The organism is Bradyrhizobium sp. Kon56 (assembly GCF_055807635.1).
On record NZ_JBVVOU010000008.1, the window covers coordinates 1 to 56218 of the forward strand.

Here is a 56218-nt window from a genome sequence, read left to right on the forward strand (position 1 = left end):
ACCCAGACATCCGCCGAGGACCTAAATGCGGCGGTCATCTCATCTCTTACCGGCGAGCACGAATAGCAGACGATCTCGAACCTGGCGTGATCATGATGGCGCAGCACCGGCAACAGAGCGAACGCTGCCGAGTGGTTCCTGAATTCGGAAGCGACATATCCGATCAAAATCCGCTTGTCCGGATCAAGCGTGCGGGGCGCCAACGCCCTTTGCGCCAATTTGGCGCCGATCGCGTCCCACCATTGTTTTCGCGCAGCCTGCTGAACCGAAAAATCGGCCTCCGGGAGATAGTCCAGGAAGAATATCTTGCGCCCGATCAAGTCCGCATAATCAGGCGCCATTGCCAGCCCGGCGTCGAGATGTTCGAGCGCCGTCGCGATGTCTCTCTGGCTCGCATAGCAGGAAGCAAGGAGCGCAATTCCGATGTCGGACCGCGGATTTTCCTCCAGCAAGGTCTCGACGGCCGCAATCGCCTCGGCCGTGTTGCCCTTGACAAGGTTGACTTGCGCCTTTCCCTGCAAGGCCACTTCGAGCCTCGGCGAAAGCGCCAGCGCCGCATCAAAGTCCGCGAGCGCCTGCTCCAGCCGCAACAGATCGAGATTGAGCCGTCCGCGCTGCGCCAGAATCTTCGGCGAATCCGGCTTGATCGCGAGCCCTGCCGCGATCGCCGCGGCCGCCTCTTCGTAGTGCCGGAGCTCGATGCATACCATGCCCCTGCCTGCGATCGCTTCCGCGTGACGCGGTTGAAACGCGAGGGCGCGATCGAAACTCTCCTTGGCGCGCTGGGACTGGCCTTCGATCAGCTCCGCCATGCCCCGATTGCAAAATGCATCGGCATAGTCCGGCTTCAGCCTGATAGCGCGATCGTGCAGCTCGATAGCCTGCTCGGCGAGGCCCATGTGCAGCAGCGTATTGCCGAGATTGGTCAAGGCGATCGGAGAATTCGGCTTCAGCGCAACGGCCTTCTCCTGGCATGCGCGAGCCTCCTGAAACTTCTGGAGGGTGAAATACACCGCCCCGAGATTACCATGGGCATCGGGCGAACGCGGATCGAGCACGGTCGCGCGCTCGAGCAGTTGTTGCGCCTCATCGAGCCGCCCGCCATCATACGCGCGCAGACCGAGCAAGTGCGCGGCGTCGAAATGATCCGGAACCTCCGTCAAAATCCGGCGGCAGAGTGTCTCGACCTCCGCGTATCTGCCCTGGCCGAGTGCCTGAACCGCGGCGGACATGAGTGCGTCCGCCTGCTTCTTCAATTTCTTTTGCAATCGCGCGTTCTGGAATGCGCGCGCGCCGGCGCTGCTCTGCAAAGTCTCTCTCCGGAGGATGGCCCGAAAAGAGCTTGGCCGATTCGCATGGTGCCAAGCTGGCGGGCCGGTTAGACCCGCGACGCCACCGGATTGCAGGTGCTCAGCGCAGGATCTGGCTCAGGAACAGTTTTGTTCGGGCGTGCTGTGGGGCCGCGAAGAACTCGTTGGGCGTGTTGGCTTCGATGATCTGGCCCGCGTCCATGAACACCACGCGGTTGGCGACCTCGCGGGCAAAGCCCATCTCGTGGGTGACCACCAGCATGGTCATGCCCTCCTCGGCAAGGTCGACCATGGTGTCCAGCACCTCCTTGACCATTTCGGGGTCGAGCGCCGAGGTCGGCTCGTCGAACAGCATCACCTTCGGGTTCATCGTCAGCGCGCGGGCGATCGCGACGCGCTGCTGCTGACCGCCAGACATCTGTCCCGGAAACTTGTTGGCCTGGTGCGGGATCTTGACCCGCTCCAGAAACTTCATCGCCGCAGCCTCGGCGTCCTTCTTGGGGATGTTGCGCACCCAGATCGGCGCCAGCGTGCAATTGTCCAGCACGGACAGGTGCGGAAACAGGTTGAAGCTCTGGAACACCATGCCGACTTCGCGCCGCACCGCATCGACGTGCTTGAGGTTCGGCCCGAGCTCGATGCCGTCAACGACGATCTCGCCTTCCTGAAACTCCTCGAGCGCGTTGATACAGCGGATCAGCGTCGACTTGCCCGAGCCGGAGGGGCCGCAGATCACGATGCGCTCGCCCTTCTCGACCGTAAGGTCGATGTCGCGCAGCACGTGAAACTCGCCGTACCATTTGTTCAGGCCGGAAATCTTGACGATGGGGTCGGACATGGTGACCTCGATCAGTTGCGGCGGTGAGCGTTGAGGCGGTGCTCAACGAAGAGCGAGTAGCGTGACATTCCAAAGCAGAAGATGAAGTAGATGATCCCGGCGAAGGCGAACCCTGTGAAAGCGGTCGATGGCGACGACCATTTCGGATCCGAGAACGACGCCCGCAGCGAGCCGAGGAGATCGAACAGCGCCACGATCGAGACCAGCGAAGTGTCCTTGAACAGCGAGATGAAGCTGTTGACGAGGTTCGGAATGACGTGGCGTAGCGCCTGCGGCAGCACGATCAGCGAGGTCGTCTTCCACCAGGACAGCCCCAATGCCGCGGCCGCCTCGCCCTGCCCGCGCGGGATCGCAGCCAGCCCGCCGCGGACGTTCTCGGCCTGATAGGCGCCCGTGAACAGAGAGATTCCAATCAGCGCACGCACGAGACCATCGACCGTGAAGTTGCCCGGCAGAAACAGCGGCAGCATGTAGGTGGCAAAGAACAGCACGGTGATCAGCGGCACGCCGCGCCAGAACTCGATGAAGGCGATCGAGAAGATCCGGATCAACGGAATGGTCGAGCGGCGGCCAAGCGCCAGCGCAATGCCGATCGGCAGCGAGGTGACGATGCCGGTGACGGAGACCACCAGCGTCACCAGAAGTCCGCCCCACAGGTTCGTCTGCACGATCGGCAGTCCGCCGTGATCGAGCCCCATCAGCTTGATCACGATTGCGATGGCGGCGAAGGTGACGATGCTGGATGTGAGGGCCCGCCCCCCGGTGCGGAGGCCGCCGCCGAGAACGAAGGCGATCAGTGAGACGATCGCGGCAGTGATGGCGAAATCGGCCCAGACCGACTGGCCTGTCCCCTGCAACTGGTCACGCAGCCAGGTCAGCGGAAAGATCAGCCAGTAGATCGCGGTACCCACGAGCACGATGACATTGCCGACGACCCACAACAGCGGTGCGGCAGAGGAGGTCTTGCCGAGACCGAGCAGAGCCTGCCCAGCGCCGATGATGCTGTGGTCGAACAATTGCAGCAGGTCAGCGGTCCAGCTCAGGCCAAATCCCTTGATGCCGCCGCCATGCAGCAGAAAGAATGCGACCACCGGAAACGCAAGGAAGAACAGGCCAGCGTTCAATCCTTTCGACGGCAGTCGCGGAATGAGCAACGGCACCAACAGGACTACTGACAACACGAGCGTGAGGTTGACCCGCCAGCGTTCGGCTTCGGGGTAGAAGCCGTAGATCAGTTGCGGCAGCTTGGCCTGGATGTAGGGCCAGCAGGCGCCGACCGTAAAGCCGGCGTTCTCGGCGAGGCAGGCCGTGCGATCCTTGCCGGTCCAGACTGCATCGACCATCAGGAATTTGACGGAAGGAATGATGGTGAACCAGAGCAGCAAGGCGCCGACGATCGTGAGCAGGATGTTGGTCGGCGAGTTGAACAGGCGCGTCCGCACCAGGCCGACGAAGCCCGTGGTCTTCACCGGCGCGGGACGCTCATCCAGAAGATCCCGGCGAACGAAACTGGACGAGGTGATATCGCTCATGCGCCGAGACTCCGGCTGACGCGCCAACCGTAGACGCTCATGACGGCGCTGGTGATCAGCGAGATCAGGAGATACACGCCCATCGTCATGGCGATGATCTCGATGGCCTGCCCGGTCTGGCTCAGCGACGTGCCGGCGAACACGGAGACGAGGTCGGGATAGCCGATCGCGACGGCCAGCGACGAATTCTTGGTGAGATTGAGGTACTGGTTGGTCAGCGGCGGAACGATGACGCGCATCGCCTGCGGCACGACGATCAGGCGGAGCGTGGTGCCGCGGCTCAGGCCCAGCGACGATCCCGCCTCCATCTGTCCGCTGTGGACGGAGAGGATGCCCGCGCGCACGATCTCGGCAATGAAGGCGGCCGTATAGGTCGACAAGGCCAACGTGAGCGCCACGAACTCCGGGATGATCCGCGAGCCACCGGCGAAATTGAAACCTTTGAGCTGCGGCAGCTCGAAGCTGAAGGGCAGACCCGCTACCAGCATGGTGACGAGCGGCAGTCCGAACAGCAGGCCCAGCACATAGGGCCAGATCCGGATCACCTGACCCCGCTGGAACAGCGCCCGGCGCGCACGGATGCGCAACGCCACCGAAGCCACAATGCCGAGCGCCAGCACCACAAGAAAGGCCTCGAAGCCGCTCTCGCCGATCGGGCGGGGAATGACGAGACCGCGATTGCTGACGAAAGCTATGCCGAGCAGCGAAATGCTCTGTCGTGGATTGGGCAAGGCCGCGAGCACCGCCAGGTACCAGAACAGGATCTGGAATAGCAGCGGCAAGTTGCGGATGATCTCGACATAGATTTCGCCAATGCGCGCGAGCAGCCAGTTGGGCGACAGCCGGCACAGCGCGACGATGAAGCCGATCAAGGTGGCGAACACAACGCCCACCACCGAGACCACGAGCGTGTTGAGGAGCCCGACCAGGAATACGCGCAGGAACGTGTCCGAGCCGGTATACGAGATCAGCGTCTGATTGACGTCGAAACCGGCGTTGTTCGCGAGGAAGCCGAAGCCGGCGGCAATATGCTGGTTCTCGAGGTTGGCGCGGGCGTTGGAGACGATTTCATAGGCAATCCAGCCCAGGATCGCAGCGAAGGCAAACTGGACGGCGATGCCGTTCCAGCCTGTCTTGCCCCCCAGCACCCGCCTGATCTTCAGCGCGATCTGGGGCGGGGGTTTGCGAGCCTCGATGCTCATCGCCGCGAGCGCGGGTCAGGCCGGATCAGCGGATCGGCGGGGCGTATTGGAGACCGCCCTTGTTCCAGAGATTGTTGAGACCCCGATTGATACCGAGCGGCGAGCCTGCGCCGACATTGCGGTCGAACACTTCGCCGTAATTGCCGACGGCCTTCACGATGCGCACCACCCAATCCTTGCTTATGCCGAGCTGTTCACCGAAATTGCCATCGGTACCCAGAACGCGCTTCAGTTCAGGATTTTCCCCTTTCGCCTTTTCGTCGACGTTTTTCGCGGTCACGCCGAGCTCTTCGGCGGTGATCATGGCAAACAGCGTCCATTTCACGATGTCGAACCATTGGTCGTCGCCGTGGCGCACCATCGGACCGAGCGGCTCCTTCGAGATGATTTCCGGGAGCACCATGTGATCGCCGGGATTGGCAAGCTTCAGGCGGTTGGCGTACAGGCCCGACTGGTCGGTGGTGAAGACGTCGCAGCGCCCGGCCTCGTAGGCCTTGACCGTTTCGTCGTTGGTGCCGAACGCGATCACCTCGTACTTCATGTTGTTGGCCTTGAAGTAGTCGGCGAGATTCTGCTCGGTCGTGGTGCCGGTCTGGACGCAGACCGACGCGCTGTTGAGCTCGAGCGCCGAGTTCACCTTGAGCGACTTCTTCACCATGAAGCCCTGCCCGTCATAATAGGTCACGCCGGTGAAGTTGGCGCCGAGCGAGGTGTCGCGCGAGATGGTCCAGGTGGTGTTGCGCGACAGCACGTCGACTTCGCCGGATTGCAGCGCCGTGAAACGGTCCTTGGCGGAGAGCGGCACGTATTTGACCTTGGTCGGATCGTTGAAGATCGCCCCGGCGATCGCGCGGCAGACGTCGACATCAAGCCCGGTCCAGTTGCCCTTGTCGTCCGGCGAGGAGAAGCCGGGCAGGCCCTGGCTGACACCGCAGGACAGCATGCCGCGGTCCTTGACGGTCTTGAGCGTTTGCGCATCGGCGGCTTGGGCAGTCAGGCCGGCGGCGAGAGCGAGAGAGAGAGCCAGGGTTACGCGTTTCATGGGCTTTGGGCCTTTCAAAGTCGTCTCAAGGTCAGGAACGTTGTCTTTGCGATCGCCTCTGCCAGGGCTAGCCGTCTCAAGACCAGCCCTGCAAGAGTCATGCTGGAAATCCTTGCCGATCACCCGCCGATCCCGGGAGGCCCTGCCTTAATCCCCGCCGACAGGCGCCCGCCGTTACGGCTGTGGCGCTTGGTCCGGTCAGGCGATGGATCGAAGGTCGCGGCAGGCCCCTCAACATGCGGCGACTGAATAGCACCTGCGATAACAGAACGACTGGCCTGCCGGGTCAAGGGGTTGACGGGACTCTTCTGTGTTCTGTTATTAACGACAGCGGCCTTTCGGCCAGCCCGCGGGCGCAGCGTGCCTGGTGGAAACGCGCTTTTGAAAGCAGACGCATGGATTCCTCACCCCCCTCCGAACAGCACGCCGAGACCCGGCTGGTCACCTCCGGCCGCGACACCAAGGCGCAGAAGGGGTTTGTCAATCCTCCGGTGTTCCACGGCTCGACCGTGCTCTATCCGACCGCCGAGGACCTGCACGCCCATCGCGGCGAGTTCACCTATGGCCGCCATGGTTCCCCCACCACCAAGGCGTTCCAGGAGACGCTGATGACGCTAGAGGGGCCGCAATGCGCCGGCGTCGGCATCGTGCCGTCGGGTTTGTCGGCGATCTCGACCACCCTGCTCTCGGTGCTGAAGGCCGGCGACCACATCCTGGTCTGCGATAACGTCTATCGGCCCTCGCGCAATTTCTGCAACGGCATGCTCACCCGCTACGGCGTCGAGACCACCTATTTCGATCCGATGATCGGCGCCGGCATCGACAAGCTGTTCAGGCCCAACACAAGCGCTGTGCTGGTCGAGGCGCCAGGCTCGCAGTCGTTCGAGATGGCAGACATCCGCGCCATCGCCGAGGTCGCGCATGCCCGCGGCGCGATCGTCATCGACGACAACACCTGGGCGACGCCGCTCTATCACCGCTCGCTCGAACAGGGCGTCGACATCAGCATGCAGGCCGCCACCAAATATATCGGCGGTCATTCCGACATCATGTTCGGCACCATCTCGGCCAATGCCAGGGCATGGCCGCAGATCGCCGAAGGCATCCGCCTGCTCGGCGTCTGTGCCGGTCCCGATGACGTCTTCCTGGCACTGCGCGGCCTGCGTACGCTGTCGGTGCGGCTGGCGCAGCATCATCGCTCCGGGCTCGACATGGCGCGCTGGCTTGCGAGCCGTCCCGAGGTCGCGCGCGTGCTGCATCCGGGGCTCGAGACCGATCCGGGTCATGCGATCTGGAAGCGCGACTTCACCGGCGCTTCGGGCCTGTTCAGCATCGTCTTGAAGCCGGCGCCGCAGAAGGCGGTCGACACCATGCTCGATACGCTCAAACTGTTCGGCATGGGCTTTTCCTGGGGCGGCTTCGAGAGCTTGGCGATTCCCTTCGATTGCGACGCCTATCGCACCGCCACGACATGGTCGCCGGGCGGCCCGACGCTGCGTCTGCATATCGGGCTCGAAAGCGTCGACGACCTCAAGGCCGACCTCGATCGCGGCTTCGCTGCCCTCAAGGCAGCAATGTGAGCCTGCTCACAAGGCATCACGCCGTGGGAACGTGCAGAAGCCGCAAACGTTAACGCCGACGCGCCAACAAATGGTTTGAACCTCAAGCATTTGGCGCTAGCCTCACCAATCGACTCCAATCCGGACACGGAGCATGGGAACGTTGGTACTGCTCGATCTGATGGGCGGCGTGGCGCTGTTGCTGTGGGGCCTGCACATGGTCCACAGCGGGATTCTGCGCGCCTTTGGCCCGGACTTGCGACGGCTCCTCGGCAAGGCGCTTGGTAACCGCTTCAACGCGTTCGCCGCCGGTCTCGGCCTTACTGCCCTGCTCCAGAGCAGCACCGCGACCGCGCTGCTCACGAGTTCGTTCGCAGCCGAGGGCTTGCTCAGCCTGGTCACCGCGCTCGCCATCATGCTCGGCGCCAATGTCGGCACGACGTTGATCGTGCAGGTGCTGTCGTTCAACATCGCCGCCGTCGCGCCGGTCCTGTTCGTGCTCGGACTGGTCGCCTTCCGCGTGGGTCCACGCTCACGGATCAAGGACGTTGGCCGTGTCTTGATCGGCCTCGGGCTGATGCTGCTGTCGCTGCACATCCTGCTCGACACGCTGGCGCCGGCCGAGAACGCGCCGGGCGTCCGCATCGTGATGTCCTCCATCACGGGCGATCCCGTTCTGTGCATCGTGATCGCGGCGCTCGTCACCTGGGCGGTGCATTCGAGCGTCGCCAGCGTGCTGCTGATCATGTCGCTCGCCTATTCGCAGTTCATCTCGCCTTACGCGGCGCTCGCACTGGTGCTTGGCGCCAATCTCGGCAGCGCCATCAATCCCGTATTCGAAGGCGCCAAGCGTGACGATCCCGCCAGTTATCGCCTGCCGGTGGGCAATCTCGTCAACCGCGTGATCGGGATCGCCTTGGTCCTGCCCTTCCTGGGCCCGATCGCCGAGCACATGCACGCCTGGCAGCCCGATCTCGCCAGGATGACGGCGGCGTTTCATATCGCCTTCAACGTCGGCACGGCCATCATCTTCATCGGCCTGCTCGATACCGTGTCGCGCCTGTTGACCCGGCTCCTGCCCGATCGTGTTCAGGAGGCCGATCCGGCCCGGCCGCGCTATCTCGACGAAACCGCGCTGGAGTCGCCGTCGCTGGCGCTGGCCGATGCCGGCCGCGAAACCCTGCGCATGGGCGATCTCGTCGAGATCATGCTGCGCAAGGTGATGGCGGCGATGATGAGCGGCGACCGTGCGCTGGTCGACCAGGTCTCGAAGATGGACAACATCGTCGACGGCCTCGACGAAGCCATCAAGCTCTACGTGACTAAACTCATGCGCGGCAGCCTCGACGAGAGCGAGGGCCGGCGCGCGATGGAGATCATCTCCTTCGCCATCAATCTGGAACATATCGGCGATATCATCGACAAGAGCCTGAGCGAGCTCGCGACCAAGAAGATCAAGCGTCGCTTCCAGTTCTCGCCCGAGGGCGCCGAGGAGCTCGCCGCCTTCCACAAGCGCACGATGGATTCGCTGCGCATCGCCTTCGGCGTCTTCATGTCGGGCGACGCCAACGAGGCGCGCAAGCTGCTGGTGGAGAAGACTGCGCTGCGCAATACCGAGCTTGCCGCCGTCGAGCGCCACCTCGACCGCCTGCGCGAGGGCCGCCCCGAGACAATCGAAACCACGTCGCTGCATCTCGACGTGCTGCGGGACCTGCGCCGCATCCACTCGCATATCTGCTCGGTCGCCTATCCCGTGCTCGACGCGGCCGGGGAGCCCCATCGCAGGCACGAAGCGGAGACCGCCGCCCTGCCCGCGCCGGGCGCGGCGTCCGCGTTGCCGCGCTAGCCTGGATCAGCGCTCCAGCGTCTTTGACGCGCGGCCGCGGTTCTTCACAATCAACATGATGTTACGGATATAGATGATGGTCGCGAGCGCCTGGCCGAGGATGATGACAGGCTCGCGCTTGACGACGCCATAGACCAGCGTCATCAGCCCGCCGCCCATCGAGCAGAACCAGAACGCCATCGGCACCACGCTGTTGCCGGCGCGCTCGCTCGCGATCCACTGCACCAGGAAGCGTGCCGTGAAGAACAGCTGCGCGACGAGGCCGAACGCGAGCCAGAAGTCGAACTTGGCCACGAAGACATCGTAGAAATAATTGCTCAGCGCCTGACCGTATTGGATGATCATGCCGTCACCTCAGTCACATCCGGCGTCGGCTTCTTGCGGCGGATCAGCCACCAGACGCCCACGAGATCCATGATCCCGATCCACAGCCGGTCGAAGAAACCGTAGTTTGACACGCCGGAGCGGCGCGGACGGTCGATCACGTCGACATAGGCGATCTCGTAACCCTCGCGGCGCACCAGCGCCGGCAGGAAGCGGTGCAGCCCGTCGAAATAGGGCATCATCAGGAACACCTCGCGCCGGAACGCCTTCAGGCCGCAGCCGGTGTCGCGCGTACCGTCCTTCAGGATCGCGTTGCGGACGCCGTTGGCGACACGTGACTGGAATTTCTTGAAGCCGGTATCCTTGCGGCCGACGCGTTGTCCAGCCGCAAGTCCGACCTTGCTTCCGTTCTCGACAGCCGAAATCAAGTCCGGCAGGAAGGCCGGATTGTTCTGGCCGTCGCCGTCGAGCGTCGCCACGATCGCGCCGCGTGCCGCACGTACGCCGCTGCGCACGGCCGCGGATTGGCCGCCTGATTTGGCGTGGCGCAGCTGGCGCAGATTGTCCCGCTGCTTCATGACGGCGCCAAGCCGTTCGCCGGTCGCGTCGGTCGAACCGTCGTTGACGTAGATGATCTCATAGGCCCAGCGGCCGTCGAGCGCCGCGCCGATCTCCTCGATCAGCGGCACGATGTTGTCGGCTTCGTTGCGCACGGGAACGACGATGGAAACCGAGGGCTGGAAAACCGAAGGCTGGGACGACAAATCGAAGCTCGTGGTTGGAATTGGCTTGCCTTAAGGAACCGGCGGTCCCGGCAGGCAGCCGCTTTTATGGGGCGGATGCCCCGTGGGCAACCCTTTTGAGGCGGCCCGAGACCGCCCCTGCAAGAGGCACAATGGTGCCGTCGGCACGGATGGCAAAGCCGAGCCTGCGGGCCGCGAACCAGTAGCGCACCGCCAAGGCGCCGACCAAGCCGACCAGGGCGCCGGCCACCACGTCACTCGGGTGGTGCGCAAGCAGCACCAATCGCGTTAGCAGGATCACGATCGCGTAAGTGAACATGAACACGCGCAGGCGCGGCCACAGCGCCGAGACCGCGAACGCCAGCGCGAACGCCGTCACCGCATGACCCGACGGCAGGCTGGCATAGGCCCCGGTCCCCTCGAACGGCACGAAGTTGAACGGATTGGCTTTGCCGCCGACGAACGGACGTCCTCGACCGATAAGATATTTCAGGATCTCGGCGACGAATACGGGCACGGCAACAGACAAAAACATGAACTGCAGCCGCGTGCCGAGGCCGAGCAGAAGCGCGCGGCTGGTGCCGTGCAATCCCGCCGCAACCAGCGCCAGGACCACCAGCAGGCCCCCGAGCACCGAGAGCACATACTCGTCCTTGCCGAAATCGGTAAGGATGCGGATCGGCCACAGTCCGGGCGCGCCACGTGCCGGCATCAGCTGGATCTCGGTCAGGTCGAACACGACCATCACCGCGATGACCAGGGCTGCACCTGCAGCACTCAGCCAAAGCGAATGCCGCGCCAGCTTTCGCGCGGCCTCGGCGCGGCGCGAATGCGAGGGCGTGCGCACGAGCTGTGCCAGGGCGCGCCCCGAGAGCGTGAGCAATTGTGCGGGATAGCTCGCGCGCGGCGAGATGTCGGTTGGTGCCGACATCCTACTCGGTGCCTTCCGAGCGGAAGATCGAGATCGAGATCGCGCGCCCTTGCGAGAAATTGTAGCCGTCGATGCGGGTGCCAACCTTGTAGCGCAGCCCGATCGCCTCGGCGCGCTGCACGAAGCCGCGCTCCGAACGCTGCTCGATCAGCGCGAAACGGCAGCTCCCCTGCCGCAGGAAATCCGCCGCACCCGAACCGTCGGTGAGCAGCGTCTGCGTACCCGTCAGGAAGACCAGGCTCGGCTCGTGATAGCCGGCCGCGGCTGCCTTCGGGCCCACGCAGGTGACGTTGCGAAGCGCGCGTGCGATCTCGATGCTCGGAAACAGCGGCGTCAGCGACGGCAGCACGATGCCGTAGACCGTTAGCGCGAGCATCAGGGCTGCGACCAGCGCGTTGAGCAGCGAGCGCTCGGCGTGATTGTTGTCGTGAAGCCACCAGGCGAACAGGCCGAAGATCAGCGAGGCCGCGATGAACGGCCATGCCACGAAAGCAGGCTGCCGCGTCAGCATCACCGCGCCGACGACCGCGATGATCGAGCCGCCCACGGGGATTGCGAACCACCATGCCGAGCCGCGCATCAGCCAGGACCACGACAGCACCCGCCGCTCGAGCGCGCCCGCGGTGAGGATCGCGATCGCAGGATACAGCGGCAGCACGTAATGGGGCAGCTTGGTCAGCACCACCTCGAACACGATCCAGGACGGGACCAGCCAGGCCAGCAGGAATTGCGCGCCGGGCTCGCGCCGCGCGCGCCAGACCGCGGGCGCGGCCATCGCCGCGAGCGGCGCGCCGGGCCAGAACGTGATCCAGAACAGCACCAGATACAGTCCGGGCGGCGCGCCGTGGGATTCCTGCGCGCCCAACTTGCTCAACATGTCGCCGCCGACGGAATCGGCGAAGAAGGCATCGCCCGCGCGCCAGAAGATCGCGACGAACCAGGGCAGCACCAGCACCAGCATCCACATCAGGCCCCAGAGCGGGCGCAGCTTCCACAGCCAGGAGGCATCGCGGTCCTGGATCGCGAGCGCGATGATGGTCAGGCCTGCGAACATCAGGATCAGCGGGCCCTTGATCAGGATGCCGACAGCGAGAGCCGTCCAGAAGATCGCAGGCCAGCTCCAGGGCGGATGCGTCTCGTCCTCGGCGCGCTGCCACGACAGATACGCCCGTGCCATCGCGCCCATCGCGGCGACCACGCAGAACAGCAGCATGGCGTCGGTCTTCGCAAGCCGCGCCTCGACGCCGAGCAGCACGGAGGCGCACATCAGAAGAGCCGCAAGCACCGCGGCGCGCCGCGTGACGAAGCCGAGCGCCGTCCAATAGGTCATGAGCACGGCGCCTATCGCGCCGATCAGCGAGGGAAGCCGATAGACCCAGATGCGCAATTCGGCCCGCGGCAGACCGAGCGCCGATGCCGTCTCGACCGCGGCCGATTGCAGCCAGTAGATGCCGACGGGCTTCTTGTAGCGGACGTCTTCCTGGAAGCGGATGTCGACATAATCGCCGCTCTCGACCATCTGCTTGGTGGCCTGCGCAAAGCGCGCCTCGTCGCGATCAACCGGCGGAATCGTAAAGAAGCCCGGCAGGAATAGCAGCAGCGCGCACAGCAGCAGGAAGGCGACCGCGCGGACGTGGCTGGCCGTGGCGATGTCGAACATGGACACGAGCCGGCTGCCCGGATTCACCGGGGATTTCGGCTCGCGGGGAGCTCCAAAACGGGGTGTTGGGTAGGTCTCGGCCATCGGTTCCGCTTACGCTGAAACCGCCATCGCCACAACCGCTTGAGGCAGGGTCATTGAATTCGAATGACAACTGTGTCCGCGGCGCCCGTGGCGTCGATGACGGTCAGCCGCGCAAAGCCGGGACCGGGCGGATCGATCAGCCGCTGACGACGTCCGTCGATCTCACCCTGCGCCGTTCCGTTAACCATGACGGTCATGGGCAGGACGCCGCCGGCGACTTTGACCGGCATGGCTGCGCCCCCCTCGCCACCTGAGCGATCGACGTCGATCCGCGAGCCGTTCAGCGGAAACTGGATGTGCAGGGCCTGCTCGCCCCCGGTCCGCACCAGATCCCCGACCGGGCGGAACCGCCTCAAGGGCAATGGCAGCTTGGCGTTGCTGGCCACGAGAGTTCCTTTCGGCGGCTTCGGCAACGGCAGGAGCGTCTTGCCGGTGCGGGCGAAGGCGTCGAACAGGATCGGCGCGGCGGCAACCCGACCGGTCAGGCCCGGAACCGGCGCGCCGTCGGGCCGGCCAACCCAGACCCCGATGGTCATGCGCCCGTCGAAGCCCATCGACCAGGCATCGCGGTAGCCGTAGGAGGTGCCGGTCTTGAAAGCGATGCGGTTATGAGCCGCGTTCGCCGGCGGCGGGGTACCGAGCAGCACATTGCCCACTTGCCAGGCCGCGACCTGATCGAGCAGCCGCAGCGGCTCGCGCTCGTCCCCGTCGCTCATGATCTCGCGCAGCGGCTTGGTGGTGCCGAGCCGGGCGAAGCCCGCATAGAGCTGGGCGAGGTCCTGCAGCGTCACGCCGACGCCGCCAAGGCCCATGGCAAGTCCCGGCGCCTCGTCTTTGGGCAGAACCAGATTGCCACCGGCCTGACGCAGCCGCGAGGCCAGCCGGCTCGCGCCGACGCGGTCGAGCAGCACGATCGCGGGCACGTTTAACGACAGCTGCAGCGCCTTCTTCACCGGCACCGTGCCCTGAAACGTCATGTCGAAATTTTCCGGCGCGTAGGAGCCGAAGCGCACGGGCCGATCGTCGATCAGACTGTCCGGATGAACAAAACCGTCCTCGAAGGCCAGCCCGTAGATGAAGGGTTTCAGCGTCGAGCCCGGCGAGCGGATGGCGCGGGTCATGTCGACCTGCCCTGCCCGGCGCTCGTCGAAATAATCGGCCGAGCCGACGCGCGCGAGCACGTCGCCGCTCTCATTGTCGACGACGATGATGCCGACCGAGATGTTCGGCCCCAACGCAATGGCACGATCGCGCGCTAGCGGCTCCAGCACCTTCTGGAGGGTGGCATCGAGCGTCAGCTTGATGACTGGCGCGTCCTTGACCGTCGCAAGCGCCGCATCGGAGGCGTGCGGCGCCAGGATCGGCATCGGCTTGCGCAGTTTCGGCACAGGAACGGCTTTCGCCTGCTTCGCATCGTCGAGGCTGATCTGTTGCTCCTCGACCATGCGGTCGAGCACGCGGTCACGTGCTTTGCGCGCCGCATCGGGATAGCGATCGAGCCTGCGGGTCTCCGGCGATTGAGGCAGCGCGACCAGCAACGCGGCTTCAGCCAGCGACAACCGCTTCGGCTCCTTGCCGAGATAGGCGATCGAGGCAGCGCGAATGCCCTCGAGATTGCCGCCGTAAGGCGCGAGCGCCAGATAGAGGTCGAGGATCTGCTCCTTGCTCAAGCTGCGCTCGATCTCGATCGCACGCACGATCTGCCGCAGCTTTGCATGGAGCGAGCGCTGCCGCCGAGGCTCCATCAGCCGCGCGAGCTGCATCGAGATGGTCGAGCCGCCCGAGACGATGTGGCCGCGCGTCGCAAGCTGAAACGCAGCGCGCCCCAGCGCCACCGGGTCGATGCCGTCATGTGCGTAAAAGCGCTGGTCCTCGTAGGCGAGCAGCAGCTTCAGATAGGTCGGATCGACGTTCGTTTTTGTCTCGACCGGCAGTCGCCAGCGTCCATCCGCCATCGCATAGGCGCGCAGCAGCTTGCCATTCCGATCGACGATGGTGGTGGAAACCTGGCGGGCGTCGTCGAAAGGCAGCGGACCGAGGGAGTAAACCCACGCGACGACGCCGACGATGGTGAGGATGAGCGAGAATGCCAGCGCGGAGAGGACACGCGGGCCCCTGCCCCTTGCTCCGTCATGGCCAGGCTTGTCCCGGCCATCCACGTTCTTGCCTCTCGCACCAAAGTCCGTGGATGCCCGGGACAAGCCCGGGCATGACGGCGGAGCATGTGGCTCCTTGTCGCTCATCCCATCACCACTCACTTCGCCGCCCGCACCTCGACCGTGCCGGTCCCGGTACGGCCGTAGCGCGAGGGATTGTACATGTCCTCGACATAGGCCTGCGGCAGCACGTATTTGCCGGGTGAGACCACACGCACGACGTAGGCCACCGTGAAGACCGCCTTGGAATCCGAGGCCCGATCGACGGCAGCCGTGAAACGATCGTCGCGGAACTCGGTATCTTCGGGCTCTTCGCCATCCTCGATCCAGCCCAGCGTGCCGCTGTCGCCCGACGACACCAGTTTTGGATTGTCGATTTCCAGGCCGGCCGGCAGATAGTCGGACACCATGATGTGGCCGTATTCGGGCTTGGCCTCGGTGATCTTCAGCACCACGGCGAAGCGGTCGTTCTGCTTGACCTTGCTGATATCGGCGGGCTTGCCGTCGAGCGTGAAGAAACTGCGCTCGATCTTGAAGCCGTTCGATGCCGCGGGCTCAGGCGTCACCGGCGACCCCGACACCGAGACCACCGCCTGCACCGGCGCGTCTCCGGTGTTGGTGATCTTCAGCGGCTTGCCTTCCAGAGTGGCGGCCTTGTAGCTGCGGTACAGCGCGGTCTTGACCGGCTGGCCGTCCACCTCCATCGACAGGTTCTCCTTGGCGAGCGCGCGCGCCGCCAGCACCAGCCACGCATTTTCCTGCGTGGAGGTGTAGGGCGTCAGCCCGCGCGCAGTCTCGACCCGCGACACCGCCTGCGTCAGCGTTGCCTTCGGCGCGTTGCCTTCACTGGCAAGCGACACCAGCGCTGCGGCATCGCGGAGCTGCGAGCCGTAGTCGGTGCGGCCGAACTCCAGCACCGGCTTTGGGGCGAGACTGTCGAGGGCTGCGCCATAGACCCGCTCCGCGCGGTTGCGGTCACCGACCAGCGCGAGCGCCGCGGCGAGCTGCGATTTCGCGATGGGAGTGGCGAGGTTGCTCAGCTTGGTGTCGGCGAGATAGCGGAGGTCGCCGATCGGCGCCGCGCCGTTGCGCGCCAGCACATAGAGGCCGTAGGCGAGATCGCGGCCGCCGTCCTTCTCCGGCTCGTTGCCGTTGACGACCGAGTTGCGGATGCGGTCGAGCGCGGTCTTGAACAGCACATCCGGCACCACAAAGCCCTTTTCGCGGGCGCGAGTCAGGAAGTCCGTCACATACGCGTCCAGCCAGGAATCGTCACCGCCTGCCGACCACAGCCCGAACGAGCCGTTCGAGCCCTGGCGGGCCAGCAGCCGCTCGATGGCGTCGCGGATGCGCTGGTCGACCTTGGTGTCCATGGCCAGGTGCGCACCGGCCGCGAGCTCGTTGACATAGAGCAACGGCATGGCGCGGCTGGTGATCTGCTCCGAGCAGCCATAGGGATAGCGGTCAAGTGCTTTGAGGATCGTCGCCGCATCGAGCGCAGTGGACAGGCTGGCCGAGACCGAGACGCTACCGGTGCCCGGCACGAGATCGGCGAACATATCCGAGGTCAACGTCAGGCTCTCACCCTTCGCCAGCGTCCGGATCGAGCGCCGCGCCAGCACTTGCGTCGCCGCCTTGACGTCGAGCGCATAATGGCGCGCCAGCGCCAGGCCATTCGGCCCCTTGATGTCGACGTCGAGTGTCGCCTGCCCCGCCGCCGTCGCGTCGATGGCGAGCGTGAACGAATTCCGCTGCTTGGCGGCAAGCTTGACCGTGGTCGCGGGATTGCCGGTCATTCTCACTGGCCCGCCGGTCTTCACGTTGATGACGTAATCGCCGGCCTGCCCCTCGACATTGTCGATCTCGAGATTGACCGTGCCGTGGTCGCCGTTGAGCAGGAAGCGCGGCAAGGTCGTGGTCAGCACGACAGGGTCGCGGATCACCACGTCCGTGTTGGCGCGACCGAGCTTGGTCGCGGTCCACGCCACCGCCATCACGCGCGCGGTGCCGGCGAACTCCGGAACGTCGAAGCTCACTTCGGCCGTGCCGTCGGCGGCAACGGTGACGATGCCCGAATAGAGCGCGAGCGGCTTTTGCGCGGGCGGCGAGCCCTGGAGCTCGGCGGCACCGGCGTCGCCGCCGGACTTGATCTGCCCGCGCGTGCCCGACATGCCGTCGATGAGTTGCCCATAGAGATCGCGGATCTCCGCGCTCAGGCGGCGCTGGCCGAGATAATAGTCGTCTGGCGCCGGCGGCTTGTAATTAGTGAGGTTGAGGATGCCGACGTCGACCGCGGCGATCACGATCTTGGCGTCCTCGCCCGGATTGAGCCCGTCGAGCTTGACGGGGATCTTCAGCAGCCCATTCGGCCGGATCAGAGCCGGCGGCGTCAGCTTCACCTGCAATGTACGGGTCTGCTTGTCGATACCGAACCATTTGAGTCCGATCGCCCGGCCCGGCATGCGTTGCGCGGCCGCATCGAGCGGACGGCGCAGCGTTGCCACAACATAGGCGCCGGTGCCCCAGTCCTTGCCGACCGGGAGCTTCACCTGGGCGGTGCCTTCCTTGACGTCGATGGTCTGCGTCGTCAGCAGGCGATCGCCGAGCACGTTGACCGTCAGTTTGCCGGCGCTGCGGACGTTGACCGACACGGTCATCGTGTCGCCCGAGGCGTATTGCGGCTTGTCGATCGAGGTCTCCAGGAGGTCCGGCGTGTCGGCGCTGCCGTCGGAATACCAGCCGACGTCGAACTGTACCGAGGTCACGGGCCCGTCGGCGTCGTTCGACTTCACGTCCAACCGGTAGCGGCCGGGCTGTGGGGTCAGCGAAATCCGCGACGGCTTGTCCGCGGCAACTGTCACGTCGCCGTCGGAGACGCGCGAGGTCGATTTGACCGGCTCGTACTCCCAGTAATTGCTCTGGCGATACCATTGGTAGCGCGACTCCATCTTCAGGAGCTCGTAGCGCAGGCCGTCGCGGCGAAGCCTCTCACCCTCGGGCGAGACGAACACAACATCGAACTCGGCCTTGTCGCCCTCGGCGACGTTCTTGTCGCCGAATAGCGGCTTGATGCCGATCATCGCGGCAGCAGGCGCGACCGGCAGCACGATCTTGCGCTCGACGGCGCGGCCGCCGGTCTCGACCATGCGGACGAAGATCTGCGCCTCCTGCGGCCGCGTCGAGGCCGGCTGCTTGTCGAGCGTGACCGGGAAGGTCGCAACGCCGTTGGCGTCGGCTTCCGGCAGGTTCTCCAGCGGCGTGCGCTCGTTCGAGGTGGTCTCCTCGTCGGCGACGCCGAACTGGTAGCCGGCGAAGCCCGGCCGCTCGGACGCGGGCGCGACCAGCATGTCGCCTTCGAGCGCTAGCCCCGAGGCCGGCGCGCCATAGAGGAAATGACCGTCCGCCTTAAGCTCCACTGGAGCGTTAGCTTTGATCAGCTTGTCCTTGGCAGACAAGTCGAATTCGATCCGATCGGGGACGTAGTCCTCGACCATGAAAGTGGTCTCGCCGACCGAAGAGCCCTTCGGATCGGTGAAGGCGCGCACCCGCCAGGTCCCGGTCGGGACGGCCGAGTTGAGCGGCACCGACAAGGTGCGCCCGCCCGCGCCCTGGTCGGACAGCACGGCGCGGCGGAATTCGACGCCATCAGGACGCTCGATCACCAGGGTCATCGGCCCGCCGGTGACGGCGTTGCCCTGCCCGTCGCGCAACAGCGCGGTGAGATAGACGGTCTCGCTGGAGCGGTAGACGCCGCGCTCGGCATAGACGAAAGCGTCGGCGCCCGCAGGCACGGCCCTGCCCGAAACGCCGCGGTCCGACAGGTCGAAGGCGGAGGACTTGAGGCTGAGGAAGGCATAGTCAGCCTTCTCGCCGGTCACGGTGAGCATCGCCGGCGACAGGCCGCCCTCGCCGCGCGCAAGCCCCGCCTCGAACAGCACATGGCCGCTCTCATCGGTCTTGCGGGTGGCCAGGATCTCGTTGTTGCGCGCGACCAGCCGCACCTCGGCTTTGCCGACCGGATCGGTCGAGGCCAGCGAATTCACGAAGACATGGACGCCGTCATTGCCGGAATAGGCCGTGACGCCGAGATCGGAGACGATGAACCATTGGGTGGCGAGCTGATAGTCGTCGTCCGAGCCCGGCCCCTTGGCCGCGGCCGTCATCACATAGACGCCGGGCTGGAGTTCACCAAGCGCCTGGTCGACCGGGAATGCCGTGGTGACGTCCTGGTTGAGCGTCATCGCGGTGGCAAGCTCGCCGGTCCAGACTTTCACGCCGCGCTCGCCGCCGAGATCGCTGAGCTGGTATTTCGACAGGGTCTTCTGGAAATCGCTGTCGACCACCGTGTTGATCAAATTGCGGTCGCCGATCCGGAACACGTTGATGTTGACGGCTGGCGTGTTGACGCTGACGACGGGAATGCCGCGCTGGCCCGTCCTCGGCAGCACATAGGCGCGGCTGGTGAAGCGCACGAAGGGCTTGCGGTCGCGCACATAGACGTTGAACTCGGCCGATTTCGGAAGGCCTTCCTTCACGGTGGACGGCAGGCCGGCGCGCAAATTGATGTTGTAGCGCTCGCCATGCTTCAGCCCGTCGACGCAGAGCTGCTTGGCCTCGGCCGACAGGGCCGGCTTGTCCTGGCCGGCCAGCGCGAGGTACGGCGCGAAATCGGTGCGTTTTGCCAACTCCTCCGAGAACTGGAAGCAGGCGCGCGGACTGGCGGAGTCCGAGTCCACGGTGTAGTCGAGCAGCCGAAAACCGTGCTCGTCGCGCATCTTCTCATATTGGCCGCGGACGTCGGCGACCTCGCGCATGTCGAGCGACAGCCGCAGAGCATCCAGCGCCGGCCGCCACAGCTTGCGTTCGGAAAGAGACTTGCCGAGCACCGCGAGCGCGTCGGCCTCCTCGCCCGCATTCCCGGCGCGCTGGTAGGCGATGTAGGCGGCGGTCGAGGCGCGCTCCAGCAGGAACGTCTGCTCGCTCGAGCTCTTCGGCGATATCTGGAAGATGACCTTTGCCAGCCGCAACCAGTTGCCGGCGTCCTCCGGCGTGGTCGCCGCGATCTGGCCGAGCACCGACAGGCCGGTGCGATAGTCGTTGCGCCGGAAGGCAGCATCGGCGTCGGTGCGCAAGCTCGCGCCGGTCTTGGCGACCGGCCCCGCCTCGCCCTTGATCTGCGCCTCCAGCTTGATCGCGGAATCGGCGAGGTCGTCCCGCTTGAAAGCTTTGTCGGCGGCCTGCGCGACGCTAAGGCCGAACGCCAGCGTGGCGCAGAGTGTGACGGCGCGAACAAGACCGATCATGGATGGACTCCCGGAAATCGCGGACGAACGCCGCTTGTCGCATGAAATGCGCGGAAAGGTGACGGACTCAAGGCGATGGAACCAAAGGTGCAAACCGTCGCATTCGCCATGACAAGGCACGCCCAGAGGAGACCGATCAAGCTACCGCCGCGCACGCCGTCCTGATGGCGCAGCAATATCCGACCAGTCGTCCGGCGGCCGTGTCCCGGAAGCTGATCAGCATTCCCGGCGATGTGATCCATCGTCCAGTCTGCTGCCGCTCAACCCGGCACCCTGACACCCCACCGTTCCGCTTTGTCGCGGCTTCGACGAAAACGGTTCGGTTCAGGCTTGGCGAAAGACGATATTTTTCATAATGGCATGGTAGATGAACAGCGGCCCCCAACCAGGGCGGCTCAAGACGGTCCCGTAGCTCAACTGGATAGAGCATCAGATTTCTACTCTGAGGGTTGCAGGTTCGATTCCTGCCGGGATCGCCAAAATATCTCAAGAAGCCCCTGCAATATAAGCACATTTTGCATTTCGAAAAAAGCGACACCTCTCAAAAATTGAAAATGTAAGCCGGTCTAAGCCGGTTTTTTAGCGCCAGATTCCCGAAAAAATTACCGAACCGATTCCGTCAGCTCCGGCCGCTGAGGTAAGAGCCGCTCGGACCATGCTGAAATGATTCGTCAATCCCATTCTTTCGCGTTTGATAGAGCATCAGATTTCCAATCTGAGGGTTGCTCGGCGGAAAGCCTGCTATAAACAACCACTTAGCCGCGCACGCCTTAGACGTGCGCCGGCGCTATAATCCCTCTTTGGTTGTTTGCGTACACCAAACGTGTATTGGGTAGTGTTGTGTCAGGAAATTCCGAACTGCAATCGCTTGCAGAACGCCTTAGACGCACGCGAGTCGAAGAAGCTAAAGCAGGCCGATTGGTGCCGCTTCGTCGGGATCGGGCCCCAGGCTTGGAACAATTACGAGCGTGGGATAAATCGAATTTCCATAGATCAAGCGATCAAGGTGTGTGCGGCCACAGGGGTTTCACTCGATTGGATATATCGGGGCATCACCGCGGGCTTGCCTTACGACATCGCCGTAGCGTTACAAAGTCGACCCCGCAATGACTAGAAAATATGATCTCTTCGCAATCAGCGCGCTCGCTGCGAGCGCGGTGTTGTCGGTGTGGCTGGGCTTGTGGGGGCCAAACAACGCAACGACGTTAAAGGACTGGCAACCCCTAAACGACTAGCCGGCCGCTGCCGGCGGCCGGATGGCCGCGGCTACCTGACACCAGAAATCGCGAGAAGTCCATCCGCAGGACCCCGTAGATCCAGTATGTCGACTCCAAACAATGCATCCGCAAGCGGTGCGTTGATTTGCTTTTGATTGCAGCCTAACGTCCATTTTTTTATGGAGCTTAAACGATGGAAGCCATTGTTCCAGTAGCAGTCGAAACGAGCCAAGCGCATTGCGGCTTGATCATGCCGTTGGCGGAATTCGACAACTGCTCTGCGACGCATTGGGACGACGTACGTAAGATTATTTCTTCTGCGGTCGAAACGCTCCGGTCCCCCAGCTTCATCGTACGGATGGTTAGCGAGGGGGACGAGACGGGCATCATCCATCGCCGCATCATTCAGAACGTTTACTCGGATCCGATCGTGGTCTGCGATGTTAGCGGACGTAATCCCAACGTGCTATTTGAACTGGGGATGCGCCTCGCATTCGACAAGCCGGTCGTCATTGTGAAAGACGACCAAACGCCGTTCATGTTCGACACAGGCATGATCGAGCACTTGCAATACCCCAGAGATCTTCGCCACGGAGCCATCGAAAACTTCAAAGCAGCGCTCGCTAAGAAGGTAAGCAGCACCTACGCGGCAGCGACGGACAACCCAGAAAGCATTTCTTTCATCCAAAGCTTCGGCCCCTTCAAGACCGTGAAGCTCGACAGTGTCGAGGAGCCCGCTGACAAGGCGATCCTCACTATGCTCGGTGACATGCAATCTCAGATCCATCGGTTAGCTGGCTCGGTCGCTCAAATGACATCAAACGCGGCGACGAACAATCAACAAGAGCTGCCGCGAACACCTTTGGGAATGATCCATGAGTGGGTCCTCGAGGAGTGGATCAAGTCGGGAGGTGTGCCCGACCATGTGCGGGCAAAGCTCGGGCTCCGATTTCGGGAGCTCCGCGGAGCAATGAGCCGGGGGGCGTTTGATCGGAGCGTCGAGGATGCCATCACGGCTTTGGACGCTGCCGGAGTAGGTGAACCTCCTCGAAACTATCGCTCTCGGGGAAGCTCGTGATGCAATACGTTTTCCGCTCAAAACGTTCGGTTTGCGGATTAAGCTGCCGACGGACGTCCCGCAAAAATTCCCGAACAGATCCCGAGCTGTTGCTAAGTAATTGATGAGCGGTCGGAATTCCGACTACGGCTAAAGGCTTTCTACTCTGAGGGTTGCAGGTTCGATTCCTGCCGGGATCGCCAATTTCGGTCTCATCCGTTCATCGTGAGCCCGATCTACGGCGCCCACCTGCAGAATCCGTCCTTCACGAACGCGTGGGCCGCCTCGCTCCGGGCTTTGATTCAGGCAAACGAGCCCTATCTATCCGCCGGACGACGCGCGACCAATAGGGACTTCGATGCCACTATCCGACTTGACGAGAATGGCTATCGCATCTGCGGTGGCGGTTGTGGCAATATCGTTCCTGGCAGTTGACGCGGGCGTCGTGAACTCCGGTGTGATCACAAAGCCCATCGCGACGGCGCAGGCTTCCATCGCGGACGCTGCGGCGAGTCAGCATCAACTTGCCTTTGCCGTTCAGGCATGGACGCGTCGCGGCCACCCGAAGCCTACCCTCGAAGAATGCCTGGCGATCGATTGAAACAGCGCAGTCGCCGCTCTCGTCTCGCGGATGTATGCGCAACGTAATAATCATGTTTGCTATAGGCCGTTATTCCCCCGGATGAAGATCGTCCAAATCCAGCCGAACAGTGCGCTCAAGGCGGCGACCGATGCGGCGATTGCCGCGGTCCGAGTCCACCAGATCTGCCGCTCGTGCCGTTCGATATCCGCCTCGGATTTTTGATTATCTTTCCAGTTCAGCCATTCCTGGGCGAACCCGATCGTCATGACGGGCGCGGTTCCGATCGCGATCGCTCCTGCGGATGCCGCGTCGGTCTGGGCTAGGCGCGCTCGGACGTTGGCTGCACCCGTCTTTTCAAGCACCGCAAGCCATTGCCGGGACTGTTCGTCTGAAACATGCCACGTGCATTCCGTGTAAGGAAACGCTTTCGGTCGCTCTGTCACGGCCTTGCACCGCACTCACCCTTCAGTGTCGCCTTGATGTCGCGCCCACCACCCGGCAATCGCCGCTGCTAGATCCTTCCACAACTCAGTCGGCAAATCCGGCACCGCCACCCGGACGCTGTACCGATCCGTCGTCGCGTCGTGAAACCACTCGGTCGCCGCGAAATCGAAACCAAAACTGCCGGCGTGGCGAATGGGGAAGCCTTTGCCGCTCAGGTCGCGGCTCATGTCCTCGGCGGCCTGCCGCGCGGTCGCCTCATCGAGGGCGCGCCTGCCGCGAAGCGTGACATAGAGGCCGTGGGTGAAATGCAGCTCGGCCGAGAGCGAAGCGAGCTCGGCGGCGAAATATCGCGCCGCGTGGCGACCGTTGCGCAGAATCGCAGCGACGCGCCTTTTCGTCAGGGCCCAATAGGCCACAGAGCCCACGAATGGCGGGAAGTGCGCCGGCAACGCCGCGCCACCGAGAAGCCGGACGGCATTGCGGGTTTCCGCCGCCAGGCTTTCGGACAGCAGCTGGCCCGCCTTGAGGTCCTTCCGGCTCCAATGCACGAACACGGCAGAGCCGAGCCGGCCGTATTCCACCCCGAGCGAATCCAGCTTGTTGTGGCTTCGCACCAACACGACGGGAATGTCCCATCGCGCGGCCCATCTCAAGACACGCCGGATGCGCGCCGATCTGCCGGCGAAACATGTCGTGTCGAAAATCAACAGATCGAGCCCCGAACCGTCACAACGCAGAGCTGCCTCGAACGCCCGGGCAGGGGCGCATGAATCGAGCAGGAGCAAGCGTGGCAAGGCTGCCGCAGCGAACGCTTCGCCCAGCGGGAGGCTGGCGATGACAAGCCGCAAATGGGGGACGAGGCTCTCGATCAGCTCCAGTGTCTCGCCGTAAGTGCCCGGCAGCACCACGACGTCTGCTTTGCCGATGATCCGTGCGGACGCGAGCAGCAGCGCGGAGATCGCGGCCATGCCGGAGGCGGTATAGATCGCATCGCTCCTGCAGCCCCGCTCGAGTTCATAGAACGAGGGACCACTCACCTTGAGGTCCGCGCGCTGATAGTCGTAGCTGAACACGAACGGACCGCTGCTGGGAGACGCCGCATGCGACCAGGCCGTCTCCGTCGCTCTCCAGTCCTGCAGCGCATGTTCCGCGCGTAGTGCGGCGGCGAGCTGAAACTTGGAGACCACAACCTCGTCGACCGATTGCGGCCGAGCCAAATGCAGCGGGCTCCTCAGGCAATCGTTCAGCAGCCCGATTTCCCTGTGCTTTCGATCGAGATAGGCTTCGGAGGTCTCCATGCGGATCTTGATGAGCGTCTTGATGCGGATCTTGGCAATTGCGACTGCCATTCAACGTCCGGCGAGCGCATTGGCTCCAACAGCCGGGCCCGCCTATCCTTGCAACGAAGACCGGTCCTCGCCGTTGACACGGCACAAGGAGAACATCATGAGCGAGATCAGAGAGCACATGAAGATCGTCGGCAAGGACGGCGCACATGTCGGCACCGTCGACCGCGTCGAGGGCAACCGTATCAAGCTGACGCGGAAGGACAACCCGGAAGGTCACAAGGACCATCATCATTACATCGACACGAAATATGTCGGTGCCGTCGAAGGCGATGTCGTCAAGCTTTCGGTCAATGCCGACGCGGTGCCGAAGTCGGAAGCTGCCTGACACAGTGCAGCCCTTCGGGGACTTTTTGTTTGTTCACGATCCTGCTCCGCTTCGTTCCCCGAAACGAATCGCGATCGGAAAATCGTCGTCCGAACGAGTCTTAACGTAGCGTTTCGGCGGCTCGCGTCAGGCGTCGAGTGTCACGAGCATAGGCGCCGATGGCGGCGTTCTCGCGCGAAATGAATTGAAGGGGGCGCGGAACGAACTTGCGATCGGCGCGTTCGAAATCCAGTGGTGCCGATTTGCCAGCCCCGATCGGCTCTCGATAACCCCGTGCTTGTCCCCCGAGCACGGGGTTTTTCTGTGAATACCAGTTCTCTCGTAAAGAGAGAGCTCAGTCCGTCCGCTCTTCGCGCCGGTCGCGGGCGAGTTGATGCCAGGCCAGGGCCAGCTCGATGAGACGTTGCCGGTCAGGACCTTCGGCCGCCACGGCGCGCTTCATCGCCGTCTCGGCTTCATGCTGTGGATCGTACTTGGTACACATGAAGCCAATTCTAGCCGGACGATCTGGACAAGCGCGTGGCAATTTCGTCCGTATGATTGCGGGGTAATGCCGTCCTCGCGGATTTGCGACGCAATCCAATTCACGCATCTGTCGAACGACCCGCCCCGATTGGGGGCTTGATGCGTACCGATCTGTGAAGTGCGTCACAGCCGGCGCACGGCGCCTCCGCTAAACAGTCCTCAGCGCTCCCAGAGAGCGAGAAGGCTTGGGAGATATTCCCGTCATGACGCAAGAAGCCGCAGCCGAAATTCCCGTCCCGGCGCGAGGCGAAAGATCCGACCCGCTCGGCATCGCTTATCTTGCGACCATCGGCATCGTGATGCTGGCCTGGATCGCAGGCCTGGTCTGGGCCGCGATCGCGTTCTTCAACTGGGTAGTGTCCTGACGCGCGGGGCGATCCCCTTGAATCAATTCCCGGCCAGCTGAGGGCCAGCGCCAAAACGAAAAGAGGCGGCTTTTCGCCGCCTCTTCGCTTCAGCCCTCGCCTGGCGTGCTCAGTAACAAGCCCGTGGATCAGCCTGCACGTACTGGCCGCTCGGATAGCGGTAGTAGCAGTTGCCTTGGGCCAGATAGTAGCCGGGGCGCGAAGCAGCCGTCGCGCCGGCGATCGCGCCGGTGGCACCGCCGATCACAGCGCCTGCGGCCGCACCCGAGGCGTTGCCCGAGATCAGGCCGCCCAGCACGCCGCCGACGATAGCGCCGCCAAGCGCGCTCGCGCCGGGATCGGCCGGTGGCGGCGGCGGCGGCGGTTCGTAGGCGACGGGCGGAGCATAGGCCACGGGGACGTCGTCGTAATAATCCTCCGAGATATAGGCCGGAGGCCCGTCCATCCGCTGCGGATAATAATACCGCGCGCCGCCCACATCCCACCACCAGCCAGAGCGGCCGTTGTGGACTTCGTGGCGCCAGCGTCCGCCATCCCAGGCGAGATGGCCGCGATAGGTGTGTCCGCCCCAGTCGCGCGCCGGTGCGGGACCCCTGGCGTAATTGCGTCCGGGCGGCGGACCGCCGGCATTGCGAGGGCCAGGACCTGGACTCGCGAGAGCAGGATTTGGACCCGGACCAGCATGACCAAGACCGCCGGCGTAGGGCTGGACGCCGGCCTGTGGCGCCGGCCGGGCAGCCTGCTGCGGCGGCGGCCCCTTTCGCATGTTCTGCGGCGGCGCGCCGGCGCCTGGCCCGGCCGATGGCTGGGCGGCGTCTCTCGGCGGTCTGGCGTCCTGAGCCTGCGCCGGGACGGCGAGCAATGACATCGCCGAAACCAAGGGAATGATGATCTTGATGCGACTGGACACACTCATGCGTGCTTGCCCCCTACTCTTTCGATTGCCGTCAACCGCCGTGATGCCTGGCGCGATAGACGATTCGGCTCGCGCTGAGCTGATGCCGGCTGACATGACTGACCTGCTTTGGTCGGCTAAGTCCCGTTACAAATGATTAAGATCACGACATTTTTTCGTCCGCGCGGGTCGCTCTGGCATGCCTCTAGTGGGCCGGCTCGATCACATTGCAGTTGCTTCGCCCGGACATCAGGCAGTCCTGCATCTTGCTCGCGGAGGTGAGATCGCGGGCGAGCCACCAGCCGACGCCGAGGATCAGGATCGCGATGATCAAGCCAGCGATGGCGCCGCGGCGGTTGTCACCGGATTGAGGTTTTGGAGTGGATTTCGGCTTCGCGCCCGGTTCGGGCTTAGCTTCGGAGTTGGCTTCGGAACTGGCTTCGGGCTTGGACATGGCTGACCGATCACGGGGGCGAGCGGGCTTTATCACCTCTGCGGCGTGGCGTCACATCCCGTCCGGCTTCTCCCGGTTAGCCTCGGGTCGGCCGGATCGCTTCCTTGCGGGAGGTTTCGGCCGCCGGGATCGCCTGCTGGACGCGCGGAGCGCAGGTCGTAAGCACAAACGCGGTCTGGGTGCATTCCCAATCCGTGCCCAGGACGGCACTTTCGATTGGTTGCGGACGGGCGAGCAGCAGCGCGGCAGTGGCCAAGGCTGCCACCACAACGGCGATTGCGAGCGCCTTCAGGCTCAGTCGTGAGATCGTCATACCCGTGCTCCGCGTCTCATACCCGGGCGGACGCTAGGCACCGCCCTGGTGCCCCCTTATGAGGGACATCACAATTCGGCAGTTTTTCGGGGCTACGAGAGATCGTCGGGGGCGGCGATTTTCGTCTACCTGATCGGCTGCGATTATAGGTGGCATCACGGCGCGCGCCGATGTACACGCATCTGCGTCGCGCGGCGCCCGCTATGCCCAGCCGACGTACCAACAGGCAGTGATGTAGGATCGAAAGCGAGGATGACAAGGTTCGCCGATGAGTGGATTTAGGGAACCAGGCTTCTCCGACCGGCAAAAGGCGGCACAGGAAGCACGCAAGAACCTTTTGAACAAATTCAAGTCGCAGCCGGGGCCGGATGATCCCGCGGTTGTGGCGAGGCGTGCGGAGCGCGAGGCCCTTGCGGCCAAGCGCGCCGAAGCAAAGGCTGCGCGCGACACGGAAAAGGCCGAGCAGAAGCGCCTTCAAGAAGAAGCTGCCGCGCTCGAGGCCGCGCGGATCGCCCGCGAGGCCGAAGAAGCCGTCGCGAAGGCGGCCGAAGCCGAGGCCGAGCAAAAAGCCAAGCGGGACGCCCGCTACGCCGCCCGCAAGGCGAAGCGCAAGTAACGTTTGCAAGTCTAACGCGCGCAAGTCACGTTCAATTGAATTTGGACTGAAACAAATGCTCTGGGGGCGGTCTACGTGACCGCCCCCGGATTTTTGGCGCGCGTCTGCCTGTCGCAAGCGCCTCCTCGACGTTGGAAGATCAGTGCTTCTTCATCATCCCGTCGTCTTTCTTCATCCCGTCCTTCGACATCGTGTCCTTCTTCATGCCGTCGTCCTTGGACATGGTGTCCTTCTTCATGCCGTCCTTGGACATCGTGTCCTTTTTCATCATGCCGTCATCCTTGCCCATCTTGTCCTGGGCAAAGGCGGCAGGCGACAGCGCGAGGCCGAGCGAGAGAACGGCCGCCGAAACGCCGAGCGCGATGCGGGTACGAATGGTCATGACTGGTCTTCCCTTCGAGATGGATGTTGGTCAGCGACGGACGCCGCTATCTGATCTCGACGGATTGCCACGGGGCGTTGTTACGCGGCCGCCGATAAATTTCCGCGAGCCCATCCTTGGTTCTGCGGATGTAGGAGATCGGGAGTGTGCAATGCAGCATCACCGACGCTTGCCGCGGCATTCGGTCTCGAACTATCAGACTAGAGAACATTGTCTGAAAGACCGGCTAGGATGGGCCTCAGCGCGGTCTCCAAGACCGGCCCAAAATCACGGCAAAGCAAACAAGAACCTTCCAAGAACCGTCCAAGGGAATCACGCCATGTTCACGCGCCGCCACCTGATCGCGACCGCCGTCGCCGCACCCGCCATTCTCCGTTTCAGCACCGGCACCGCGCATGCCGCGACCACGCTGAAGATCTCGCATCAATTCCCGGGCGGCACCGTCGAAAAGGGCGATTTCCGCGACCGGCTCTGTCGCGTGTTCGCCGCCGAAGTCAGCAAGCGCAGCAACGGCGACATCGCCGCCGAGATCTATCCGAACTCCTCGCTGATCAAGACCAACGCGCAGTTCTCCGCGATGCGCAAGGGCGCGCTCGACATCAGCCTCTATCCGATGCCCTATGCCGGCGGCGAATTGCCGGAAACCAATATCGGCCTGATGCCGGGCCTCGTCACCACCTACGACCAGGGCATGCGCTGGAAGAAGGAGCCGGTCGGCAAGGCCTTGACCGACTTCCTCGCCGACAAGGGCATCATCCTGCTCAGCTGGGTGTGGCAGGCCGGCGGCGTCGCCAGCCGCTCCAAGCCGATCGTGGCCCCCGAAGATGCCAAGGGTCTCAAGGTGCGCGGCGGCTCGCGCGAGATGGACATGGTGCTGCAGACTGCCGGCGCATCCGTGCTGTCGGTGCCCTCGAACGAAATCTACGCAGCGATGCAGACGGGGGCGTGTGATGCCGGCATCACCTCCTCGACCAGCCTGATCTCGTTCCGGCTTGAGGAGGTCGCGAAATCGCTGACCTCGGGCGCAGGCGCGTCCTATTGGTTCATGCTCGAGCCGCTGATGATGTCGAAGGCGATCTTCGACAAGCTGCCGAAGAACCAGCAGGACGTCCTGCTCGCGGTCGGCACCGAGCTCGAAGCCTTCGGCCGCAAGGGCGCGCAGGACGACGATGTCGAGGTCGCCAAGGTCTACGAGAAGGCCGGCGCCAAGGTCTCGGCGCTCGATGCCGCGACCGTCGGCAAGTGGCGTGACATCGCCCGCGACACCGCATGGAAGGACTACGGCGCCAAGACCGCGACATCTGCCAACCTGCTCAAGCTCGCGACCGACGTCGCCGCATGAGCCACGGTCCGCTTCCGGATCGTGACGGCCAGGTAAACGCTGCCGCAAGGACCGGCCTTGCGGCAGCGATCGATCGCGGTCTCGCCATCCTCAACAACATCATCGTCGTGTTCGCCGCGATTGCGCTGATCGCCGCCTGCGCCATCCTGAGCTACAGCGTGCTCAGCCGCGCCTTGTTCAAGGCTGCCAATTACTGGCAGGACGAGGCCGCGGTGTTCCTGCTGGTCGGCGCGACCTTCATGACGGCCGCCTACGTGCAGCAGAACCGCGGTCACATCGGCATCGAGGCCTTCGTCGGCCTGCTCTCACCACTGGCGAACCGGATCAGGCTCTGGCTGGTCGATGCCGTGACGCTTCTGTTCTGCGCTTTCTTCGCCTGGAAGTCCTGGACACTGGCGCATGAAGCCTATGTCGATGGCCAGGTCTCGAACTCGATGTGGTCGCCGCCGCTGGCCATCCCCTATTCGCTAATGGCGTTCGGCATGAGTCTGCTCTGCGTCCAGATCCTCGTGCAGCTTGCGCTGCCTTTCGCTGGAGCCAGGCGTTCATGAGCGTTTTCGGTATCGGCCTCGCCTACGGGATCGCGACGCTTGTCGTGATGTTTTCGGGCATGCCGATCGCGTTCGCGCTCGGCGCGGTCGCAGTCGTGTTCATGGGCATCTACATGCCCGCCGCCTCTCTCGACACGGTGACGCAGAATGTCTACGAGGAAATGGCCTCGATCACGCTGCTGTCGATCCCGCTCTTCATCCTGAAGGGCGCCGCGATCGGCAAGTCGCGCGCCGGCCAGGATCTCTACTCGGCCCTGCACGCTTGGCTGCACCGCGTCCCCGGCGGGCTCGGCGTCGCCAATGTGTTCGCCTGCGCGCTGTTTGCGGCGATGGCGGGCTCCTCGCCCGCGACCTGCTCGGCAATCGGCTCGGCCGGCATCCCCGAGATGCGCAAGCGCGGCTATTCCGGCGGCTTTGCCGCGGGGATCATCGCCGCCGGCGGCACGCTCGGCATTCTGTTGCCGCCGTCGATCACCATGATCCTGTTTGCGGTCGCCGCCGAAAAATCGCTAGGACGGCTGTTCCTCGCCGGTATCGGGCCCGGCCTGCTGCTGGTCTCGCTGTTCGGCGTTTACGCCGTGATTCGCTTCCGCCAGGAATACGCCGCGGCCGAAGCGATCTACAAGAACGGCGGCCCGGAAGCTGCGATCCTCGCCCGCGACGAGTACACGCTCGCGGAACGCTTCAGCGTACTGCCGCGCGTGATCCCGTTCGTGCTGCTGCTCACCGGCGTCATGATCGCCCTCTATGGCGGTTACGCCACGCCATCAGAGACTGCCGGCCTCGGCGGCCTCTTGGCGCTGGCATTGATCGCGGCGATCTACAGCGTGTGGCGGCCGAGCGACCTTGCCCCGATCCTGAAATCGACGATCCGGGAATCGACCATGCTGATGATGATCATCGGCATGTCGCTGCTCTATTCCTACGTGATGAGCTATCTGCACATCTCGCAATCGGCCGCCGAATCCGTCGTCGCGATGCATTTGCCCCGCTGGGGCCTCTTGTTCGCGATCCTCGTCATGGTCGTCGTGCTCGGTTTCTTCCTGCCGCCGGTCTCGATTATTCTCATGACCGCGCCAATCATCCTGCCGCCGCTCCGCGCCGCCAATTTCGACATCATCTGGTTCGGCGTCGTCATGACCATCGTGATGGAGATGGGACTGATCCATCCACCCGTCGGCCTCAACATCTTCGTCATCCGCAACGTCGCGCCGGATATTCCCCTGCGCGAGGTGATCTGGGGCACGCTGCCGTTCGTGCTTTTGATGATGCTCGCGGTGCTGCTGCTCTGCTTCGTGCCGGGCATCTCGACCGCACTGCCGGACCTGGTGATGGGGCCGGACGGGAGCAGGTAGCTGCGTCCACCATCATTGCTTCGCTGCGCTCGCAATAACGGAGAACTAGGAGCTGGCGCGCTTCCTCTTCGCGTTCAGTGCGGAGGCCACGCGGCTCACCGGCGGCTTGCCCAGCACGCCGCTCATCTCGTTGGTTGCCGCCAGCAACCGGTCCATATCGACACCCGTCCTAATCCCCATGCCACCGAGCATATAGACGACGTCCTCGGTCGCGACGTTGCCGGTCGCGCCCGGCGCGTAGGGGCAGCCGCCGAGGCCGCCGGCGGCGGCGTCGATGACGCGGACGCCTTCCTCCAGCCCCGCATAGAGATTGGCGAGCGCCTGGCCGTAGGTGTCGTGAAAATGCATCGCGAGATTGGCGGGAGGGATGTTGGCGCTGACCGCCCGCAGCATCTCTTTGGCTTTGGCAGGCGTACCGACACCGATCGTGTCGCCGAGCGAGATCTCGTAGCAGCCGAGCTCCCACAGCGTGGTGGCGAGATCGGCGACCGCTTTCGGCTGGATCTCACCGTCGAACGGACAGCCCAGCACGCAGGAGATATAGCCGCGGACCTTGACACCATCGTCCCTGGCGCGCGCCAGCACCGGCTTAAACCGTTCGATGGACTCCGCGACCGTGCAATTGATGTTGGCCCGCGAAAAGCCCTCGGAGGCCGCGGCGAACACCGAGACGATCTTTGCGCCGGCCGCGCACGCGGCGTCATAGCCCTTCTCGTTCGGCACTAGCACGTGGAATTCGGCACTGGTCAAATGGCTAACGCCGCGCAGCACGGCGTCCGAGCTCGCCATCTGCGGGATCGCCTTGGGCGAGACGAAGGCGCCGACCTCGACTGTATTGAGGCCGGCCGCGACCAGCGCCTCGATGAAGGCGATCCGGGCCTCGACACTGACCGCCGTTTTCTCGTTCTGGAGGCCGTCACGCGGCCCCATTTCGATGATGCGGACCTTATCGCTCATCTCATTCTCCGGAAGGCTCGACCACGGCGAGCTCGACGCCCTCCTGGACGATGTCGCCGACCTTGCATTTGATGGATTTCAGCACGCCGGCATAGGGCGCACGCAGCGTCTGCTCCATCTTCATCACTTCCAGGGTGAGGATCGGCGCGCCCTTCTCGAGCTTGGCGCCCTCCTCCGCCAGCACGGCGACGACGGTGCCCGGCAAGGGCGCTGCGATCTTGTCCGCGCCGGCCTGCTCCTCCATCTCGCCGCCGAACGGATCGACCCAATGCAGGTCGAATCGCCCGTTGCGCGTGCGCAAATACAGCTCATGGCCGTCGATCACGGCTGCGACGAACGATTTGACGCCGTCAAGCGTCACGTCGAAGCCGCCGTCCCGGGGCGCGATCGCAAATGCCAGCTCGCGTTCGCCGATCACCAGCGTCGCTGGTCCGCTGCCATAGTTCAGCGTGATCTTCTGCTCGGACCCATGACCAACACCATGACCCGCGCGAAACGCAAAATTGCGCTGGCGGCGGCCGACCGCCATCCAGCCAAAGGTCTGCCAGGGCGAATTCGCGTCCGCCTGTGCAGCCTGCCGCTCGTGGTTGATCACAGCGGCCACCGCGGCGCAGAGCTCGAGCTCGCCCGGCGCCGCCGGGGCCTGCGTCAGAACCGTCAGTTCGCGCTCGATGAAGCCGGTGTCGATCGCATTCGCCCTCACCTTCGGATGCGTCATCAGCGCCGACAGGAACGGGATGTTGGTCACGATGCCGCGGACGTCGGACTCTTCCAGCCCGCGGTTCAGCCGCTCGATCGCGACATCCCGCGTCGGCGCCCAGGCGATCATTTTTGCCAGCATCGCATCGTAGTACGGCGAAACCGTATCGCCTTCCCGATAGCCGGAGTCGATGCGCAGCCCCCCCGTTTCAGCGGGCAGACGCCAGGTTGATATCTTGCCCACCGACGGCATGAAGTTCTTGGTCGGGTTCTCCGCGTAGACCCGCGCCTCCACGGCGTGGCCGTGAAGCTTGATCTCGTCTTGCTTCAGCGGCAACGCCTCGCCGAAAGCGACGCGCAACTGCCACTCGACCAAGTCGATCCCCGTGATCAGCTCGGTCACGGGATGCTCGACCTGGAGACGAGTGTTCATCTCGATGAAGAACACGTCCTTGCCGTCGGACACGAACTCGATGGTGCCGGCGCCGACATAGTTGACGGCGCCCGCGGCCTTTCGCGCGGCGGCACAGACCGCCTCGCGCTGGGCGGGATTGAGCGTCGGCGACGGTGCCTCCTCGATCACCTTCTGGTGGCGGCGCTGCAGGGTGCATTCGCGCTCGAACAGCGAGAGCAGATTGCCGTGGCTGTCGCCGATCACCTGCACCTCGATATGCCGGGGGTTATCGACATATTTTTCGATCAGCATGCGGTCGTCGCCGAACGCGGCCTTGGCCTCGCGCTTCGCGCTGACGATCGCAGGCGCAAGTTCATCCGCGGAGCGAACGATGCGCATACCACGGCCGCCGCCGCCAGCGGACGCCTTCACCAGAATCGGGAAACCGACCTTCTCGGCCGCCTTCGCCAACGTCGCATCGTCCTGCGCCTCGCCGTGATAGCCTGGCACCAGCGGGACGCCGGCCTTCTCCATAAGCGCCTTGGAGCCGGACTTCGAGCCCATGGCAGTCATCATTGGCGCTGTCGGGCCGACGAAGACCAGTCCGGCGTCGAAACACGCCTGGGCGAATTCGGCATTCTCCGACAGGAAGCCATAGCCGGGATGGATCGCCTCCGCGCCGGTCTTGCGCGCGGCCTCGATCAGCCGCTCGACATTAAGATAGCTGTCGCGGGCACGTGCGGGCCCGAGCAGCACGGCCTCGTCGGCGAGCGCGACATGCATCGCGTCGCGGTCCGCCTCGGAATAGACCGCGACCGTGCGCAGGCCCATGGCGCGCGCGGTGCGGATCACGCGGCAGGCGATCTCGCCGCGGTTGGCGATCAGGAGGGTGCGAAAACGGCGGTAGAGCTTTGAGCGGTCCATCGCATCACATCCTGAACAGGCCGAATTTCGTCGGTTCGATCGGCGCATTCGACGCCGCCGAGAGGCCGAGACCGAGCACCAGCCTTGTGTCGGCCGGGTCGATCACGCCGTCGTCCCACAGCCGCGCGGTCGCGTAATACGGGTGCCCCTGGCTCTCATATTGCGCGCGGATCGGTTCGCGGAATTTATCTTCGTCTTCTTTCGACCAGCTGTCGCCCTTGGCCTCGATATTGTCGCGGCGGACCTGGCTCAGCACCATCGAGGCCTGCTCGCCGCCCATCACCGAGATGCGCGCGTTAGGCCACATCCACAGGAAGCGCGGGGAGTAGGCGCGGCCGCACATGCCGTAATTGCCGGCGCCGTAGGACCCGCCGATCACCACGGTGAATTTCGGCACCGACGCGGTCGCGACCGCCGTCACCAGCTTGGCGCCGTCACGCGCAATGCCGCCGGCTTCGTATTTCTTGCCGACCATGAAGCCGGTGATGTTCTGCAGGAACACCAGCGGAATGCCGCGCTGGCAGCACAGCTCGATGAAATGCGCCCCCTTCAGCGAGCTCTCGCTGAACAGGATGCCGTTGTTGGCAATGATGCCGACCGGAAAACCCCAGATGTGGGCGAAGCCGCACACCAGCGTCGTGCCGTAGAGCTTCTTGAACTCGTCGAACTCGGAACCATCGACGACGCGCGCAATGATGTCGCGCACGTCGAACGGCTTGCGCCCGTCGACGGGCACCACGCCGTAGATCTCCTCCGCCGCGAACAAGGGATCACGCGGCGGATGCATGTTGAGGTTTGGTCGTACCGACGGCTTCAGCGTGCCGACGATGCGGCGGGCGATGCCGATCGCGTGTGCGTCGTTCTGGGCATAATGATCGGTCACACCCGATTGCCGCGAATGCACGTCGGCGCCACCAAGCTCCTCCGCGGTCACCACTTCGCCTGTCGCGGCCTTCACCAGCGGCGGCCCGCCGAGGAAGATCGTGCCCTGGTTGCGCACGATGATGCTCTCGTCCGACATCGCGGGGACATAGGCGCCGCCGGCTGTGCAGGAACCCATCACGATGGCAATCTGCGGGATTCCTTGCGAGGACATCTGCGCCTGGTTGTAGAAGATGCGGCCGAAATGCCGCTCGTCGGGAAATATCTCGTCCTGCAGCGGCAGGAAGGCGCCGCCGGAATCGACCATATAGACGCAGGGAAGATTGTTCTGCCGCGCCACGTCCTGCGCGCGCAGATGCTTCTTCACGGTCATGGGATAATAGGTGCCGCCTTTGATGGTGGCGTCGTTGGCGACGATCACGCATTCGCGGCCCAAGATACGCCCGACCCCGGTGACGACGCTCGCCGAATGCACGTCGCCGCCATAGAGGCCATAGGCCGCGAGCGGCGACAGCTCCATGAACGCGGTGCCGGGATCGACCAGCAAGTCGACGCGCTCGCGCGCCAGCATCTTGCCGCGCGACGTATGGCGGTTGCGCGAGACCTCGCCGCCGCCGCCGGCGACCTGGCTCAGCTTCTCGCGCAAATCCGCGACGAGGGTGCGCATGGCCTCGGAATTGCGCGCAAAGTCCGACGAAGACGTATCGATGCTGGAATGGAGCGGCATGTTGATTCCAATCGCGTGAAGGTTTTAAGCCGTCTCGGCCATCAATTCGCGACCGATCAGCATACGTCGGACCTCCGAGGTGCCGGCGCCGATCTCGTAAAGCTTTGCATCGCGCCACAGGCGTCCGACCGGAAATTCGGAGGTGTAGCCGACCCCGCCAAGCGCCTGGATCGCCTCACCCGCCATCCACGTCGCTTTCTCGGCGGAATAGAGGATCGCAGCGGCGGCGTCCTTGCGCAAGCTGCGCGCGTGATCGGCGCGGTCGCAGGCACGCCCCACCGCATAGACATAGGCGCGCGTGGCCTGCCAGGTCGCGTACATGTCGGCGAGCTTGCCCTGCATGAGCTGGAAGTCGCCGATCGGCTGCCCGAACTGCTTGCGCTCGTGCATATAGGGCACCACCGCGTCCATGCAGGCCGCCATGATCCCGAGTGGTCCACCCGAGAGGACCGTACGCTCATAGTCGAGGCCGGACATCAGCACCTTGACGCCCTCGCCGACCTTGCCAAGCACGTTCTCCTCCGGCACCTCGCATTCGTCGAAGAACAGCGGATACGTGTTGGAGCCGCGCATGCCGAGCTTGTCGAGATGCTGGCCGTGGCTGAAGCCCTTCGTCCCCTTCTCGACCAGGAAGGCGGTCATGCCGCGCGGGCCCGCTTCCGGATCGGTCTTGGCATAGACCACCAGCACGTCGGCATCGCCGCCATTGGTGATCCACATCTTCGAGCCGTTGAGCACGTAGCGGTCGCCGCGTTTGTCGGCGCGCAGTTTCATCGAGACGACGTCTGAGCCGGCGCCGGGCTCGGACATCGCGAGCGCGCCGACATACTCGCCGGAGATCAACTTTGGCAGATAGCGCTCGCGCTGCGCATCATTGCCGTTGCGGCGGATCTGGTTGACGCAGAGATTTGAGTGGGCGCCATAGGAGAGGCCGACCGCGGCCGAGCCGCGCGAAATCTCCTCCATCGCGACGATATGGGCGAGATAGCCCATGTTGGAGCCGCCATATTGCTCCGGCGCGGTCATGCCGAGCAGGCCGAGGTCGCCAAGGCGCTTCCAGAGGTCCGCCGGGAATAGATTGGCCTTCTCGATATCGGCGGCACGCGGGGCGATCTCCGCCTCCACGAAGGCGCGCAGCGTGTCGCGCAGCATGCTGATGTCTTCGCCCAGATCGAAATCGATGCTCGGGATATTCAAGGCGATTCCTCCCTATTTTGGGGACCGAACCTAGCGGCATCCGGGCCCTTCTGCGGTCGAAAAGGTTGCATTTTCCGCCAAACTTGGCGAGGATTTTCCCAGAGGATTTTCCGATGCCTTTTCAAGTCGCAACCGCGATCCCGCGCCGTGCCGTGACCCCTGCCGCCTTCGTCCGCGGCGTCGTTGCCGCTTACGAACGCTACGGCCGCGATCCGACCGAGGCGCTGAGCCGGGGTCAGGTAACGCCGGGCCTTGTCAATTCTCCGGATGGGCGGGTCACGGCCGGCCAGTTCGAGGCGCTGGCGGGCCATGCCATGCGCGAACTCGATGACGAGGCGCTCGGCTGGTTCTCGCGGCGGCTGCCCTTTGGCACCTACGGCATGCTGTGCCGCGCCTCGATCACCGCCCCGACGCTGGAGGTCGCGCTCAAGCGCTGGTGCCGGCACCATCGTCTGCTCACCGAGGACGTGCTGCTCGATCTCGCCGTCGGCGAGGAGACCGCGGTCGTGTCCATCCGCGAACTGACCGACCTCGGACCTCTACGCGAATTCTGCCTGGTCACCCTGCTCCGCTATGTTCTCGGCTTCTCCTGCTGGGCGGTGGATTCGCAAATCGCGCTCCGCGCCGCGGAATTTCCGTACCCCGAGCCCGGCCACGTCTCGGTCTATCCGACCATCTTTTGCCGAAACATCCGCTTCGGTGCGGACCGCGCTTCCATCACCTTCGACAAGCATTACCTGTCGCTGCCGCTCACCCGGAGCGCGGCGGACCTCGACAACATGCTCAAGGGCGCGCTGCGGCTGACCGTACTGCCCTATCGGCGCGACCGGCTGCTGGTCGAGCGCGTTCGCCGCGTACTCCGCAATGCGCGCGGACGCAGTCTCGGCGCCGAGGATGTCGCAAGCGAGCTGGCACTCTCCACCCGCACCATGCATCGGCGCCTGCGCGATGAAGCGACCTCACTGCGGGATCTCAAGGAAGAGGCAAAATTCGAGCTCGCCAAGCAGGAGTTGATGCGCGGTCGCAGCCCGATCAAGCGGATCGCGGAGATCGCCGGCTTCCGCAACGAGAAGAGCTTTTCCCGCGCCTTCCGCACCTGGGCCGGCGCCTCACCGCGCGAGTTTCGCGGCAGGTATCGCTGACGCGCGTGCTGTCATGCTGTTGCGGCCTCCGAGATCCAACTCGGAGGCCGCAACATTTCCAAACCGGTCTCGATCAGTTCGAGTTGGTCTGCCCGCCCGGGCGCAGCTTGGTGCGCGAGTGCGTCTGCTTCGGCTGGAAGGCCAGCGCGTCGGTCGACGTCTTCGCGCCGCCGCTCTGTGAGCACGAGCCGCCGATGCCGCCGGCCGCGGCCCGGCAGGCCTCCATCGTCGGATAGCCGCAGCCATGCGCGGCCTGGGCACCATTGGTGATGCAGTAGTCTTCTGCCTGGGCAGCCGGCGCGGTCATCATGAGAAACGCAGATGCAAACAGCGTCGCAGCGGATGCGACGAACGTCTTCGAGATCGAGGTCATGTTGTCTTTTCCTGCTTCAGGGTCCCACAAAAGAGGCCTCGGCATGCGACGCAGGCTGAGGTTCACACCTCGCATGTAGGCCAGCACCAGGAACCGGCAATCACGCTTCGGCGCATTGCAGAACTTCGCAAATCACATGTCACAGTTAGGTGAGTTACTTATGTTTATATCCGCCTTATCCGAACCTGTATCCCGGTAAGGGAGTCACTCCCGCGCCTTCGGATGTTTGGATGTCGTTACGCGAGCTACGTTTTGGGACCCGTCGCCGCCGAACTATCCTGCCGCCGCGATCTCCTGCAATGGCAGCGGCACGTCCTTCGCCACGCCCAGCACCGGAAAGCTGCGGACGTTCTTCACGTTCGGCATCGCGGCGAAATGCAGGAGCTGCTGGCGCATGCTCTCGACGCTCGGCGCCACGCATTTGAGAAGATAGTCGGTGTCTCCCGAAATCCGCCAGCACTGCTGGATGCGCGGGATCGCGGCGATCGAGCTCTCGAATGCCGCCAGCACCGGCTGGGCTTGGCTGCCGAGCTGGATCGAGACGAACGACACCACCTCGTAGCCGAGCAGCCGCTCGTCGATAACGGCGCGCACCGCCCGGATCACGCCGCGGCTGAACAGCGATTTCAGCCGCCTCACGCAGTTGGGCCCGGACACCCCGACGCGCAGCGCCAGCTCGTTATTGCGAACCCGCCCGTCCTGCTGCAACTCGGAGAGTATTTTCAGATCGACGCCGTCGAGCTGGTCACGCCCCGCCATAGCCCACCTCGTCATGGTCGCATCATGCGAGACAGCGAAGCACGGGGCGGAATGGCTGCCAAGGCAGGACGATGGGAAGAACCGGCGTGGTTGGCCGAGCTTGTCCCGGCCAACCGCGGGCTTTTTACGTGGACGCTAACACGTGGATGCCCGGGACAAGCCCGGGCATGACGAGAGTTTCGTTGCCCGCCCTCAATGCGTCCACGGCTCGCCGCGGCGGAACGAGAAATTGTCCGCATAGGCGACCGGACGGCGCACCGATTCCTTTGGCTCGATCACCTGGTAGGCGATGCCCTTGCGCTCGCAATAGGCGACCGCCTCTTCCTTGCTGTGGAAGTGCAGCGTGATCTGCTGCTTCATGTCGCCGGAGGAGGTCCAGCCCATCAGCGGCTCGACCGCGCGCGGCTGCTCGGGCTCGTAGTCGAGCTGCCATTCCTTGGTCTTCGACCGGCCGGATTGCATCGCGTTCTTGGCGGGCTTGAAAATGCGTGCGGTCATGGACGGTCCGGGCCTCTTGTTCGTCTTTTCGTTCGATTTCGATGCGTCACGGTAGCAGTTGGTGGAAACCGCGGGCATAGTATAGAGACACCTTTAGGGAACTGATCGGTGATTCCGGCCCCCCGGGATGGCTCGCCGATGGGTATAATCATTATGCTGCATCGTGACAATTGCGTACCCGCCTTCCGCGCCGGGGTCTCGCCCGGTGGCCCTGCTTCGTTGACATCTACCTGTCCGTCCCCTCCGAAAGCTCCCGTCGCATGTCCTTCCTGAACATCAACGCCACGCTCCCCGAGAAGGGCCGTGACCTCAGGCTCGACCTGTTTCGCGGCATTGCGAACTGGGCGATCTTCCTCGACCATATCCCCGACAACGTGGTGAACTGGATCACCACCCGCAACTACGGCTTTTCCGACGCCGCGGATTTGTTCGTCTTCATCTCCGGCTACACCGCCTCCTTCGTCTATGCGCGGATGATGCTCGAGCGCGGCTTCCTCGTCGGTGCTACGAGGCTGACCAAGCGGGTCTGGCAGCTCTACGTCGCCCACATCATCCTGTTCGTGATCTACATCGCCTCGATCAGCTATCTGGCGCTGCGCTTCGGCGATTCCGAGATGATCAACGAGTTCAACGTCGCCGGCCTGGTGGACAACGCCACCGAGACGCTGCGCCAGGGCCTGTTCCTGCGCTTCAAGCCGCTCAATCTCGACGTGCTGCCGCTCTACATCGTGCTGATGGGGCTGTTTCCGCCCGTGCTCTGGTTCATGCTGCGCAAGCCGGACCTGACGATGGCATTGTCCATCGTGCTGTGGCTGACCGCGCGCCATTTCGGCCTGAACCTGAACGCCTATCCGGCCGGACAGTGGTACTTCAACCCGTATTGCTGGCAGGTGCTGTTCGTGTTCGGCGCCTGGTGCGCCATGGGCGGCGCGCGGCGCTCGATGACGCTGATCAACGCACCGGTCACGCTGTGGCTCTGTCTTGGTTACATGCTGTTTGCGCTGGTCATGACCATGGCCGGCCGCTTCCCGACCCTCGGCGGCATGTTCCCGGAATGGCTGTTCTCGGCGTTCAACCCGAACGACAAGACCAACCTCGCGCCCTACCGCTTTATCCACTTCGTCGTGATCGTGATCCTGGTGATCCGCTTCGTGCCCAAGGACTGGCCGGGCCTGGAATGGAAAGGGTTCGACCCCATCATCGTGTGCGGCCAGCAGTCGCTCGCCGTGTTCTGCGTCGGCGTGTTCCTGTCCTTCGTCGGTCATTTCGAGCTGTCGATGAGCTCGGGCTCGCTGTTCGCGCAGATCTTCGTCAGCGTCGCCGGGATCGCGATCATGACGACGGTGGCCTATTATATCTCCTGGTCGAAGAAGCAGGACAAGCCGCTGAAGCCGCCGCCGCCCAAGACTGCGGCCGCAAAGGCCGCTTGAACGGGCAGCTCCGATCCCGCCGGACGACAGCGCCGCCGCTTCAGGCCGCCGCTTCGCTGTCGTACTCGGTAAACTTCTTGTAGATCCAGTCACGGCCGTCGTGGCGGCGCCAGACCTTGCCGTAAACGAGCTGCCCGTTGATCGAGCGGCGCGGCACGAACACGGTCCAGAGGTGCCAGATCTCGGTCCAGCTCGCCTGCGGACCGACGGTTCGGACGTTGCGATCGAGAGACATGATACAGAACTCACAGGATACGAGCGCTGCGACGAACTGTGATGTCGTGTGAGCACGAATTTCAGGCAGACCGTCGCAAGCCGAACCGATCTGATAACAGTCGCGAAGGCGCCCGCAACAACCGCTCGCTCTTAACCTAACCGATCAACCTTACCTCCTGTGAGCCCGTGGCGAGACCGGTTGAAAGCGGCCGCCGATTTTCCTAGACTGTGTGCGATTTGAGAATGAGCGCGTCGTTTTGAGGACGCGCGTTGATTTCCAGGCTGACGCGAATTTTTGAAAACGATTGATGGGCGGGGGCCACCACGATGAATTTGCAATGTGCATGTCTGCGCTTGGCGCTGCATTCGACGCCGCCTGCTCTGCCCGCGAAGACGCCGGAGCAGGAGCCGCGGAAGGTCGCCAACGACAATCAGCTGGCCTGGCCATTCCTGCCGTTTCCGTTCGGCTGGTACGCGACGAACTGATGGTTGGAAAAGCGTAACGCCGCGCAAGCGGAATATCATCGCTTGGCGGCGTCCGCTAGGCATTGGGCGCTGAAATCCCCAACACCAATATGTCTAGGACGACGCCTAAAGGTTCGACAAAGTTTTACGCATTCCGCGCCGCCCGACCCGCCCCAATGCCTTGAAATGTCGCGCGGAAAGTCGCGTTGCGCGGGGAATGAGCGCCGAGGGTTAGGAAGGCTTTGGCGGCTGCGGGCATCGGCATCGAACGCGCGCCATGCACGGCTGGAGCTGCGCTCGCCTGGCGCCTCGCCGATTGGCTATTGTTCTGAGGCGCGGGTCTGGCCCACCTCGGACTGGTCGGGGCAGCTGGATTCGAACCAACGACCTGCAGTACCCAAAGCAGGCGTAAGTGGTGGAAAAGGCGGCCATAGGCGGCCACCCCGCTCAATATCTCCTTGCAACTAGTCGATTTTACTCACATACCTGCAGTCAGCGCGGCCAGGTCGGGCCACGTGCGGCCACCCCGCATCTTCCCATGATCTTCCCAGGCGGAGGCTTTGGAATGAAGCTGACAGCAAAGACGATCGTCACTGCCAAGCTCGCGCCCGGCGACACCGACAAGATTTTCTTCGACGACGACTTGCCCGGCTTTGGACTGCGCGTTCGCGCTGGCGGCTCCCGCTCCTGGGTGTTCCAGTACATGCTCGGGGACAAGCAGCGCCGCATGTCGCTCGGCCCAGCCTCCCCCGAAAGCTTCAAATCATCCAAGGGGAAGGACGGCGCCCCCAACCTCGGTATCCGCGAGCGCGTGATGCAGCTGTCTCTCGACGTCCGGCACGGCAAGGATCCGCAGGCCGAGAAGGTCGAGAGCCGGTCGCGGGCCAGCGACACGTTCGAGGCGATAGCGGCCGACTACCTGAAGGCCAAGAAGGCGGAGACTCGTCCCGGAACCTATCAGGAGACCGAGCGGCACATTCTGAAGCACTCCCGCACGCTCAACGGGCTCCAGGTCGCGAAGATCAAGCGCCGGGACATCGCCACCCTGCTCGGCACCATCAGAGCCAACAGCGGACCGGTCGCATCGAACCGCGTCCGTTCGACCCTTTCGGACTTTTTCGCTTGGTCCATCGGCGAGGGCATCGCTGAGACGAACCCGGTCATTGGGACCAACAAGACGGAGGAGATCAGCCGGGAGCGCGTGCTGAAGGACTTCGAGCTTCGACTGATTTGGCGTCACGCCGGCGACGATGATCACGGCACAATCCTCAAGCTGATGATGCTCACCGGACAGCGGGCCGACGAGATAGCCAACCTCGGCCGCTCCGAAATCGCCAAGGTCGAGGTGCCGCGGAAGCGGAGCGATGATGGAGCCAGCGAGTTGCCGGCTTTCGAGATCGACGCGATCGACCTGCCGGGCGAGCGCACCAAAAATAAACGCCCGCACATCGTCCCGCTGGCGGCCGCGGCAAAGGCCCTGCTCGAGGCCAAGCCCGCGCGTGCGAACGACGACGGCTCGCTGCGCGAGTTCGTATTCGGCATCGGGCAGCGGGGCTTCTCCGGCTGGTCGCGGTGCAAGGAACGTCTCGACGAGCGGATCGCGAAAGACCTGGGCCGGCCGCTGGAGCACTGGCGGCCGCACGACTTGCGTCGGACCATGTCGACGAAGATGAACGACGAACTCGACGTGCTCCCTCATGTGGTCGAGGCTGTCTTAAACCACGTGTCGAGCCTGCACAGCGGCAAAAAGGGCGTGGCTGGCACCTACAACCGCGCCCTGTACCTGCGGGAGCGGGTGGTCGCGCTGCGTCGCTGGGCTGATCACCTCGCCCGCATCGTCACCGAGCAGCCTGCGGAGGCCGCGGCATGAGCGAGCGCTGGCTGACCTACGAGCAAGCGAGAGAGTTTGTCAGGGTGCGGCTTTCGGCGACCATCGGCCACTCCCAAAAGATACTGGCCGACGCCAGCGCATCTCGCGAGGTTCGGTTCAACAACCCCGCCGACCCGGTGCTGCTGATGGCCGACGACGGCATCGTCGGGATGTCCATGCGCCCGGGCGCACAGCATGTCTATGGGATCGATGCGGCAGGCAAGCCGGTCACGAAGCGAACGTCGCAGGATCCTATGGGGCTCGTGTCCATCAGCGAGGACGATCTGCTCGACTGGCTCAACCGAAACCATGAAGTATCGGCCGTGCCCGTGGACGTACCAAAAGCAAAAGGCGGTCGACGCCCTAAGGCTGATTGGGATGCTGTTGACCTTGCGTTGCGCGAAGAAATCGGCAGGCGTGGTCGACCGACGGAAGACAATGACGATCCAGCTTGGCGCCGGCAGGCAGACGTTGAGCGCTGGGTCGCCGAGCTGCTCGATCATCGCAAAGAGCCGATCGGAGAGTCGCGCCTTCGTGAGCAAGTGAGTCGCCTACTCAAAACGATCGAGGCCGGAAACTGATTACCGGCCTTTTCCGGCCCTTACCGTCCGACTGCTGACGGCCAACGAGGCACAAGCGCGTCCATCCTAACCAGATGGAGACCGCGCTGATGCGCAAGCTCACCGACGACGAAATCGCAATTCTTCAGCGTACCGAGCAGTTGCCGGACAGCGCCGCCGTTCCGCTGAAAATCTGCGCGCTGATGAGCGGAGTGTCGGAGCGCACATGGCGCCGTGATCCGCCGGCGCCGACCTTCAATCTCAGTGCCGGCAAGAAGGGCGCCAACCTCGGCGCCGTGCGCCGGCTGTGCCGCGGCGAAGCCGCATCTTCCGCCGCCTAAATCCGAAACCGGCCGGCCTGGCTACCACCCCAGGACCGGCCGAAACCATTTCGAGCAACACCATGGCCATACAGCACAGTGGAAACGCGCGTCAACGCCTGTCGAACGACGAGCCGATCGAGATCGCAAAACTCTGGAAGTCGCCGCGCAATCGAAAGCAAACCATTGTAATTGCGATCAAGCAGTACGAGGGCCACCCATTCCTCGACTGTCGGATATTCGACACCAATGCTCAAGGGCAGAGCGTCCCCACCCAGCGCGGTGTGACTGTCGGCATGGCCCAGCTTTGCGAATTCGCGGCTGGTGTCGACAAGGCCGTCGAAAAAGCGCGCGAAATTGGCGTCCTCAAAACCGGGGGCGATCGATGAACGCACCTGTAAAGATCCTGGACGGACAGGCGCTGGAAGACGCGGTTGGACTGCTCGAGACACGCGCGCTGATCCGGGCCTACCTCGAATATGAGCACGGGTACGAGCACCTCGCCGACGCGATTGATCCGCTCCAGGAGTCGGCTGAAGCTTCCGGGCTGGTCGCTGCAATCGGTCAAGATCGCGTGCAGCAGATCATCGCAAAGCCTTTCGCGCGGTTCCGCGACATCGTGGCCGCAGAGATCGCGGCCGAGATGACCGAGCTCGAGCCGGACCTCCCTTCCGACTACGCTCTTTGCCTCGTTCGCGAATGGGAGCTTGCCGATCATCGCGACCGGCACCGCTGGACTGGTGACGATGAAGCCATCGCCGCAGGTCGTTGCGACCGAAAAGGCGCCTTACTGCACGCCTGCGTCGACGATCAATGCCTTCCTGTACGTGCTCCGGTCCGGCGACGTCGAGTACCTCTCCACCTGGCTGGCTTTGCACCCCGCCGACGCCCCTCACCTTCTCCGCATCTACGAGGGCCAGAATGCAAATCGCGCATGACAAGGTTCTGCAGGCCTTCGCCAAAGTCACTCCCCAGCATGAGGAGCCGCCGCCGCATGACACCTATCCCGAGGCTGCCGACGGGGAGCCGATCGTTGCCGATCCGGCAACGCCGATGACACCGGCAGGCCTTGGCGAATGGGATGCCGGCGATCGCTGCGGCGTCCCGCCTCCACGGGAATGGCTGCTCGGCAATCAGTTCTGCCGCAACTTCCTGTCCGGACTGCTCGCGCCAGGCGCGACCGGCAAGACGGCCGTGCGTACGCTCCAGTATCTCGCGCTCGCCACCGGGCGGCCTCTGACAGGCCAGCACGTGTTTAAACGCTCCAGAGTGCTCCTGTTGAGCCTGGAGGACGACGACAGCGAGCTCCAGCGCCGGCTCGCCGCGGCGCGCATGCATCATGACATCTCGCCCGACGATTTGAGGGGGTGGTTATTCTGCGCCACCCCGAAGGGCATCCGGTTTGCCGACATGAAGGACGGCGGCATGGTGCGAGGGCCGCTCGAGGCCATGCTGCGCCAGGTTATCGCCGAGCGGCAGATCGACCTCGTCGGGCTGGATCCCTTCGTCAAGCTCCACGGTATGGACGAGAACAGCAACACCGCCATCAACTTCGTGAGCGAATTGCTCGTCAAACTCGCGATCGACATGAACATCGCCGTCGACGTGCCGCACCACACGAAGAAGGGGTTGCAGACCGCAGGTGATGCCGATGCAGGCCGCGGCGCCAGCGCGGCCCGGGACGCCGGCCGCCTGATGTACACGCTCACACGAATGGCCGACAGCGAGGGCGAGACGTTCGGCATCCGGGCCGAGGAGCGCCGCCTCTACGTCCGGCTGGACAGCAGCAAGGTCAACATTGCCCCTCCCTCGGGCGAGGCCACATGGTTCAAGCTGATCGGCGTCCGCCTCGACAACGGGACGCCCGACTATCCACAGGGCGACGAGGTGCAGACCGTCGTGCCGTGGAGCCCACCGAAGACCTGGGACGGCATCAGCAGCGCCCAGCTGAACGCCGCGCTCGACGAGCTCGCCGCCGGCATGCCGAACGGCCAGCGCTATTCCGACGCATCCAAGGCCGCCGATCGCGCCGCCTGGCAGGCCGTGCAGCGCCATTGCCAGGACCGCACGGAGCCGCAGTGCCGCGACATCGTCAGGACGTGGGTTAAAAACGGCGTGCTGATCCGGGAGGACTACGACGACCCGATCACCCGCAAGCCGCTCAAGGGTCTCCGCGTCTGCGACGGAAAGCGTCCCTCCTGATGTGCTCCATTGACCCGAAATCGATAGCGCAGCAATGGAGCGGTCCGGACTGCTCCGTTATTGATTTTTCCCTAGGGCAAGGCATAGCGCAAAAGCGCGCGCTATTGCCTAGTGCTGGCACAGCGCATCAATGGCGCAAACCCAGCCTCGCGACTATCCCGCCTCACCCGCTTTGCGCCACCGGCGCTCTGCCTTCGGCGACGCTTGGAGGCGCACGCTGGGCAATGCCGGAGATCGCCGCGGAGGACATCTCACGCGCGGGTGCCAACTCAGTCTTTCACTCTGTTGAAGCAGACCACGTGCGCGAGGAAGGAAGCCCGGAAAGACCTCGTTTCGATCAACAGTGTGATAACCGCCGAGCGAACACTGCAACTCGCTGTTTCGGACTCAAGCCGCTGATCGCTCGACGCAAATGCCAGGTCGCTGAAGTCACCCGGGGTTAATAACGTTACTATACGACCAGCAGTCTCGTGTACTGCCTGTCGATAATCGCATTTCCTCGTGTTTCCATGTGGTTGATCGTGATACAAAGCCGATGCAAATCACTTTGGGAATGTCATGGGAAGATGGCAGGCTATCGATCGGCAAACCATTGCGCGCGCGCGAGGCAGCCGGCATCTCGACTGTCAGATGCTCATGGCTTGGCCTGAAAAGACCCGGCACCCCCCCGGGTACCCCAGACTTTCAGCGCGAGCGCTGAATTTCATGTCCTCTCTCTCTTTCGCGGTCCTCTCCGGAAAAACTGTTGCTGAAGCGTCACTAAAAATTTTGGCGGCGCCTTCGGAAAAAATCGGCCGGCCATCGAGCGAGTGCGGCCGCTGACATGACCTCGCGCCTGATCACGGACTACCCCGCTCTCATCCAGGCGCTTCGCGATCGCAGGGACGAACTCGATCTGTCGCACGAATTGATCGGGGAAATCGGTGGATTGCAGTCTGGCTACACGAGCAAGCTGCTCGCGCCCACCCCGATCAAGAACCTGGGGCCCATGTCGCTGGGCGCCATGCTCGGGGCACTCGGTGTCGCGCTGGTGATGGTTGAGGATACGGACGCCGTCGCTCGCGTGAAGGAGCGTTGGACCAAGCGAAAGCGGGCGCCATCGGTTCGGTGCGTTGCTGGCGACTGCGCCGAGACGCAATGTAGCGCAACGAAATTGGAGAAGCATGATGAAGCACCTGGACGAGCAGATTGTGCTGCGGATGCAGGCGGACGACCGGCGCGCGCTGGAACGGCTAGCGGAAGCGCAACACCGGACGCTGGCGAATTACGTGCGCTGCCTGGTCAAGGATCACCTCGAACTGGCGAAGCAGCAGCCCAATGCAATGGTGGCGTAGCATGATCCTGTCGCAGCAGCCGCCCTCCTCGCCACCGGCACCGCCGCCGATCCCTTCAACCGCCTCCCTCGCGTCCGGCGTGCTCGAACAACGTCCCGCCATGGAAAGCGCTGGAAGCGAAAGCCATGACCGAGAGCCGGCCCCTTCTGCGACTGCCGAGGCGCCCGCGGCTTCCCTCAAGCCGCCCTCACCGACCACGACGGCGGTTCGAGCTCACCGGCGAACTCTCGAGCTTGAGCGCGATGCGTTGCGGATCGGGGCGGCCGAACTTGCGCTGGCTTCAGCCAAGGGCGACCTCACCGCGAAGGAAGCCTTGGCGGCGATCCCCGCAAGATGTGCGGCGCTGACGTTCGAAATCGATTTGAACCACGAGGCCTTCGAACTGGCGCAGGCTGAAGATGCCGCTGCAGAGGTGGCATGGCGCACCGCCATACAGACGTTGCCGGTCGACGAGATCATTGCCGGGATCAATCGGGACGAATGCTGCCACCGCTGCACGCCGGGCGTCGCAGGCGGCTGCGTCCTTGCGGCTGCGTCGCCCCACGCCGGCGCCGCCTGTTACCACCCGGAGAGGGAAACCTTCCCGAGCGATGAGCAGGGCCGGCGCGTCTTTCTGTTCCGGGACCACCCGCGGGCCGCCGAAGTGTTTTACCGAGCCTGCGACAAGCTCAAAATCAGAGGGAAATTCGCATGACGGAATCAACCACACCTCCGGCAACCGCAATCGAAGCGCGCGTGGCGCTCAATGAGCGGATCGCGGACGGAGCATGGGGGCAGCGCCTGCTTCACGGCGATGCAGCCGCCGCGAAGGAGCTGCGCGAACTCACCACCAAGGTTGCCACCGGCGGCGACGACGTCGTGGCAGCGGTCATGAACGGCACGGTCCCGCGGCATGATCGCGACATCATGGCTCAGCCCGCCGACATCCGCGAAATGTCTGGCGTGGTCGACGTATTCCGATCGATGGGGATCCGGGAGGAGATCACCGCTAACTTTCTGAGGGGCGAGAAAGTTACGCCCGCCGAATACCAGGCGGTCGTCAACTGGCGGCGCGCGGCCATGAACGACCCGACGTTCGTGAAGGCGTTTTTATCGAACGAACAGGAAGCGGTGAAAAAAATGACGATTGCAAACTCTGTCATTGTCGGTGGCGTGAAGGTCGAGGCGGCCTGAACAGCCTAAATGCTCCGGCGTCACCGGCCCCCGCAAAGGGCAAGGCTGGTTCGGAAGGTAACGGCCCCCGCGAGGGCAAGGTCGAATTGGAATGAAAAATCGCAACAGGAGCAACGATCATGCCATTGGGATTTCCAGCGCAAGTAGGGCTCGCCGCCTACCAGGCGGTTTGCAGTTCTTCCGAGGGCACCCGGCAGGGCGATGTAGGTGTGGCGCTCGCCGCTTTTGCCGCCGGGGGCACGCAAGCCACATACGATGCCGCGATAAAGGCTAGCGACATCGCACACCATCGTCGCGTAGCGGCTGCCGCTGCCGCGAACGGTATTAGCAATGCTGGACCTTCGCATGCGTTGCGCAATTTGGGCACCGGCGGCACATGACGGCAGAGCGTACCAAACGACCGCGGTCGCGGCCGCCGGTGTCGACGTGAAATGTGAGCTCCAGGGCAGGTCGATCGCTCTTCATCCAGGCTTGAGCCGGTGCCTGGGGAGACTACCGGTTCGTATTTCGATGGCAGGGCATGAGCAGCACAGAAGCCGCAATCGTTGGTTTGAAGCGCGAGATCAAGACGGTCCGCGCGACGGCTCGCGACTTGAAGGATCAGAACGCGCGCTGGCAAAAAGTTTGCTGCACGCTCCGCGGCCTGGCCGGTCTCAATGATGCGCAATTCCGCAATCTGCTTGGGGCGGAAAATCTTCCTGTTGAGTAGGTAGCGCGCACCACAAGCGCGTTTCGGATTGGGCTTTCCGTAACGAGCCCCGCCTTGGACAACGGCGTGAACGTCTCTCAGCGGCCTCCCTGTTTGGAGCCGATCTCGACGAGAGACCGCTCCAATGTTCACACGCTCCTCGCGACAGCTTCTAGCCGCAGCGTTCCTTCTCGCCGCGTTGCCATCTCTCGCTGGCGCTCAAACCTTCCCGACGGTCCCGCAGAATACCGTGATAGGCCGCACCGGATTCGGCAGCGGGCCCGCGTCAGCGATTCCGTTTTCGACGATCACGGCCAATTTCTGCAACACCTTCACGCTGACGGTGAAGGGCTGCGTGCCGCCGCCGATGACATCGAGCGGCCGATATCTCGGCGACGACATCGCATGGCATGCCCAGCCCACGCAGCAGGTTATTGCCGGCGCCGGCGTGACGCTGAACGGCACGTGCACTGGCGGCGCGCTCAACTGCACCGTCAACGCCACCTCCGCAACACAATACGTCCTTCCTTCGCGCGCGGCCGCCGCCGCAGCAGATTTGTCGGCACTCTCAGCAATCCAAACGCTGGGCTACACGACCCCCGGTGATGGCGGCGGCGCCACCTTCAAGAACGTGGGGTCATCCACCCCTTTCAAGGACAGCTACATCACAGGCGCGACCACTGCTGGCGGCTCTGGCTACACCAACGGCTCGTACCTTGGCGTTCGTATGACCGGCGGCACCGGACTAGGCTGTATGGCCAAGGTCACCGTTGCCGGTGGCGTGATCACGGTCATCAACATTTCAGGTATGTTCTGCAACGGCTATGCGGCTGGAGACGTCCTCACCCCCTTTGTCTCGGATGTGGGTGGGACGGGCTCAAACGCATCCTATACCGTTACCACCGTTTCAACTGCCCTCGGCTCCTTCACCGACGCGCTTGGCAATCGCTGGCAGATCACCGTTGACGCCGGCGGCTTCCCCAACGCGCGCCAGTTCGGAATGAAGGGCGACTGGAACGGCACGGATGGCGCGGCCACAAACGATTTGGCCGGGTTCAAATCCGCAATGGCCTTCATGTCCACCGCTTATGGGTCGGCGAGCGCTTACGTCAATGGCGGTGTCATCATCTTCCCTAAAGGCGCCTACTACTTCTGCGCATCTCCTGCGCAATTCGCCACTCTCCAAATTCCAAATGGCGTCATCATCAAGGGCGCTGGCGTGGTCGGTGGCACTACGTTCAAACAATGCACCGCAGCAGATTCTGCTGAGCATTTCGTTTCTCTGTGCGACCCAAATGTTCAATTCGGACAGTTCGGCTGCAAGGCCGAAGACCTGGCTTTGGTGATGACCGGGGCATCCAACAGCCTCATTGCTGCGATCTACTCGAACAGCGGCCAACAATTTCCGCTCGTGAACAACGTCTATATCCAGACGAACACGCGAGGCTGCATCTTCTATGAAATTGGAAAAGGTGGTGCATCCAACGCCATCTTCGAAAATGTGGACTGTGAGCAGTCTGATGCGGCTACCAATCCAGGCTTCTACGGAAACAGTTCCGGCACCCAGATCGTGCTGCGCAATTGGGTGTTCGGCTGCGCTCCCAGCAACTGCGGTGTCGCCAACTATGCGATCAACATGGTCGGCGGCAACTTCGTCGTGGAAAACTTCCATATCGAACAGCACCAAAACGGGATCAATGTCGCAACGACCGCGACTTCGCACCTGTCGACCATCAAGAACGGAACGATCGTAAGCGGCTGTGTCAACGGCATCACGCTTCAACCGACAAATCCGAACAACACGACGCTGGTGGAGAACATCGAAAGTAGCTGCTCGACCGCAACGGTATTGAACGGTCATGGTGCGGGCAGCAACGTCACCGGCCACATCATGGCCCAGCGGGTATTCAACCCATGAAGAGGCTCATTATAGTCGCGCTGCTCGCTTTGACCGGCTCGGCGCAAGCCGCGGAGACCGTGATCTATCCGCAGATCCCGCGTGACCGGAAATGTGCGGCAATCATCGATGAGGGCGGCGGAAACGTCACCGTGCTCATTCGCTGCAAAGGGTATCTCGATTGGATGGTCTATAGCGGGCTCATTGAGGCGGCCGAGGTGCATACATCTCGGCCAGCTTTTCGGGCCCGGGATATTCGCCTTTCCAAAGCTGAGGAAACGGTGGCCGGTTCAAGATCGCTGGTTCGAGTGCTGCAATTTCAGCGGAGATGAAGTCTGTCTCAAGCTTGATCCTACCATAGAGCGCTACTCCTCCCTGGAAGGCGACCTCTTTGGACTCGGTCCACGCCACTCGATCAAATGGTCGTCTGGTTCCAAGCAAGGCGTTTCTTACTTCATTTACGGCTCGCAGAGTGTTGTCGACAAAATAGACTGTCAGGCTTTGCGCATTCTCGTCTCCCCACAAAGTTCGCCGAGCCGAATTTAGGACTCCGGCGCTTTGTTCGAGACGATCAAAGACGGCTTGCTTACCTTCGTTGGCGCCGAGGCCGGAGAGCGATAGCCCGGCTTCCATAGCATCGAGATTTGCGGTTACGTTCTCGATCAGCATTTTCATGTCCATAAGTTCGGCTGCACGCTGTCGCAGACGCTCGTAGTGGGCAAAGTTGTTCTGCCGGACCAATTCAGAAAGTTGGCGTTGCATAGGCAGAATCGTTCGATATGCGGCTATGCCAGCAACGATCGCTGCGAGAAGCGATACGGCAGCTCCTAAGGCATTTCCGGCAAATCCTATCCAAGCGTCTGGATTGGCGGCGTTGCTTGCGTGCCAAATTGGCCCCGCGATCCCGAGCCACATCGCCGTTGCAAGTATCCACAGGATGGCGACGGTCGTCGCGACGCCTGGCCAATGTCTCTCGTTCATGGAGCTCTTCCCACCTTCGATCACAACGTCAGACTTCGACCGGAGGGGGAGCGCAATGATCGGCGCCAGTGGATTGACAGTCATTCGCTCGCGTAACCGCTTCCCGGAAGCCGACCCGACCTGTCGTTGATGTCAATCCGTCACGTAAGACTTCCCTTCGGCAACCGTCTTTTCCATATAAGCGAGAACAGCTTTCGCAATCGCCTGGGCGTTGTTTTCTGTCCATGGTTTGCCGAGATGTGTTTTCGGCGGTGGATACACGCGCCCGCGGTTCTTTACGTCATGCAGAGCGGCATCAGCGGGCTTGAACTCGACCTTGGCATTCTCAGTTCTAAGATGCTCGATCGAACCATTGGCAATTCGAAGCTCGTTCACCGTGACTGGATTACCTGATCCGTCGTTGCTCACCTTGAGACTCCCTCCAACCGGAGCTGCAATCTTCTCAAGGCCATGTTCATCTGCGTGCCTCGCTTGCTGAATGTAGGCCAGCAATTCGTCCTCGCGGCGCTCTTTCGTGATTTTGCCGAACCAAGCCGAGCTCTTACCTTCGCTCGCCGCTGCAAGCTTCGAGAACACTCGCTGCGAGCCGATCAAGAAGTCGGACCACAACGTCTCCATTTGCGAGGGGTCGACAACCTTGTCCATCTTTCCCGCAAGGTCTCGGCATCGATCAAGCGACTCCGCTGCGGCTTCGAAATTCTTCTTCTTCATGCTCAGCCTCCCGAGGGGAGGATTCCGCAACCGGAGGGCGAGCGCAAGGGCGACCGCGCTGCACCAAGCGGTGGATTGACACCGTTGATCCTTTGACCCGCCGCGACTCAGGTTTCAAGCCTGAAGGTTCGGTGTTTCTTCCGAACTAAATCCCGTGGTGACAACCAACGCTTCCATCATGAGGCGGTTACCGGCCTCTGTTATCTGGACCCAATCCCGCATAGCTCCGGTCGTCGACTGGGCCGTGAACCGAGTGATGAGCCCATACGCCGCAAGTTGAACGATAATCTGGTCGGCACAGACCGAGTTTATGATAGGCGAACGTCCTCGCGTGCTTCCACTTGCATTGAGGTACTTTTGGAAATGAGAGATCGCCGCAGTCGGCGTCTGTGCAACGGCGAGTTTAGGGGCAATTCCCACGAAAATTTTGGACCAGGGCAGAGAGATTGATGACTCGTTTCGCCGTCCATAACGCGCATCAAAATATGAGTACTTGATCAGGTACGCTGCATCTAACGGGGCTATATTTTCCAGCTTGGGCTCAAGTTGAGCTTTTAGGCGCTCGTTCATGCTTTCGAGTGCCTCGTTTCGTATCCGCAATTCATTGATCTGCGCGAGAACGTCTTCATTAGCTTGGACGGAGGCTCTGACCCATCCTTCACCCGGAAATTCCTCGAACGCGACGACGAGCGATTTCATCACGGCTTTGCTTAACGAATTTCGATCGGTCCAGAGGCGAACAAGCCGTCCATTCATCACGTCGGCTTTGAAGCTCTCAAGCTTGGCTACGGTGCGGCTATCTGTATCCACATGTTTGGCTGGCAAACTGGCGAGTACGGCCGAATCTAGGACGAACGCGATGACGATTTTTCCGCTCTCAACAGCGTAACGATATTCCTTCTCGGTAAAGCTCATCCCATCGGCTGCTAGCGAGCCGTACCGCCCCGCAACGATCAGCACGTAATAGTCACACTGGTCGATGACCTTCTTAATGTACTTGAATTGCTCAACATCGATTGCTGGGAAGCCCTCCATCCCAGCCGGAATATGGCCAAGATCAATGATGGCCTCGATCACTTCGCGACGCTCATCGATCAAGTCAGAATAGGTCGAAGAAACGAAAACCTGGTACTTCTTGGATTGCATTGCGTCGGCCCCTCGCTTCACCCTTACCGGAACACGAAGGCGCGCGAAAGCATTCCCAAAGGGGGATAGACAAAATTCACCAAATCATGGTGGACTGGCAGTTGGGTTTGATCACCCGGACCGAGAATAGAGCCGCATTCCCTGGCAGGAATTTGCCCTGACGCCTGGCAGCGTTGGGCGGCGGCTGACGAGCCTTTTGGGCTCTTAACGGACGCGCTTGGCGGCGCGGCTCCGAACCCGACCATATTGGCCGGGGGCGAGCGTGCTGTCCAGAGGGGCAACCCTTAAAAGCGTCTCGACCAGTCTTCTCGGCTGGTGATCAACCCCCGGCTGCCGGTCTGTCACCGGCGACGGCTTTGATCGGCCGAAC

General features: G+C 63.3%; 54 protein-coding genes and 1 tRNA gene. 26 read left to right on the plus strand and 29 right to left on the minus strand.

Annotated elements, in window-relative coordinates; genetic code table 11:
- From AC0L3B_RS14785 to AC0L3B_RS14805, 5 genes are all read right to left on the minus strand, one after another.
- Nucleotides 1–1310 (minus strand): tetratricopeptide repeat protein (locus AC0L3B_RS14785; protein ID WP_473380629.1); only part of this gene is annotated, 1310 nt, incomplete at its 3' end.
- Between the two features lie 100 nt (nucleotides 1311–1410).
- Nucleotides 1411–2148: an amino acid ABC transporter ATP-binding protein gene (locus AC0L3B_RS14790; RefSeq protein WP_018457791.1), complete on the minus strand. Its 738-nt coding sequence runs from the start codon at nucleotides 2146–2148 to the stop codon at nucleotides 1411–1413.
- 11 nt (nucleotides 2149–2159) lie between these two features.
- Entirely contained in the window at nucleotides 2160–3680 is a 1521-nt protein-coding gene (locus tag AC0L3B_RS14795) for an amino acid ABC transporter permease (RefSeq protein WP_473380630.1), read from the minus strand.
- Entirely contained in the window at nucleotides 3677–4882 is a 1206-nt protein-coding gene (locus AC0L3B_RS14800; protein WP_473380631.1) for an amino acid ABC transporter permease, read from the minus strand. The genes AC0L3B_RS14795 and AC0L3B_RS14800 overlap by 4 nt, the downstream gene beginning before the upstream one ends.
- A 25-nt stretch (nucleotides 4883–4907) precedes the next feature.
- Nucleotides 4908–5924, minus strand: coding sequence for an amino acid ABC transporter substrate-binding protein (locus AC0L3B_RS14805; protein ID WP_018457788.1), 1017 nt, complete (start codon nucleotides 5922–5924; stop codon nucleotides 4908–4910).
- Nucleotides 5925–6319: 395 nt separating this feature from the next.
- Here AC0L3B_RS14805 and metC point away from each other — a divergent pair, with 395 nt between their 5' ends.
- Complete coding sequence (metC, locus tag AC0L3B_RS14810; RefSeq protein ID WP_473380632.1) at nucleotides 6320–7504, plus strand: cystathionine beta-lyase; 1185 nt, start codon at nucleotides 6320–6322, stop codon at nucleotides 7502–7504.
- Nucleotides 7505–7637: 133 nt separating this feature from the next.
- Nucleotides 7638–9329 carry a Na/Pi cotransporter family protein gene (locus AC0L3B_RS14815; RefSeq protein ID WP_018457786.1) on the plus strand — a complete coding sequence of 564 codons (1692 nt, stop codon included), beginning with the start codon at nucleotides 7638–7640 and terminating at the stop codon, nucleotides 9327–9329.
- Nucleotides 9330–9335: 6 nt separating this feature from the next.
- Here AC0L3B_RS14815 and AC0L3B_RS14820 read toward each other — a convergent pair whose 3' ends face one another.
- The 6 genes from AC0L3B_RS14820 to AC0L3B_RS14845 all read right to left on the minus strand — a co-directional run bounded on the left by AC0L3B_RS14820 (nucleotide 9336) and on the right by AC0L3B_RS14845 (nucleotide 20530).
- Nucleotides 9336–9674: a lipid-A-disaccharide synthase N-terminal domain-containing protein gene (locus AC0L3B_RS14820; protein WP_007591223.1), complete on the minus strand. Its 339-nt coding sequence runs from the start codon at nucleotides 9672–9674 to the stop codon at nucleotides 9336–9338.
- Complete coding sequence (locus tag AC0L3B_RS14825; RefSeq protein ID WP_007610202.1) at nucleotides 9671–10417, minus strand: glycosyltransferase family 2 protein; 747 nt, start codon at nucleotides 10415–10417, stop codon at nucleotides 9671–9673. Before AC0L3B_RS14825 ends, AC0L3B_RS14820 begins: the two co-directional genes overlap by 4 nt.
- Nucleotides 10418–10481: 64 nt before the next feature.
- Nucleotides 10482–11327: a phosphatase PAP2 family protein gene (locus tag AC0L3B_RS14830; RefSeq protein ID WP_473380633.1), complete on the minus strand. Its 846-nt coding sequence runs from the start codon at nucleotides 11325–11327 to the stop codon at nucleotides 10482–10484.
- A 1-nt stretch (nucleotide 11328) separates the two neighbouring features.
- Entirely contained in the window at nucleotides 11329–13071 is a 1743-nt protein-coding gene (locus AC0L3B_RS14835) for an ArnT family glycosyltransferase (RefSeq protein WP_026233442.1), read from the minus strand.
- A 50-nt stretch (nucleotides 13072–13121) separates the two neighbouring features.
- Nucleotides 13122–15230, minus strand: coding sequence for a penicillin-binding protein 1C (gene pbpC, locus AC0L3B_RS14840; protein ID WP_085385251.1), 2109 nt, complete (start codon nucleotides 15228–15230; stop codon nucleotides 13122–13124).
- Between the two features lie 95 nt (nucleotides 15231–15325).
- Nucleotides 15326–20530: an alpha-2-macroglobulin family protein gene (locus AC0L3B_RS14845; RefSeq protein ID WP_473380634.1), complete on the minus strand. Its 5205-nt coding sequence runs from the start codon at nucleotides 20528–20530 to the stop codon at nucleotides 15326–15328.
- Nucleotides 20531–20932: 402 nt separating this feature from the next.
- Between AC0L3B_RS14845 and AC0L3B_RS14850 the strand changes: the two genes are divergently transcribed.
- From AC0L3B_RS14850 to AC0L3B_RS14865, 4 genes are all read left to right on the plus strand, one after another.
- Nucleotides 20933–21009, plus strand: a tRNA-Arg gene (locus AC0L3B_RS14850).
- Between the two features lie 356 nt (nucleotides 21010–21365).
- Nucleotides 21366–21644, plus strand: coding sequence for a helix-turn-helix domain-containing protein (locus tag AC0L3B_RS14855; protein WP_473380723.1), 279 nt, complete (start codon nucleotides 21366–21368; stop codon nucleotides 21642–21644).
- 296 nt (nucleotides 21645–21940) lie between these two features.
- On the plus strand, nucleotides 21941–22825 hold the full coding sequence (locus tag AC0L3B_RS14860) for a hypothetical protein (RefSeq protein WP_377830305.1): 885 nt from the start codon (nucleotides 21941–21943) through the stop codon (nucleotides 22823–22825).
- A 337-nt stretch (nucleotides 22826–23162) separates the two neighbouring features.
- Nucleotides 23163–23405 carry a hypothetical protein gene (locus AC0L3B_RS14865; protein WP_346731035.1) on the plus strand — a complete coding sequence of 81 codons (243 nt, stop codon included), beginning with the start codon at nucleotides 23163–23165 and terminating at the stop codon, nucleotides 23403–23405.
- Nucleotides 23406–23464: 59 nt separating this feature from the next.
- Here the strand turns inward: AC0L3B_RS14865 and AC0L3B_RS14870 are convergent, their stop codons facing one another.
- Together AC0L3B_RS14870 and AC0L3B_RS14875 are read right to left on the minus strand one after the other, a co-directional pair.
- Complete coding sequence (locus tag AC0L3B_RS14870; protein ID WP_473380635.1) at nucleotides 23465–23830, minus strand: hypothetical protein; 366 nt, start codon at nucleotides 23828–23830, stop codon at nucleotides 23465–23467.
- Between the two features lie 15 nt (nucleotides 23831–23845).
- Complete coding sequence (locus AC0L3B_RS14875) at nucleotides 23846–25129, minus strand: hypothetical protein (protein WP_247541586.1); 1284 nt, start codon at nucleotides 25127–25129, stop codon at nucleotides 23846–23848.
- Between the two features lie 148 nt (nucleotides 25130–25277).
- Here AC0L3B_RS14875 and AC0L3B_RS14880 point away from each other — a divergent pair, with 148 nt between their 5' ends.
- The gene (locus tag AC0L3B_RS14880) at nucleotides 25278–25505 is read left to right on the plus strand and encodes a DUF2171 domain-containing protein (RefSeq protein WP_018457777.1); all 228 of its coding nucleotides are present in this window, start codon (nucleotides 25278–25280) and stop codon (nucleotides 25503–25505) included.
- Between the two features lie 334 nt (nucleotides 25506–25839).
- Here AC0L3B_RS14880 and AC0L3B_RS14885 read toward each other — a convergent pair whose 3' ends face one another.
- Nucleotides 25840–25989, minus strand: coding sequence for a hypothetical protein (locus AC0L3B_RS14885; protein WP_018457776.1), 150 nt, complete (start codon nucleotides 25987–25989; stop codon nucleotides 25840–25842).
- A 244-nt stretch (nucleotides 25990–26233) separates the two neighbouring features.
- Between AC0L3B_RS14885 and AC0L3B_RS14890 the strand changes: the two genes are divergently transcribed.
- Complete coding sequence (locus tag AC0L3B_RS14890; RefSeq protein WP_018457775.1) at nucleotides 26234–26395, plus strand: hypothetical protein; 162 nt, start codon at nucleotides 26234–26236, stop codon at nucleotides 26393–26395.
- Nucleotides 26396–26504: 109 nt separating this feature from the next.
- On the opposite strand, the gene AC0L3B_RS14895 is transcribed toward AC0L3B_RS14890, so the two are convergent.
- The 3 genes from AC0L3B_RS14895 to AC0L3B_RS14905 all read right to left on the minus strand — a co-directional run bounded on the left by AC0L3B_RS14895 (nucleotide 26505) and on the right by AC0L3B_RS14905 (nucleotide 28057).
- Nucleotides 26505–27311 carry a hypothetical protein gene (locus tag AC0L3B_RS14895; RefSeq protein ID WP_085385254.1) on the minus strand — a complete coding sequence of 269 codons (807 nt, stop codon included), beginning with the start codon at nucleotides 27309–27311 and terminating at the stop codon, nucleotides 26505–26507.
- Nucleotides 27312–27495: 184 nt separating this feature from the next.
- Entirely contained in the window at nucleotides 27496–27744 is a 249-nt protein-coding gene (locus AC0L3B_RS14900) for a hypothetical protein (RefSeq protein ID WP_085385255.1), read from the minus strand.
- 76 nt (nucleotides 27745–27820) lie between these two features.
- Nucleotides 27821–28057 (minus strand): hypothetical protein, encoded by a 237-nt coding sequence (locus tag AC0L3B_RS14905; RefSeq protein ID WP_085385256.1) that lies wholly within the window; start codon nucleotides 28055–28057, stop codon nucleotides 27821–27823.
- Nucleotides 28058–28325: 268 nt separating this feature from the next.
- Between AC0L3B_RS14905 and AC0L3B_RS14910 the strand changes: the two genes are divergently transcribed.
- Nucleotides 28326–28673 carry a DUF6481 family protein gene (locus AC0L3B_RS14910; protein WP_473380636.1) on the plus strand — a complete coding sequence of 116 codons (348 nt, stop codon included), beginning with the start codon at nucleotides 28326–28328 and terminating at the stop codon, nucleotides 28671–28673.
- 139 nt (nucleotides 28674–28812) lie between these two features.
- On the opposite strand, the gene AC0L3B_RS14915 is transcribed toward AC0L3B_RS14910, so the two are convergent.
- Nucleotides 28813–29055: a pentapeptide MXKDX repeat protein gene (locus tag AC0L3B_RS14915; protein ID WP_007591301.1), complete on the minus strand. Its 243-nt coding sequence runs from the start codon at nucleotides 29053–29055 to the stop codon at nucleotides 28813–28815.
- Between the two features lie 319 nt (nucleotides 29056–29374).
- On the opposite strand from AC0L3B_RS14915, the gene AC0L3B_RS14920 reads away from it, so the two are divergent.
- From AC0L3B_RS14920 to AC0L3B_RS14930, 3 genes are read left to right on the plus strand one after another with little or no spacing between them, the layout of a single operon-like run.
- Nucleotides 29375–30397 carry a TRAP transporter substrate-binding protein gene (locus tag AC0L3B_RS14920; protein WP_473380637.1) on the plus strand — a complete coding sequence of 341 codons (1023 nt, stop codon included), beginning with the start codon at nucleotides 29375–29377 and terminating at the stop codon, nucleotides 30395–30397.
- Nucleotides 30394–30948 (plus strand): TRAP transporter small permease, encoded by a 555-nt coding sequence (locus tag AC0L3B_RS14925; RefSeq protein WP_247296812.1) that lies wholly within the window; start codon nucleotides 30394–30396, stop codon nucleotides 30946–30948. Before AC0L3B_RS14920 ends, AC0L3B_RS14925 begins: the two co-directional genes overlap by 4 nt.
- The gene (locus tag AC0L3B_RS14930; protein ID WP_007591317.1) at nucleotides 30945–32303 is read left to right on the plus strand and encodes a TRAP transporter large permease; all 1359 of its coding nucleotides are present in this window, start codon (nucleotides 30945–30947) and stop codon (nucleotides 32301–32303) included. Before AC0L3B_RS14925 ends, AC0L3B_RS14930 begins: the two co-directional genes overlap by 4 nt.
- Before the next feature lie 45 nt (nucleotides 32304–32348).
- Here AC0L3B_RS14930 and AC0L3B_RS14935 read toward each other — a convergent pair whose 3' ends face one another.
- From AC0L3B_RS14935 to AC0L3B_RS14950, 4 genes are read right to left on the minus strand one after another with little or no spacing between them, the layout of a single operon-like run.
- Nucleotides 32349–33260, minus strand: coding sequence for a hydroxymethylglutaryl-CoA lyase (locus AC0L3B_RS14935; protein ID WP_018457768.1), 912 nt, complete (start codon nucleotides 33258–33260; stop codon nucleotides 32349–32351).
- 1 nt (nucleotide 33261) lies between these two features.
- The gene (locus AC0L3B_RS14940; protein WP_473380638.1) at nucleotides 33262–35277 is read right to left on the minus strand and encodes an acetyl/propionyl/methylcrotonyl-CoA carboxylase subunit alpha; all 2016 of its coding nucleotides are present in this window, start codon (nucleotides 35275–35277) and stop codon (nucleotides 33262–33264) included.
- Between the two features lie 4 nt (nucleotides 35278–35281).
- Entirely contained in the window at nucleotides 35282–36886 is a 1605-nt protein-coding gene (locus AC0L3B_RS14945; protein ID WP_204511134.1) for a carboxyl transferase domain-containing protein, read from the minus strand.
- 24 nt (nucleotides 36887–36910) lie between these two features.
- Nucleotides 36911–38038 carry an isovaleryl-CoA dehydrogenase gene (locus AC0L3B_RS14950; protein WP_085349863.1) on the minus strand — a complete coding sequence of 376 codons (1128 nt, stop codon included), beginning with the start codon at nucleotides 38036–38038 and terminating at the stop codon, nucleotides 36911–36913.
- Between the two features lie 158 nt (nucleotides 38039–38196).
- Between AC0L3B_RS14950 and AC0L3B_RS14955 the strand changes: the two genes are divergently transcribed.
- Nucleotides 38197–39225 carry an AraC family transcriptional regulator gene (locus AC0L3B_RS14955; RefSeq protein ID WP_473380639.1) on the plus strand — a complete coding sequence of 343 codons (1029 nt, stop codon included), beginning with the start codon at nucleotides 38197–38199 and terminating at the stop codon, nucleotides 39223–39225.
- Nucleotides 39226–39298: 73 nt separating this feature from the next.
- Here AC0L3B_RS14955 and AC0L3B_RS14960 read toward each other — a convergent pair whose 3' ends face one another.
- The 3 genes from AC0L3B_RS14960 to AC0L3B_RS14970 form a co-directional block, all read right to left on the minus strand.
- Entirely contained in the window at nucleotides 39299–39598 is a 300-nt protein-coding gene (locus tag AC0L3B_RS14960; protein ID WP_007591343.1) for a DUF3551 domain-containing protein, read from the minus strand.
- A gap of 273 nt (nucleotides 39599–39871) precedes the next feature.
- Nucleotides 39872–40357: an Lrp/AsnC family transcriptional regulator gene (locus AC0L3B_RS14965; RefSeq protein WP_007591345.1), complete on the minus strand. Its 486-nt coding sequence runs from the start codon at nucleotides 40355–40357 to the stop codon at nucleotides 39872–39874.
- 192 nt (nucleotides 40358–40549) lie between these two features.
- On the minus strand, nucleotides 40550–40855 hold the full coding sequence (locus AC0L3B_RS14970) for an ETC complex I subunit (protein WP_007591346.1): 306 nt from the start codon (nucleotides 40853–40855) through the stop codon (nucleotides 40550–40552).
- 260 nt (nucleotides 40856–41115) lie between these two features.
- On the opposite strand from AC0L3B_RS14970, the gene AC0L3B_RS14975 reads away from it, so the two are divergent.
- On the plus strand, nucleotides 41116–42285 hold the full coding sequence (locus AC0L3B_RS14975) for an OpgC domain-containing protein (protein WP_018457761.1): 1170 nt from the start codon (nucleotides 41116–41118) through the stop codon (nucleotides 42283–42285).
- Between the two features lie 40 nt (nucleotides 42286–42325).
- Here the strand turns inward: AC0L3B_RS14975 and AC0L3B_RS14980 are convergent, their stop codons facing one another.
- A complete protein-coding gene (locus tag AC0L3B_RS14980) occupies nucleotides 42326–42520 on the minus strand; it encodes a hypothetical protein (protein WP_018457760.1) in 195 nt (64 codons plus the stop codon).
- Nucleotides 42521–42828: 308 nt separating this feature from the next.
- On the opposite strand from AC0L3B_RS14980, the gene AC0L3B_RS14985 reads away from it, so the two are divergent.
- The 12 genes from AC0L3B_RS14985 to AC0L3B_RS15040 all read left to right on the plus strand — a co-directional run bounded on the left by AC0L3B_RS14985 (nucleotide 42829) and on the right by AC0L3B_RS15040 (nucleotide 53031).
- On the plus strand, nucleotides 42829–42987 hold the full coding sequence (locus AC0L3B_RS14985) for a hypothetical protein (RefSeq protein ID WP_018457759.1): 159 nt from the start codon (nucleotides 42829–42831) through the stop codon (nucleotides 42985–42987).
- A 544-nt stretch (nucleotides 42988–43531) separates the two neighbouring features.
- Complete coding sequence (locus AC0L3B_RS14990) at nucleotides 43532–44836, plus strand: tyrosine-type recombinase/integrase (protein WP_473380640.1); 1305 nt, start codon at nucleotides 43532–43534, stop codon at nucleotides 44834–44836.
- Entirely contained in the window at nucleotides 44833–45417 is a 585-nt protein-coding gene (locus tag AC0L3B_RS14995; RefSeq protein WP_473380641.1) for a hypothetical protein, read from the plus strand. Before AC0L3B_RS14990 ends, AC0L3B_RS14995 begins: the two co-directional genes overlap by 4 nt.
- An 89-nt stretch (nucleotides 45418–45506) precedes the next feature.
- Nucleotides 45507–45737 carry a hypothetical protein gene (locus AC0L3B_RS15000; protein ID WP_473380642.1) on the plus strand — a complete coding sequence of 77 codons (231 nt, stop codon included), beginning with the start codon at nucleotides 45507–45509 and terminating at the stop codon, nucleotides 45735–45737.
- Nucleotides 45738–45799: 62 nt separating this feature from the next.
- The gene (locus tag AC0L3B_RS15005; protein WP_473380643.1) at nucleotides 45800–46105 is read left to right on the plus strand and encodes a hypothetical protein; all 306 of its coding nucleotides are present in this window, start codon (nucleotides 45800–45802) and stop codon (nucleotides 46103–46105) included.
- A gap of 318 nt (nucleotides 46106–46423) precedes the next feature.
- Entirely contained in the window at nucleotides 46424–46654 is a 231-nt protein-coding gene (locus AC0L3B_RS15010) for a hypothetical protein (RefSeq protein ID WP_473380644.1), read from the plus strand.
- Entirely contained in the window at nucleotides 46638–47918 is a 1281-nt protein-coding gene (locus AC0L3B_RS15015) for an AAA family ATPase (protein ID WP_473380645.1), read from the plus strand. Before AC0L3B_RS15010 ends, AC0L3B_RS15015 begins: the two co-directional genes overlap by 17 nt.
- Before the next feature lie 1163 nt (nucleotides 47919–49081).
- The gene (locus tag AC0L3B_RS15020) at nucleotides 49082–49252 is read left to right on the plus strand and encodes a hypothetical protein (RefSeq protein ID WP_473380646.1); all 171 of its coding nucleotides are present in this window, start codon (nucleotides 49082–49084) and stop codon (nucleotides 49250–49252) included.
- 1 nt (nucleotide 49253) lies between these two features.
- Entirely contained in the window at nucleotides 49254–49946 is a 693-nt protein-coding gene (locus AC0L3B_RS15025) for a hypothetical protein (RefSeq protein WP_473380647.1), read from the plus strand.
- Nucleotides 49943–50425, plus strand: coding sequence for a hypothetical protein (locus AC0L3B_RS15030; RefSeq protein ID WP_473380648.1), 483 nt, complete (start codon nucleotides 49943–49945; stop codon nucleotides 50423–50425). The genes AC0L3B_RS15025 and AC0L3B_RS15030 overlap by 4 nt, the downstream gene beginning before the upstream one ends.
- Nucleotides 50426–50975: 550 nt before the next feature.
- Complete coding sequence (locus AC0L3B_RS15035) at nucleotides 50976–51134, plus strand: hypothetical protein (RefSeq protein WP_473380649.1); 159 nt, start codon at nucleotides 50976–50978, stop codon at nucleotides 51132–51134.
- Between the two features lie 124 nt (nucleotides 51135–51258).
- Complete coding sequence (locus AC0L3B_RS15040; RefSeq protein ID WP_473380650.1) at nucleotides 51259–53031, plus strand: hypothetical protein; 1773 nt, start codon at nucleotides 51259–51261, stop codon at nucleotides 53029–53031.
- A 180-nt stretch (nucleotides 53032–53211) separates the two neighbouring features.
- Here the strand turns inward: AC0L3B_RS15040 and AC0L3B_RS15045 are convergent, their stop codons facing one another.
- From AC0L3B_RS15045 to AC0L3B_RS15055, 3 genes are all read right to left on the minus strand, one after another.
- Nucleotides 53212–53991, minus strand: coding sequence for a hypothetical protein (locus AC0L3B_RS15045; protein WP_473380651.1), 780 nt, complete (start codon nucleotides 53989–53991; stop codon nucleotides 53212–53214).
- A gap of 132 nt (nucleotides 53992–54123) precedes the next feature.
- A complete protein-coding gene (locus AC0L3B_RS15050) occupies nucleotides 54124–54702 on the minus strand; it encodes a hypothetical protein (RefSeq protein ID WP_473380652.1) in 579 nt (192 codons plus the stop codon).
- Between the two features lie 114 nt (nucleotides 54703–54816).
- A complete protein-coding gene (locus tag AC0L3B_RS15055; RefSeq protein ID WP_473380653.1) occupies nucleotides 54817–55848 on the minus strand; it encodes a DUF4062 domain-containing protein in 1032 nt (343 codons plus the stop codon).
- Nucleotides 55849–56218: the final 370 nt, after the last annotated feature.

Coding starts and splice junctions, on each gene's coding strand:
- AC0L3B_RS14790 (WP_018457791.1), bottom strand. CDS start 2,148: ATGTCCGACCCCATCGTCAAGATTTCCGGCCTGAACAAATGGTACGGC.
- AC0L3B_RS14795 (WP_473380630.1), bottom strand. CDS start 3,680: ATGAGCGATATCACCTCGTCCAGTTTCGTTCGCCGGGATCTTCTGGAT.
- AC0L3B_RS14800 (WP_473380631.1), bottom strand. CDS start 4,882: ATGAGCATCGAGGCTCGCAAACCCCCGCCCCAGATCGCGCTGAAGATC.
- AC0L3B_RS14805 (WP_018457788.1), bottom strand. CDS start 5,924: ATGAAACGCGTAACCCTGGCTCTCTCTCTCGCTCTCGCCGCCGGCCTG.
- metC (WP_473380632.1), top strand. CDS start 6,320: ATGGATTCCTCACCCCCCTCCGAACAGCACGCCGAGACCCGGCTGGTC.
- AC0L3B_RS14815 (WP_018457786.1), top strand. CDS start 7,638: ATGGGAACGTTGGTACTGCTCGATCTGATGGGCGGCGTGGCGCTGTTG.
- AC0L3B_RS14820 (WP_007591223.1), bottom strand. CDS start 9,674: ATGATCATCCAATACGGTCAGGCGCTGAGCAATTATTTCTACGATGTC.
- AC0L3B_RS14830 (WP_473380633.1), bottom strand. CDS start 11,327: ATGTCGGCACCAACCGACATCTCGCCGCGCGCGAGCTATCCCGCACAA.
- AC0L3B_RS14835 (WP_026233442.1), bottom strand. CDS start 13,071: ATGGCCGAGACCTACCCAACACCCCGTTTTGGAGCTCCCCGCGAGCCG.
- AC0L3B_RS14845 (WP_473380634.1), bottom strand. CDS start 20,530: ATGATCGGTCTTGTTCGCGCCGTCACACTCTGCGCCACGCTGGCGTTC.
- AC0L3B_RS14860 (WP_377830305.1), top strand. CDS start 21,941: ATGGAAGCCATTGTTCCAGTAGCAGTCGAAACGAGCCAAGCGCATTGC.
- AC0L3B_RS14865 (WP_346731035.1), top strand. CDS start 23,163: ATGCCACTATCCGACTTGACGAGAATGGCTATCGCATCTGCGGTGGCG.
- AC0L3B_RS14875 (WP_247541586.1), bottom strand. CDS start 25,129: ATGGAGACCTCCGAAGCCTATCTCGATCGAAAGCACAGGGAAATCGGG.
- AC0L3B_RS14880 (WP_018457777.1), top strand. CDS start 25,278: ATGAGCGAGATCAGAGAGCACATGAAGATCGTCGGCAAGGACGGCGCA.
- AC0L3B_RS14885 (WP_018457776.1), bottom strand. CDS start 25,989: ATGTGTACCAAGTACGATCCACAGCATGAAGCCGAGACGGCGATGAAG.
- AC0L3B_RS14890 (WP_018457775.1), top strand. CDS start 26,234: ATGACGCAAGAAGCCGCAGCCGAAATTCCCGTCCCGGCGCGAGGCGAA.
- AC0L3B_RS14895 (WP_085385254.1), bottom strand. CDS start 27,311: ATGAGTGTGTCCAGTCGCATCAAGATCATCATTCCCTTGGTTTCGGCG.
- AC0L3B_RS14900 (WP_085385255.1), bottom strand. CDS start 27,744: ATGTCCAAGCCCGAAGCCAGTTCCGAAGCCAACTCCGAAGCTAAGCCC.
- AC0L3B_RS14905 (WP_085385256.1), bottom strand. CDS start 28,057: ATGACGATCTCACGACTGAGCCTGAAGGCGCTCGCAATCGCCGTTGTG.
- AC0L3B_RS14910 (WP_473380636.1), top strand. CDS start 28,326: ATGAGTGGATTTAGGGAACCAGGCTTCTCCGACCGGCAAAAGGCGGCA.
- AC0L3B_RS14915 (WP_007591301.1), bottom strand. CDS start 29,055: ATGACCATTCGTACCCGCATCGCGCTCGGCGTTTCGGCGGCCGTTCTC.
- AC0L3B_RS14920 (WP_473380637.1), top strand. CDS start 29,375: ATGTTCACGCGCCGCCACCTGATCGCGACCGCCGTCGCCGCACCCGCC.
- AC0L3B_RS14925 (WP_247296812.1), top strand. CDS start 30,394: ATGAGCCACGGTCCGCTTCCGGATCGTGACGGCCAGGTAAACGCTGCC.
- AC0L3B_RS14930 (WP_007591317.1), top strand. CDS start 30,945: ATGAGCGTTTTCGGTATCGGCCTCGCCTACGGGATCGCGACGCTTGTC.
- AC0L3B_RS14935 (WP_018457768.1), bottom strand. CDS start 33,260: ATGAGCGATAAGGTCCGCATCATCGAAATGGGGCCGCGTGACGGCCTC.
- AC0L3B_RS14940 (WP_473380638.1), bottom strand. CDS start 35,277: ATGGACCGCTCAAAGCTCTACCGCCGTTTTCGCACCCTCCTGATCGCC.
- AC0L3B_RS14945 (WP_204511134.1), bottom strand. CDS start 36,886: ATGCCGCTCCATTCCAGCATCGATACGTCTTCGTCGGACTTTGCGCGC.
- AC0L3B_RS14950 (WP_085349863.1), bottom strand. CDS start 38,038: ATGCTGCGCGACACGCTGCGCGCCTTCGTGGAGGCGGAGATCGCCCCG.
- AC0L3B_RS14955 (WP_473380639.1), top strand. CDS start 38,197: ATGCCTTTTCAAGTCGCAACCGCGATCCCGCGCCGTGCCGTGACCCCT.
- AC0L3B_RS14960 (WP_007591343.1), bottom strand. CDS start 39,598: ATGACCTCGATCTCGAAGACGTTCGTCGCATCCGCTGCGACGCTGTTT.
- AC0L3B_RS14965 (WP_007591345.1), bottom strand. CDS start 40,357: ATGGCGGGGCGTGACCAGCTCGACGGCGTCGATCTGAAAATACTCTCC.
- AC0L3B_RS14970 (WP_007591346.1), bottom strand. CDS start 40,855: ATGACCGCACGCATTTTCAAGCCCGCCAAGAACGCGATGCAATCCGGC.
- AC0L3B_RS14975 (WP_018457761.1), top strand. CDS start 41,116: ATGTCCTTCCTGAACATCAACGCCACGCTCCCCGAGAAGGGCCGTGAC.
- AC0L3B_RS14980 (WP_018457760.1), bottom strand. CDS start 42,520: ATGTCTCTCGATCGCAACGTCCGAACCGTCGGTCCGCAGGCGAGCTGG.
- AC0L3B_RS14985 (WP_018457759.1), top strand. CDS start 42,829: ATGAATTTGCAATGTGCATGTCTGCGCTTGGCGCTGCATTCGACGCCG.
- AC0L3B_RS14990 (WP_473380640.1), top strand. CDS start 43,532: ATGAAGCTGACAGCAAAGACGATCGTCACTGCCAAGCTCGCGCCCGGC.
- AC0L3B_RS14995 (WP_473380641.1), top strand. CDS start 44,833: ATGAGCGAGCGCTGGCTGACCTACGAGCAAGCGAGAGAGTTTGTCAGG.
- AC0L3B_RS15000 (WP_473380642.1), top strand. CDS start 45,507: ATGCGCAAGCTCACCGACGACGAAATCGCAATTCTTCAGCGTACCGAG.
- AC0L3B_RS15005 (WP_473380643.1), top strand. CDS start 45,800: ATGGCCATACAGCACAGTGGAAACGCGCGTCAACGCCTGTCGAACGAC.
- AC0L3B_RS15015 (WP_473380645.1), top strand. CDS start 46,638: ATGCAAATCGCGCATGACAAGGTTCTGCAGGCCTTCGCCAAAGTCACT.
- AC0L3B_RS15020 (WP_473380646.1), top strand. CDS start 49,082: ATGATGAAGCACCTGGACGAGCAGATTGTGCTGCGGATGCAGGCGGAC.
- AC0L3B_RS15025 (WP_473380647.1), top strand. CDS start 49,254: ATGATCCTGTCGCAGCAGCCGCCCTCCTCGCCACCGGCACCGCCGCCG.
- AC0L3B_RS15030 (WP_473380648.1), top strand. CDS start 49,943: ATGACGGAATCAACCACACCTCCGGCAACCGCAATCGAAGCGCGCGTG.
- AC0L3B_RS15040 (WP_473380650.1), top strand. CDS start 51,259: ATGTTCACACGCTCCTCGCGACAGCTTCTAGCCGCAGCGTTCCTTCTC.
- AC0L3B_RS15045 (WP_473380651.1), bottom strand. CDS start 53,991: ATGAACGAGAGACATTGGCCAGGCGTCGCGACGACCGTCGCCATCCTG.
- AC0L3B_RS15050 (WP_473380652.1), bottom strand. CDS start 54,702: ATGAAGAAGAAGAATTTCGAAGCCGCAGCGGAGTCGCTTGATCGATGC.
- AC0L3B_RS15055 (WP_473380653.1), bottom strand. CDS start 55,848: ATGCAATCCAAGAAGTACCAGGTTTTCGTTTCTTCGACCTATTCTGAC.